At 71.4% G+C, this 56299-nt stretch carries 57 protein-coding genes and 1 tRNA gene (2 of these 58 running past the window's edge); 38 read left to right on the top strand and 20 right to left on the bottom strand.

Annotated elements, in window-relative coordinates:
• From FHX33_RS08945 to pth, 7 genes are all read left to right on the top strand, one after another.
• Positions 1-304, top strand: partial view of an MFS transporter gene (locus FHX33_RS08945; RefSeq protein ID WP_039921010.1) — the 3' end only. 1127 nt of this gene lie to the left of the window's left edge; only the last 304 of its 1431 coding nucleotides appear in the window; the start codon falls outside the window, past its left edge; the stop codon is at positions 302-304.
• Positions 304-1062 (top strand): fumarylacetoacetate hydrolase family protein, encoded by a 759-nt coding sequence (locus FHX33_RS08940; protein ID WP_183428360.1) that lies wholly within the window; start codon positions 304-306, stop codon positions 1060-1062. The genes FHX33_RS08945 and FHX33_RS08940 overlap by 1 nt, the downstream gene beginning before the upstream one ends.
• Positions 1059-1829 (top strand): SDR family oxidoreductase, encoded by a 771-nt coding sequence (locus FHX33_RS08935; protein ID WP_021762977.1) that lies wholly within the window; start codon positions 1059-1061, stop codon positions 1827-1829. Before FHX33_RS08940 ends, FHX33_RS08935 begins: the two co-directional genes overlap by 4 nt.
• Entirely contained in the window at positions 1826-2926 is a 1101-nt protein-coding gene (locus FHX33_RS08930; RefSeq protein ID WP_338092009.1) for a zinc-binding dehydrogenase, read from the top strand. Before FHX33_RS08935 ends, FHX33_RS08930 begins: the two co-directional genes overlap by 4 nt.
• 65 nt (positions 2927-2991) lie before the next feature.
• Positions 2992-3492, top strand: coding sequence for a gluconokinase (locus tag FHX33_RS08925; RefSeq protein WP_338042881.1), 501 nt, complete (start codon positions 2992-2994; stop codon positions 3490-3492).
• 179 nt (positions 3493-3671) lie between these two features.
• The gene (locus FHX33_RS08920) at positions 3672-4283 is read left to right on the top strand and encodes a 50S ribosomal protein L25/general stress protein Ctc (protein ID WP_021758382.1); all 612 of its coding nucleotides are present in this window, start codon (positions 3672-3674) and stop codon (positions 4281-4283) included.
• A 9-nt stretch (positions 4284-4292) separates the two neighbouring features.
• On the top strand, positions 4293-4892 hold the full coding sequence (gene pth / locus FHX33_RS08915; RefSeq protein ID WP_039921222.1) for an aminoacyl-tRNA hydrolase: 600 nt from the start codon (positions 4293-4295) through the stop codon (positions 4890-4892).
• Between the two features lie 80 nt (positions 4893-4972).
• Here pth and FHX33_RS08910 read toward each other — a convergent pair whose 3' ends face one another.
• A complete protein-coding gene (locus tag FHX33_RS08910) occupies positions 4973-5584 on the bottom strand; it encodes a hypothetical protein (RefSeq protein ID WP_221209338.1) in 612 nt (203 codons plus the stop codon).
• 143 nt (positions 5585-5727) lie between these two features.
• Between FHX33_RS08910 and FHX33_RS08905 the strand changes: the two genes are divergently transcribed.
• Genes FHX33_RS08905 through mfd form a run of 3 tightly spaced genes read left to right on the top strand, consistent with a single transcriptional unit; the run spans position 5728 to position 10792 of the window.
• Complete coding sequence (locus tag FHX33_RS08905; protein ID WP_021758385.1) at positions 5728-6432, top strand: alpha/beta fold hydrolase; 705 nt, start codon at positions 5728-5730, stop codon at positions 6430-6432.
• A gap of 36 nt (positions 6433-6468) precedes the next feature.
• Positions 6469-7164: a 4'-phosphopantetheinyl transferase superfamily protein gene (locus FHX33_RS21565; RefSeq protein ID WP_183428359.1), complete on the top strand. Its 696-nt coding sequence runs from the start codon at positions 6469-6471 to the stop codon at positions 7162-7164.
• A gap of 10 nt (positions 7165-7174) precedes the next feature.
• Positions 7175-10792, top strand: a complete 3618-nt coding sequence (gene mfd / locus FHX33_RS08895; protein ID WP_183428358.1) for a transcription-repair coupling factor — start codon at positions 7175-7177, stop codon at positions 10790-10792.
• Positions 10793-10892: 100 nt separating this feature from the next.
• On the opposite strand, the gene FHX33_RS08890 is transcribed toward mfd, so the two are convergent.
• Together FHX33_RS08890 and FHX33_RS08885 are read right to left on the bottom strand one after the other, a co-directional pair.
• Positions 10893-12038, bottom strand: coding sequence for a Na+/H+ antiporter NhaA (locus FHX33_RS08890; protein ID WP_021758101.1), 1146 nt, complete (start codon positions 12036-12038; stop codon positions 10893-10895).
• 104 nt (positions 12039-12142) lie between these two features.
• Positions 12143-12511: a VOC family protein gene (locus tag FHX33_RS08885; RefSeq protein WP_183428357.1), complete on the bottom strand. Its 369-nt coding sequence runs from the start codon at positions 12509-12511 to the stop codon at positions 12143-12145.
• A gap of 61 nt (positions 12512-12572) precedes the next feature.
• Here FHX33_RS08885 and FHX33_RS08880 point away from each other — a divergent pair, with 61 nt between their 5' ends.
• From FHX33_RS08880 to FHX33_RS08825, 12 genes are all read left to right on the top strand, one after another.
• Entirely contained in the window at positions 12573-13235 is a 663-nt protein-coding gene (locus FHX33_RS08880) for a nucleoside triphosphate pyrophosphohydrolase (RefSeq protein ID WP_021763146.1), read from the top strand.
• A 97-nt stretch (positions 13236-13332) separates the two neighbouring features.
• Positions 13333-14388 (top strand): iron-siderophore ABC transporter substrate-binding protein, encoded by a 1056-nt coding sequence (locus FHX33_RS08875; protein ID WP_021763147.1) that lies wholly within the window; start codon positions 13333-13335, stop codon positions 14386-14388.
• Positions 14389-14392: 4 nt separating this feature from the next.
• Complete coding sequence (locus tag FHX33_RS08870; protein WP_183428356.1) at positions 14393-15454, top strand: FecCD family ABC transporter permease; 1062 nt, start codon at positions 14393-14395, stop codon at positions 15452-15454.
• Positions 15451-16473, top strand: a complete 1023-nt coding sequence (locus FHX33_RS08865) for an iron chelate uptake ABC transporter family permease subunit (RefSeq protein ID WP_183428355.1) — start codon at positions 15451-15453, stop codon at positions 16471-16473. Before FHX33_RS08870 ends, FHX33_RS08865 begins: the two co-directional genes overlap by 4 nt.
• A gap of 1 nt (position 16474) precedes the next feature.
• Positions 16475-17275, top strand: coding sequence for an ABC transporter ATP-binding protein (locus FHX33_RS08860; protein WP_021762366.1), 801 nt, complete (start codon positions 16475-16477; stop codon positions 17273-17275).
• Between the two features lie 343 nt (positions 17276-17618).
• A complete protein-coding gene (hisS, locus tag FHX33_RS08855) occupies positions 17619-18911 on the top strand; it encodes a histidine--tRNA ligase (protein ID WP_039921718.1) in 1293 nt (430 codons plus the stop codon).
• Positions 18908-19498, top strand: a complete 591-nt coding sequence (locus tag FHX33_RS08850; RefSeq protein ID WP_021762364.1) for a DUF1349 domain-containing protein — start codon at positions 18908-18910, stop codon at positions 19496-19498. The genes hisS and FHX33_RS08850 overlap by 4 nt, the downstream gene beginning before the upstream one ends.
• Positions 19499-19625: 127 nt before the next feature.
• On the top strand, positions 19626-20906 hold the full coding sequence (gene eno / locus FHX33_RS08845; protein ID WP_021762363.1) for a phosphopyruvate hydratase: 1281 nt from the start codon (positions 19626-19628) through the stop codon (positions 20904-20906).
• Between the two features lie 253 nt (positions 20907-21159).
• Positions 21160-21807: an FtsB family cell division protein gene (locus tag FHX33_RS08840; protein ID WP_021762362.1), complete on the top strand. Its 648-nt coding sequence runs from the start codon at positions 21160-21162 to the stop codon at positions 21805-21807.
• Positions 21808-21817: 10 nt separating this feature from the next.
• Positions 21818-22333, top strand: coding sequence for a DUF501 domain-containing protein (locus FHX33_RS08835; RefSeq protein WP_021762361.1), 516 nt, complete (start codon positions 21818-21820; stop codon positions 22331-22333).
• Positions 22330-23658 (top strand): S8 family serine peptidase, encoded by a 1329-nt coding sequence (locus tag FHX33_RS08830; protein ID WP_221209337.1) that lies wholly within the window; start codon positions 22330-22332, stop codon positions 23656-23658. The genes FHX33_RS08835 and FHX33_RS08830 overlap by 4 nt, the downstream gene beginning before the upstream one ends.
• A 39-nt stretch (positions 23659-23697) precedes the next feature.
• The gene (locus FHX33_RS08825) at positions 23698-25101 is read left to right on the top strand and encodes an NAD(P)/FAD-dependent oxidoreductase (protein ID WP_021758292.1); all 1404 of its coding nucleotides are present in this window, start codon (positions 23698-23700) and stop codon (positions 25099-25101) included.
• 74 nt (positions 25102-25175) lie between these two features.
• On the opposite strand, the gene FHX33_RS08820 is transcribed toward FHX33_RS08825, so the two are convergent.
• Both FHX33_RS08820 and FHX33_RS08815 read right to left on the bottom strand, forming a co-directional pair.
• Complete coding sequence (locus tag FHX33_RS08820) at positions 25176-25760, bottom strand: IMPACT family protein (RefSeq protein ID WP_021758291.1); 585 nt, start codon at positions 25758-25760, stop codon at positions 25176-25178.
• Positions 25761-25789: 29 nt separating this feature from the next.
• Positions 25790-26233 (bottom strand): MarR family winged helix-turn-helix transcriptional regulator, encoded by a 444-nt coding sequence (locus FHX33_RS08815; RefSeq protein WP_021758290.1) that lies wholly within the window; start codon positions 26231-26233, stop codon positions 25790-25792.
• A gap of 43 nt (positions 26234-26276) precedes the next feature.
• On the opposite strand from FHX33_RS08815, the gene FHX33_RS08810 reads away from it, so the two are divergent.
• Entirely contained in the window at positions 26277-27689 is a 1413-nt protein-coding gene (locus tag FHX33_RS08810; RefSeq protein ID WP_051336903.1) for an MFS transporter, read from the top strand.
• 71 nt (positions 27690-27760) lie between these two features.
• On the opposite strand, the gene FHX33_RS22115 is transcribed toward FHX33_RS08810, so the two are convergent.
• The 3 genes from FHX33_RS22115 to FHX33_RS08795 all read right to left on the bottom strand — a co-directional run bounded on the left by FHX33_RS22115 (position 27761) and on the right by FHX33_RS08795 (position 31297).
• Complete coding sequence (locus FHX33_RS22115) at positions 27761-29539, bottom strand: cell wall-binding repeat-containing protein (protein WP_039921171.1); 1779 nt, start codon at positions 29537-29539, stop codon at positions 27761-27763.
• Positions 29540-30315: 776 nt separating this feature from the next.
• Positions 30316-31149, bottom strand: a complete 834-nt coding sequence (locus FHX33_RS08800; protein ID WP_021758284.1) for a M55 family metallopeptidase — start codon at positions 31147-31149, stop codon at positions 30316-30318.
• A 74-nt stretch (positions 31150-31223) separates the two neighbouring features.
• A tRNA-Leu gene (locus tag FHX33_RS08795) sits at positions 31224-31297 on the bottom strand.
• A 228-nt stretch (positions 31298-31525) separates the two neighbouring features.
• Here FHX33_RS08795 and FHX33_RS08790 point away from each other — a divergent pair.
• From FHX33_RS08790 to FHX33_RS08780, 3 genes are all read left to right on the top strand, one after another.
• On the top strand, positions 31526-31897 hold the full coding sequence (locus tag FHX33_RS08790; protein ID WP_021758282.1) for a VOC family protein: 372 nt from the start codon (positions 31526-31528) through the stop codon (positions 31895-31897).
• Positions 31898-32144: 247 nt separating this feature from the next.
• Positions 32145-32516: a YchJ family protein gene (locus FHX33_RS08785; protein ID WP_021758281.1), complete on the top strand. Its 372-nt coding sequence runs from the start codon at positions 32145-32147 to the stop codon at positions 32514-32516.
• A gap of 1 nt (position 32517) precedes the next feature.
• The gene (locus FHX33_RS08780; protein ID WP_021758280.1) at positions 32518-32994 is read left to right on the top strand and encodes a hemerythrin domain-containing protein; all 477 of its coding nucleotides are present in this window, start codon (positions 32518-32520) and stop codon (positions 32992-32994) included.
• A gap of 9 nt (positions 32995-33003) precedes the next feature.
• On the opposite strand, the gene FHX33_RS08775 is transcribed toward FHX33_RS08780, so the two are convergent.
• Positions 33004-35109, bottom strand: a complete 2106-nt coding sequence (locus tag FHX33_RS08775; protein ID WP_183428354.1) for a hypothetical protein — start codon at positions 35107-35109, stop codon at positions 33004-33006.
• A 214-nt stretch (positions 35110-35323) separates the two neighbouring features.
• Between FHX33_RS08775 and FHX33_RS08770 the strand changes: the two genes are divergently transcribed.
• The 4 genes from FHX33_RS08770 to FHX33_RS08755 are packed head-to-tail and all read left to right on the top strand — an operon-like array spanning position 35324 to position 39835.
• A complete protein-coding gene (locus FHX33_RS08770; RefSeq protein WP_021758150.1) occupies positions 35324-35998 on the top strand; it encodes a TetR/AcrR family transcriptional regulator in 675 nt (224 codons plus the stop codon).
• Positions 35995-37251: an MFS transporter gene (locus FHX33_RS08765; RefSeq protein WP_021758151.1), complete on the top strand. Its 1257-nt coding sequence runs from the start codon at positions 35995-35997 to the stop codon at positions 37249-37251. Before FHX33_RS08770 ends, FHX33_RS08765 begins: the two co-directional genes overlap by 4 nt.
• Positions 37251-38516 (top strand): amino acid deaminase/aldolase, encoded by a 1266-nt coding sequence (locus FHX33_RS21555; RefSeq protein ID WP_021758152.1) that lies wholly within the window; start codon positions 37251-37253, stop codon positions 38514-38516. Before FHX33_RS08765 ends, FHX33_RS21555 begins: the two co-directional genes overlap by 1 nt.
• Positions 38513-39835, top strand: a complete 1323-nt coding sequence (locus FHX33_RS08755) for a D-arabinono-1,4-lactone oxidase (protein WP_021758153.1) — start codon at positions 38513-38515, stop codon at positions 39833-39835. Before FHX33_RS21555 ends, FHX33_RS08755 begins: the two co-directional genes overlap by 4 nt.
• Before the next feature lie 4 nt (positions 39836-39839).
• Here the strand turns inward: FHX33_RS08755 and FHX33_RS08750 are convergent, their stop codons facing one another.
• The 8 genes from FHX33_RS08750 to FHX33_RS22110 are packed head-to-tail and all read right to left on the bottom strand — an operon-like array spanning position 39840 to position 44403.
• Positions 39840-40280: an SUR7/PalI family protein gene (locus tag FHX33_RS08750; protein ID WP_155828960.1), complete on the bottom strand. Its 441-nt coding sequence runs from the start codon at positions 40278-40280 to the stop codon at positions 39840-39842.
• A complete protein-coding gene (locus FHX33_RS08745; protein WP_021758155.1) occupies positions 40277-41038 on the bottom strand; it encodes a hypothetical protein in 762 nt (253 codons plus the stop codon). Before FHX33_RS08745 ends, FHX33_RS08750 begins: the two co-directional genes overlap by 4 nt.
• Positions 41035-41358 (bottom strand): hypothetical protein, encoded by a 324-nt coding sequence (locus tag FHX33_RS08740; RefSeq protein ID WP_021758156.1) that lies wholly within the window; start codon positions 41356-41358, stop codon positions 41035-41037. The genes FHX33_RS08745 and FHX33_RS08740 overlap by 4 nt, the downstream gene beginning before the upstream one ends.
• Positions 41355-41894, bottom strand: coding sequence for a hypothetical protein (locus FHX33_RS08735; RefSeq protein WP_179701757.1), 540 nt, complete (start codon positions 41892-41894; stop codon positions 41355-41357). The genes FHX33_RS08740 and FHX33_RS08735 overlap by 4 nt, the downstream gene beginning before the upstream one ends.
• Positions 41885-42175 carry a WXG100 family type VII secretion target gene (locus FHX33_RS08730; RefSeq protein ID WP_155829037.1) on the bottom strand — a complete coding sequence of 97 codons (291 nt, stop codon included), beginning with the start codon at positions 42173-42175 and terminating at the stop codon, positions 41885-41887. Before FHX33_RS08730 ends, FHX33_RS08735 begins: the two co-directional genes overlap by 10 nt.
• Positions 42176-42228: 53 nt before the next feature.
• Complete coding sequence (locus FHX33_RS08725) at positions 42229-42963, bottom strand: ABC transporter permease (RefSeq protein WP_021763300.1); 735 nt, start codon at positions 42961-42963, stop codon at positions 42229-42231.
• Positions 42960-43736 carry an ABC transporter ATP-binding protein gene (locus tag FHX33_RS08720; RefSeq protein WP_021763301.1) on the bottom strand — a complete coding sequence of 259 codons (777 nt, stop codon included), beginning with the start codon at positions 43734-43736 and terminating at the stop codon, positions 42960-42962. Before FHX33_RS08720 ends, FHX33_RS08725 begins: the two co-directional genes overlap by 4 nt.
• A 46-nt stretch (positions 43737-43782) precedes the next feature.
• A complete protein-coding gene (locus tag FHX33_RS22110) occupies positions 43783-44403 on the bottom strand; it encodes a TetR/AcrR family transcriptional regulator (protein WP_338092008.1) in 621 nt (206 codons plus the stop codon).
• 162 nt (positions 44404-44565) lie between these two features.
• On the opposite strand from FHX33_RS22110, the gene FHX33_RS08710 reads away from it, so the two are divergent.
• Together FHX33_RS08710 and FHX33_RS08705 are read left to right on the top strand one after the other, a co-directional pair.
• Positions 44566-45132 (top strand): LemA family protein, encoded by a 567-nt coding sequence (locus FHX33_RS08710; protein ID WP_021762881.1) that lies wholly within the window; start codon positions 44566-44568, stop codon positions 45130-45132.
• A gap of 7 nt (positions 45133-45139) precedes the next feature.
• Positions 45140-46051: a M48 family metalloprotease gene (locus FHX33_RS08705; RefSeq protein ID WP_021762880.1), complete on the top strand. Its 912-nt coding sequence runs from the start codon at positions 45140-45142 to the stop codon at positions 46049-46051.
• A 69-nt stretch (positions 46052-46120) separates the two neighbouring features.
• Here FHX33_RS08705 and FHX33_RS08700 read toward each other — a convergent pair whose 3' ends face one another.
• Positions 46121-47347, bottom strand: coding sequence for a winged helix-turn-helix domain-containing protein (locus FHX33_RS08700; RefSeq protein WP_039922114.1), 1227 nt, complete (start codon positions 47345-47347; stop codon positions 46121-46123).
• Between the two features lie 151 nt (positions 47348-47498).
• On the opposite strand from FHX33_RS08700, the gene FHX33_RS08695 reads away from it, so the two are divergent.
• Genes FHX33_RS08695 through FHX33_RS08680 form a run of 4 tightly spaced genes read left to right on the top strand, consistent with a single transcriptional unit; the run spans position 47499 to position 51491 of the window.
• On the top strand, positions 47499-48638 hold the full coding sequence (locus FHX33_RS08695) for an ABC transporter substrate-binding protein (protein WP_021762878.1): 1140 nt from the start codon (positions 47499-47501) through the stop codon (positions 48636-48638).
• Positions 48617-49597, top strand: a complete 981-nt coding sequence (locus FHX33_RS08690; protein ID WP_183428445.1) for an ABC transporter permease — start codon at positions 48617-48619, stop codon at positions 49595-49597. The genes FHX33_RS08695 and FHX33_RS08690 overlap by 22 nt, the downstream gene beginning before the upstream one ends.
• Entirely contained in the window at positions 49594-50409 is an 816-nt protein-coding gene (locus FHX33_RS08685) for an ABC transporter permease (protein ID WP_021759136.1), read from the top strand. The genes FHX33_RS08690 and FHX33_RS08685 overlap by 4 nt, the downstream gene beginning before the upstream one ends.
• A gap of 2 nt (positions 50410-50411) precedes the next feature.
• Positions 50412-51491, top strand: coding sequence for an ABC transporter ATP-binding protein (locus tag FHX33_RS08680; RefSeq protein WP_183428353.1), 1080 nt, complete (start codon positions 50412-50414; stop codon positions 51489-51491).
• Here FHX33_RS08680 and FHX33_RS08675 read toward each other — a convergent pair.
• A complete protein-coding gene (locus FHX33_RS08675; protein ID WP_183428352.1) occupies positions 51454-52734 on the bottom strand; it encodes an FtsW/RodA/SpoVE family cell cycle protein in 1281 nt (426 codons plus the stop codon). The genes FHX33_RS08680 and FHX33_RS08675 overlap by 38 nt on opposite strands.
• Positions 52735-52933: 199 nt before the next feature.
• On the opposite strand from FHX33_RS08675, the gene FHX33_RS08670 reads away from it, so the two are divergent.
• Both FHX33_RS08670 and ilvA read left to right on the top strand, forming a co-directional pair.
• Positions 52934-54178, top strand: coding sequence for an AI-2E family transporter (locus FHX33_RS08670; RefSeq protein ID WP_021765163.1), 1245 nt, complete (start codon positions 52934-52936; stop codon positions 54176-54178).
• 55 nt (positions 54179-54233) lie between these two features.
• Positions 54234-55493 carry a threonine ammonia-lyase gene (gene ilvA, locus FHX33_RS08665; protein WP_021765162.1) on the top strand — a complete coding sequence of 420 codons (1260 nt, stop codon included), beginning with the start codon at positions 54234-54236 and terminating at the stop codon, positions 55491-55493.
• Between the two features lie 21 nt (positions 55494-55514).
• On the opposite strand, the gene FHX33_RS08660 is transcribed toward ilvA, so the two are convergent.
• A protein-coding gene (locus tag FHX33_RS08660) for a zinc-binding dehydrogenase (protein ID WP_183428351.1) crosses the window boundary here: on the bottom strand, positions 55515-56299 show its 3' portion. The gene runs 178 nt beyond the window's last position; the window shows 785 of its 963 coding nt (coding positions 179-963); its start codon lies off the right edge, out of view; it ends in the stop codon at positions 55515-55517.

The raw sequence follows: 56299 nt of genomic DNA, 5'->3' as shown, positions 1-56299 counted from the left end.
CTACATCGGCGTCGCGATCTCGCGTGAGTTCAGTGCGGTGCTCGCCGGCGGCATCGCGCCGTTGATCGGCGCCGTGCTGCTCGGAGCCTTCGGGAACTCGTGGTGGCCGCTCGCCATCTACGTCCTGGTGCTGACCGCGATCACCCTCTGGGCGACCTTCGTCACGCCGGAGACGCGGGCCCGCGACCTCAACCTCCTCACCGACGCCATCGACGACTCGTACGTCGACGTCACGAGCCGGCCCTCGCCGACGGTGTCGCGCCGCGAGCACCAGCGCACGCTCGCCGCGACGCGTACCCGCTGATGCGGCTCACCCGCGTCCGCACGGACCTCGGGGCCGTGCCCGCCGAATGGTCGGACGGGGAGTGGCACGCGATCGACGACCTGTTCGCCGATGCCCCACGCCGAACCGGTGAGCGTTTCGCCGCCGATGCCCCGCTCGCGGCCCCCGTCGAGCCGCGGATCGTGCTCGGGATGGCGCACAACTCCGGCGCCCTCGACGCGGAGCTCCCGCCGCAGGCGTTCGCCAAGTCGGCCCGCACGGTCGTCGGGCCGGGCGATCCGATCGTGCTCGACCCGGCCGTCGGCGCGGTGGTCGCGGAGGGGGAGCTCGCCGTCGTCGTGCGCCGCCGCGCACGGCACCTGCGGGCGGAGGACGTGGCGGCGCACGTGCTCGGATTCACGATCGGGAACGACGTGACGGCGGTCGACCAGATCGCGCGCGACTCCCTCCTGACCCAGGCCAAGAACGGTGATGGTTTCACGCCGCTCGGGCCGTGGATCGAGACCGGCCTCGAACCCGCGGGTCTCGGCATCCGCGCCGAGGCCGGCGGGGGAGTCGCCACCGGATCGGTCGACGGACTCGCCCGCGGCGTCGTAGAACTGCTCGTCTATCTGACGGGCGTGCTCGAACTCGGCCCGGGCGACGTGGTGCTGACCGGCTGCCCCGGAACCGCCGTTCCGATCGGGGCCGGGGACACGGCGCGGATCCGCATCGACGGCCTCGGCGAACTCACCAACCCGGTGGTCGCCGCCGGTGGACTCCAGAGAGGATCAGCATGACAGCCAACCCCTTCGATCTCACAGGACGCGTGGCTCTCGTGACCGGTTCGAGTCGCGGCATCGGCCGTGCGCTGGCGGACGGCCTCGCGGCCGCCGGAGCGACCGTTGTGCTCAACGGGCTCGACGCCGCTCGGCTCGCGGCGACCCGGGAGGCGCTCGCGGCCGAGCACGGCGAACGCATCCACGCCCTCGCCTTCGACATCACCGACGAGAGCGCGGTCGTGGCGGCCGTCGAGCGCATCGAAGCGGAGGTCGGGCCGCTGGAGATCCTGGTCAACAATGCCGGCGTCCAGCATCGCGAGCCGCTCCTCGACGTCAGCCGCGAGGACTGGGACCGTGTGCTGCGCACCGACCTCACCAGTGCCTTCCTCGTCGGGCGCACCGTCGCGCGCGGCATGATCGAGCGCGGCCACGGCAAGATCGTCAACATCGCGTCCGTGCAGGCCGACCTCGCCCGCCGGACCATCGGGCCGTACACGGCCGCGAAGGGCGGGCTGCGCAATCTGACCCGCGCGATGACGGCGGAGTGGGCGGCGAGCGGGCTGCAGATCAACGCGATCGCGCCCGGCTACATCCACACCGAGATGACGCAGAACCTGGTCGACGACACGGCGTTCAACGCCTGGATCGTCGGGCGCACGCCCGCCGGACGCTGGGGAACGGTCGCCGACCTGGTCGGCCCCGCCGTGTGGCTCTCGTCGCCGGCCTCCGACTACGTGAACGGCCAGGTCGTCTTCGTCGACGGCGGCATGACGGTGGTGGTGTGACGGTGGAAACGACCAGCACGACCAGCACGACCCGCACGACCCGTGCCGTCGTCGCCCATGCCGCCGGCGATCTGCGCGTCGAGGACCTCCCGCTCGCCGATCCCGCACCCGACGAGGCCGTCATCGCCATCGCCTACGGGGGCGTCTGCGGGTCCGACCTGCACTACTGGACCCACGGAGCGGCGGGGGAGTCGATCCTCCGCGCGCCGATGGTGCTCGGGCACGAGGTCGTCGGCGTCGTGGAGGCCGCCGCGGCCGATGGATCCGGGCCCGCCGCAGGCACGCCGGTCGCCGTGCATCCCGCGACACCGCTCCCCGGCGACGGCTCCCGCTACCCCGAGGACCGGCCCAACCTCGCGCCCGGAGCGACCTACCTCGGCAGCGCGGCACGCGTCCCGCACACCGCCGGCGCCTTCGCCGACCGGGTCGTCCTCCCGACGCGGATGCTCCGGGCACTACCTCACGGGCTCCCGTTGCGGACCGCCGCACTCGCCGAGCCCGCCGCCGTCGCGTGGCACGCCGTCCACCGGGCGGGGGAGGTGCGCGGCAAGCGCGTGCTCGTGGTCGGCAGCGGGCCCATCGGTGCGCTCGCCGTGACCGTGCTGCGCCGGGCCGGGGCGGCCGAGATCGTCGCGACCGACCTGCACGAACGTCCCCGATCGATCGCGGCGGCCGCGGGTGCGACCCGCACCATCGATGCGCGCGACGCGGAGGCCGTCGCCGCCGTCGACGCCGACATCGTGATCGAGTCGTCCGGCACCGCGCCCGGCCTCGCCGCGGCGATCGGCGGCGCGACCCGCGGCGGCCGCGTCGTGCTCGTCGGTCTGCTCCCTCCCGGAGACCAGCCGGTGCCCGTCGCGCGGGCGATCGCGCGCGAGCTGGAGCTGGTCGGCTCGTTCCGGTTCGCCGACGAGATCGACGAGGTGATCGCCGCGCTCGCCGACGGCTCCCTCGACGTCTCCGCGATCGTGACGCACGAGTTCGCGGCCGAGGAGGCCCTGCGCGCCTTCGAGGTCGCGCTCGACGCCTCCGCCTCGGGCAAGGTGCTCCTGCGGTTCGGGGCGGGGAGCGGCGACGGCGACGGCGACGCCCGATGACGGCCGGGCAGAGCCTCCCCTCGCGCGGCACCATACTGGAGGGATCGCGAACGGAAGGGGCGACCGTGGGTCCGCTGGTGGTGGTCATGGGCGTCTCGGGCTCGGGCAAGAGCACGGTCGGCGCCCTCGTCGCCGAACGGCTCGGCGTGGTCTTCGTGGACGGGGATGCGCTGCACCCCGCCGCCAACGTCGCGAAGATGGCCTCCGGCATCCCGCTGACGGACGCGGATCGCGAGCCATGGCTCGACGCGGTCGGGCTGACCCTCGCCGAGGCAGCGGCCGACGGCCTCGTGCTCGCCTGCTCGGCGCTGAAGCGCGTCTACCGGGACCGCATCCGCTCGCACGCCCCGGCGACCCTCTTCGCCGAGCTCGACGGCACCGAGCAGGAGCTGGCGGCCCGGATGGTGCGCCCCGGCCATTTCATGCCGCCGTCCCTCCTCGCCTCGCAGCTGGCGACCCTCCAGCCGCTGCAGGACGACGAGCCCGGGCTGCGCCTGAGCATCGCCGAGACCCCGGATGCGCTGGCCGCGACGATCGCGGACCGCGCCCGCGCAGAATTCCGGTAGACTCAGTCACTGAACTTCGGCGAGGGAAGCTGGCGGTGTTCCGCAGGCTTCCGTGATCGACGCGGTGGAGCAGGCTTCGCAGTCTTTCCTCGCGCACCTCGATGCGCTCGAGTCGACAATCCCACACTGCGAGCACCGCTCGCCCCGATCCCCGGCCTCCGGCCGGCAAGGAGAACATCATGGCTGACGAGTCCAACAAGGTCGTCGCAGAGGTCCGCGACAGCTTCGGCAAGGGCGCTGCCCGCAAGATCCGCGCCGCCGGCAAGATCCCCGCCGTCATCTACGGCCACGGCACCGACCCGCAGCACGTCACCGTGCCGGCGCACCAGGTCGGCCTGCTGCTCCGCAAGGCGAACGCCGTCCTCCAGCTCGACATCGCGGGCACGGACCAGCTCGTCCTCGTCAAGGACGTCCAGAAGGACCCGGTGCTCCAGATCATCGAGCACCTCGACCTCATCGTCATCAAGAGCGGCGAGAAGGTTTCCGTCGAGGTCCCCGTGCACGTGCAGGGCGAGCCCTACCCGGGCACCATCGCGGTGCTCGAGGTCAACACCCTCCGTCTCGAGGTCGAGGCCACCCACATCCCCGAGAACATCGTTCTCGACGTGGAGGGCGCCGCCGAGGGCACCCAGTTCCACGCCAAGGACTTCACCCTCCCGAAGGGTGCCGCCCTGGCCGAGGACGAGGACCTCCTCATCCTCAACGTGCTCGTCCCGGCCGCCGTGCGCGCCGACGACGACGAGACCGCCGAGGCTGCGGACGACGCTGCCGCCACCGAGGCCGCGGAGTAGTCACTCCCGATGGAATCATCCCGTCCGACGGACGGACCCTGGCTCGTGGTCGGGCTCGGTAACCCCGGGCCCGGCTACGCCGCCACCCGTCACAACGTGGGTCAGATGGTGCTTGACGAGCTCGCCTCGCGCGGCGGCCTCACCTTCAAGACCCACAAGACGAACTCCACCGTGGCCGAGGGGCGTCTCGCCCCGGGCGGGCCGCGGTTCGTGCTGGCCAAGCCGAACACCTTCATGAACGTGTCCGGCGGCCCGGTCTCGCAGCTGCTGCGCTTCTACTCGCTGGATCCCTCGCGCCTGATCGTGGTGCACGACGAGCTCGACATCCCGTTCGACACCGTGCGCCTCAAGCACGGTGGCGGCCACGGCGGCCACAACGGCGTCCGCGACGTGATCGCGGCGACCGGCACCGGCGACTTCACCCGCGTGCGCGTCGGCGTCGGCCGTCCTCCCGGTTCGCAGGCCGCGGCGGACCACGTGCTCAAGGCGTTCAGCGCCGAGGAGCGCAAGAACCTCCCGATCCTCGTCGGCGACGCCGCGGACGCGGTGGAGCAGATCGCGGGCGAGGGCCTCACGGCCGCCCAGAACCGGTTCCACACCGCCCGCTGACGGCCGCGCGCTCCCGATATTCGTGACGAATGTCGCGAAAGCGCGCCGCTTTCCCGACATTCGTCACGAATGCGTGGGGCCTAGGCCGGCACCGATGCGGCGAGGACCACGGTATACACGATGAACGACACGATCGGTGCGGCCGCCGCAGCGACGATCCCGACGATGCCGAAGGGGCGTCCGCGCTTCGTGGCCACGGCGACGATGCCGAGCACCAGGGCGACGATCCCGAGAAGAGTGCCGAGCAGCATCTGCGCGCCCATGAGCACTCCGATCGGCGCGAACGCCTCCGCCTGCTCCGGCGACAGGGAGCCCGTATTGAAGGAGAAACTGGTCGCGGTGCGCCGAGCGAGCGGCCCGGCCGCGGCCCCGACGATGGTCGAGGCGACGACGGACAGCACGAACACGGCCAGGGCGAGCGCCATCGACACGATGCCGAGGGCCCGCGATCGCGGGGGCTGCGGTGCTGCCTGCGCCCAGCCGGGCCCGGGCGCCACGCCGTACTGCTGCGGGTACGGCTGCTGCTGCGGGTACGGCTGCTGCTGCGGGTACGCCTGCTGCTGCGGGTACGGCTGCTGCTGCGGGTACGCCTGCTGCTGCGGGTACGCCTGCTGCGGGGCGAACAGCGGCGGGGCCACGGGCGGGACGAACGGCTGAGGCTGAGCAGGCTGCTGCTCGGGAGAGTCGGACATCGGGGCTCCTCTGTGCGGCGTCCGGCACGCCGTCGAGCCGAAGAATAGCGGATACCGGCGTCGCGATCGCGTCCGAACCGCGCACAGGCCGTGCCGGGAGACTGTTCAGTCGGCGCACAGCGCGCGGTCGTACCGTGTGCGCCATGGAGCTGTTCACGCGCGAGTGGGGTCACGGAGACCGATACGCGGTCCTGGTCCACGGCGTGATGTCGGACTCCCGCAACTGGCGGCGGGTCGGCCCGGTGCTCGCCGAGCGCGGGTACCACGTGATCGCCGTCGATCTGCGCGGCCACGGGCACAGCCGCCGAGCCGGCGAGTACTCCGCCGAGCTCATGGCGCAGGACATCGTGGACACGGTGCCGGCCGAACCCGAGCTCGTCATGGGCCACTCCCTCGGCGGGCTCACCGTGAGCCTCGCCGTCGAACGGCTCCGGCCGCAGCGCGTCGTCTACGTGGACCCGGCCTTCTCGTGCCCCGCGGCCAACTGGTTCCAGTTGATGCTGGCGCCCGCCTTCCTGCGCACCCTGGCCCGGCAGTCCGCCGCGCGGATCGCCAAGCGCAATCCGCGGTGGGATCCGGCCGATGTCGCCATCGAGGTCGAGTCGTTCCGCGCGTTCGATCGCGCCGCCATCCCGAGCGTGCTCGCGCCGAGCGTCATGCGCGCGCCGACGACCATGATGGTGCCCTCGCTCGTGATGCTCGCCGACAACTCGCATCTGGTGAAGCCGGAGGTCGCCGACGGGCTGCGCGACGCCGGCTTCGCGGTGCGCGTGGTCGAGGGGTCGGGCCACGTCATCAACCGCGACGACCACGAGGGCTTCATGCGAGCCCTCGACGGGTGGATCTGACCACACCCGCGTGCGGCGCTCGCCTACAGTGAAGCCGTGATCCCCTCCGGCCCGGCTCTCGTGCTCGTCGCGCGCACGGCGCGGGTGCTCGCGGCGCTGCCCGACGAGCCGCTCGCGCCGGAGGCCGCAGAACGGCGCGACCGCCTGCGCGCCACCGCGGATCGCGACGACTTCACCGCGGCCCGACTGCTCGCTGCGGCGGCCCATCGGGCTCTGAGCGACGAGCCGTTCGCGGCCGGGCAGCTCGTCCAGCGGTGCGACACGTGCGGCGGACCGCACGGACGCCCGCAACCGAGCCCCGCCGGCCTCCACCTCTCCTGGTCGCACGCGCACGGGGTGGTCGCAGCCGCGGTCGCGCCCGGGAGGCTCGGCGTCGACGTCGAGACAGGCATGCGGCGTGGCGGCCATCCGATCGCCACGGTGCTCTCGGCGACCGAACGTCGCCTCCTGAGCGAGAGCGCCGACCCCGAGGCCGTCTTCCTGCTGGCCTGGACGGCCAAGGAGGCTCTGGTGAAGGCGGGCGTGGCCGAGCTCGACGGATTCGCCGGACTGACCGTGCTCGCGGGCGACACCCGTCTCCTCCCGCGCCACGGAGATCTGAGCCTGGATGCGCGCCGCGGGGACGGGTTCTCCGCGGCGGCGGCGACGCCCGGCTCGGCGCTGTGGCGGACGATCGATGCCGCGGGCGGACTGGCACCCCTTCCCCTCCGCGCTGTCGGGGGCGCCGCGTAGACTCTGCCGAGTGATACTCCAGGGCTTGATCACGGCGCTTCAGCGCGCCTCCACGTTCGCTGACGCACTCACGTACGCCGGCCGCGACGCCGACTTCTCGCTCACAGACGGACTGCGTGCCCCGCTGCTCGCCGGCCTCGTGCGCCGCCGCGCCGAGCAGAACGCGTCGCAGGCGGTGCTGGTCATCACCGCCACGGGTCGCGAATCGGAGGCCGTCCGCGCCGCCCTGCCCTGCGTGCTGCCCGAGGCCGAGATCGTGGAGTTCCCCGCCTGGGAGACGCTCCCGCACGAGCGCCTCAGCCCGAGCGCCGAGATCGTCGGCAAGCGCCTCACCGCCCTGCGCCGCCTCGTCGACTGGGGCACCGGGGACCGCACGAAGCCGTTCGTCCTCGTCGCCTCGGTGCGCGCCGCCCTGCAGCCGCTGGCCGACAACCTGACCGACTACGCGACGACCGACCTCGTCGCGGGAGGCCGCGGCTTCGACCTCGCGGGCCTCGCCTCGCAACTGGTCGACCTCGCCTATGCGCGCGTCGACATGGTCACGCGCCGCGGCGAGTTCGCGGTGCGCGGCGGCATCCTCGACGTCTTCCCGCCCACGGCCGACCACCCCTATCGCGTCGACTTCTTCGGCGACGAGGTGGAGCAGATCCGCGCGTTCTCGGTGGCCGATCAGCGCTCCCTGCCCGAGCCCATCCCGTCGGTGGCGCTGCCGCCGAGCCGCGAGCTGCTGCTCAGCGAGTCGGTCCGTCAGCGCGCGCGGGAGATGGAGCACGAGTTCCCGAGCCTGTCCGGGATGCTCGCCAAGATCGGCGAGGGCATCCCGGTCGAGGGGATGGAGTCGCTCGCCCCCGCCCTGGTCGACCGGCTCGTTCCGCTCACCCACTACCTGCCCGACGGCGCCGCCGTCGCCGTGTTCTCCCCGGAGCGGGTGGCCTCCCGCGCCGTCAGCCTCGCGGAGACGAACCGCGAGTTCCTCTCCGCAGCGTGGAGCGCCGCGACCGTGGGCGCCGCGGCCCCGATCGACCTGGCCGCGGGCGACTTCCTCACGTTGCAGAAGCTGCACGACTCCGTGAAGTTCAGCCGTCCCGGGGCGCCCGCGCAGGACCACCCGTGGTGGACGATGAGCGGGTTCCAGGCCGACGACATCCTGCCCGAGCATCGCGAGATCGAGGAGCACCTCCAGGTCCGCATCGCGGCGGAGGCCGTCCCGAGCTTCCAGGGCAACGTCTCCGGGGCGGTGGGCCACGTGGCCGCGCGCCTGCGCGACGGCTGGCGCGTCGCCGTCGTCGCCGAGGGCAACGGCCTGGTCGAGCGCGCTGCCCAGGTGCTCGGCGAGGCCGAGTTGCCCGCGCGCCCGGTCGACGAGTTCCCGGTCGATCCCGAGCCCGGCATCGCGTACCTCCTGAAGGCCAACGTCGAGCACGGCTTCGAGGTGCCCGAGATCAAGCTGGCCGTGGTGGGCGAGAGCGAGTTCTACGGCCGCACCATCGGCTACGACTCGCGCCAGGTGAAGAAGCTCGCCGCGCGCCGCAAGGACGTCGTCGACCCGATGCAGCTCAAGCCCGGCGACTACGTCGTGCACGAGACGCACGGCATCGGCAAGTTCGTCGAGCTCACGCAGCGGGAGGTGTCGAGCGGCGGCCGCAACGCCGTCAAGTCCAAGCGCGAGTACCTCGTGCTGGAGTACGCCCCCTCCAAGCGCGGCTATCCCGGCGACAAGCTCTTCGTCCCGACCGATCAGCTCGACCTCCTGAGCCGCTACGTCGGCGGGGAGGCCCCGCAGCTGAGCAAGATGGGCGGCAGCGACTGGTCGGCCGCGAAGGGGCGCGCCCGCAAGGCCGTCCGCGACATCGCGGTCGAGCTCGTCAAGCTCTACTCCGCGCGCATGGCCAGCAAGGGCTACGCGTTCGGGCCCGACACGCCCTGGCAGCACGAGCTGGAGGAGGCGTTCCCGTTCGCGGAGACGCTGGACCAGCTGCAGACCATCGACGAGGTGAAGGCCGACATGGAGCGGCCCATCCCGATGGACCGCCTCATCTCGGGCGACGTCGGCTTCGGCAAGACCGAGATCGCGGTGCGGGCGGCGTTCAAGGCCATCCAGGACGGCAAGCAGGTCGCGATGCTCGTGCCGACCACGCTGCTCGTCAAGCAGCACGCCGAGACCTTCCTCGAGCGGTTCGCCGGCTTCCCGGTGCACCTTCGCCAGCTGAGCCGCTTCCAGACCGACAAGGAGGCGCGGGAGACGCTGGCGGGCATGGCCGACGGCACGGTCGACATCGTCATCGGCACCCACCGCATCCTCGCCGAGGGGGTGTCGTTCAAGGACCTCGGCCTCGTCATCATCGACGAGGAGCAGCGCTTCGGCGTCGAACACAAGGACCAGCTCAAGAAGCTCAAGACCAACGTCGACATCCTGGCGATGAGCGCGACGCCCATCCCGCGCACGCTCGAGATGGCCGTCACCGGCATCCGTGAGATGTCGACGCTGGCGACGCCCCCGGAGGACCGCCACCCGATCCTCACGTTCGTCGGACCGTACTCGGACAAGCAGGTCGCGGCCGCCATCCGGCGCGAGCTGCTGCGCGAGGGCCAGGTGTTCTTCGTGCACAACCGCGTCGGCTCGATCTCGGCGACGGCCGCCAAGCTGGCCGAACTGGTGCCGGAGGCGCGCATCGGCGTCGCGCACGGCAAGATGAACGAGCACGCGCTGGAGCAGGTCGTGGTCGACTTCTGGGAGCGCCGGTTCGACGTGCTCGTGTCGACGACGATCATCGAGACCGGCCTCGACATCTCGAACGCGAACACGATCATCATCGACCGCGCCGACAAGTACGGCCTGAGCCAGCTCCACCAGCTGCGCGGCCGCGTCGGCCGTGGCCGCGAGCGGGCGTACGCGTACTTCCTCTGGGACGAGAACAAGCCGCTCAGCGAGACCGCGCACGACCGCCTCTCCACGATCGCAGCCAACAACGACCTCGGCAGCGGCATGCAGGTCGCCCTCAAGGACCTCGAGATCCGCGGTGCGGGCAACCTCCTGGGCGGCGAGCAGTCCGGCCACATCGCCGGCGTCGGCTTCGACCTCTATCTGCGGATGATCGGCGAGGCCGTGTCCACGTTCCGCGGCGAGGTCGCGGAGGGGCAGACCGAGCTGCGACTCGAGCTGCCGGTGGATGCGCACATCCCGGAGGAGTACGTCGACAGCGAGCGGCTGCGGCTCGAGGCCTACCAGAAGCTGTCGTCCGCGAGCGCGCCAACCTCGAAGGACGGCCAGATCGACCTCGTCCTCGAGGAGATGACGGACCGCTACGGCGAGCCGCCCGTGCAGGTGCTGAACCTCGTCGCCGTGTCCCGCCTCCGCCGCGCCGCCCAGAAGGCCGGTCTCGGCGAGGTCGTGGCCATGGGCTCCAACCTGCGGCTCGCGCCCGCCATCCTGCCCGACTCCCTCCAAGTGCGGCTGCAGCGCATGTACCCGGGGTCGAAGTACCACGCGGCGCCCAAGGTCGCCATGGTCCCGCTGCCGCGCGTGAACGGCGAGCCCGTCGACGACGCCGCCCTCATCGAGTGGGTCGCCACCCTCCTCGGCGCCCTCTTCCCCGTCCCCGAACCCGCGACCGAGCCCGCCGCCTGACCGCCGCATTGCGCTGCCAACGGAGGAGATGTCGAGCAGATTCCCCGACATCTCCTCCATTCCCTGAGATCCGGCCGACCTATAGGGCTGATCTCCTCCGCTACGCGCGCGGGTGGAGGCGGCGGTAGCGGCGCGCGAGCAGCGACACCAGGATGCCGGCGAGCACGATCGAGACGCCGGAACCGAGCAGCACGGCCAGCGTGCCCTCCGATCGCACGAGGTCGTCGCCCGCGAACGCCAGCTCGTTCATCAGCAGGGACACCGTGAAGCCGATCCCTCCGAGGGCGCCGATCGCCACGAGCCCGAACAGCGAGATGCGCGCCCGCTCCTCCCTGCTGCGCGTGAACGAGCCCAGCCAACCGCCGAGCGTGATGCCGATCAGCTTGCCGACCGGCAGGGCGATCAGGATGCCCCAGAAGGCCGGGGAGAGTTCCGACGGCGCGACCGAAGGGATGACGACCAGCGCCGCCGAGAAAGCGAACAGCGGCAGGATCAGCCCGTTCGACCACGGCTCCAGCGCGTGCGTGACGCGGCCGGCGGGTCGGCGGGCCATCACGAGACCGAGGGCGACGCCCGCGATGGTGGCGTGCACCCCGGAGTCGTAGACCAGCCACCAGGTGAGCACGGCGATCAGCACCATCAGCACCGCCACGGGCCCGCGCATCCGGCCGCGCAGCATCCGGCTGAGCAGCCCGAACGCCGTCACGGTCACGGCCGCGAGCACGAGCTCCAGGATGTTCGGGTCGGTGGTGAAGAAGACCGCGATGATCAGGATGGCGATCAGGTCGTCCAGCACCGCGAGGGCCAGCAGGAACACGCGCAGCCGGTTGGGCAGCCCTCGACCGAACACGGCGAGCACCCCGAGCGCGAACGCGATGTCGGTGGCGGTCGGGATGGGCCAGCCCGCCTCCAGCCCGCTGCCCGCGCTGAACGCGAGATAGACGAGGGCGGGCACGGCGACGCCCGCGACGGCGGCGATCGCGGGATGGATCGCCTTCGCGAACGAGTTGAGCTCGCCGGCCACCAGCTCGTGCTTCAGCTCCACCGCGACGATGAAGAAGAACACGGCGAGGAGCCCGTCGCTGATCCAGTGGCCCACGCTGAGGTCGACCGGGCCGAAGCCCAGATGCGCGTGCTGGAGGTCGACCAGGGCGGGGCCGGCGGCGGTGTTCGCCAGCAGGAGGCCGAGGGCGGCGGCTCCGAGCAGGAGGCCGGCGGCGGTGCGTTCGGATCGGATGATGCTCATCGGGGTGAGGCCCTTCTCGCACCGGGTGCGGGGTGGGTGGGGCGAAGGAGTGACGCGATCACGTCACCCGCCGACCAGACTTCCCGGCACACCAGGGTCCGAGTCTACCGGAGGGGCGCGACGAGGCAGAGGAGGTGGCCGTCGCGGTCGCGCAGCACCGACTGCCGCTCGCGCCACGGCTGGTCGGCCGGCGGGTCGAGCACGGTGGCTCCGGCGGCGACGGCGGCCTCCGTCGCCGCGTCGACATCCGGCACCGCGAAACTGACCGCGACACCGGCGTCGCCGGGCGTCGGCGTGCGGCGGTGCAGCAGCACCTGCGTCGCCGTGCCGGTCGTGTCACCGGGGTCGGTCGTCAGCATCGTCAGGTCGTCGGCGGCGTAGAGCTCGGCGAGGCCGAGCACGTCGCGGTACAGCGCGAGCGAGGCGGCGAGGTCGGTGACGGACACGGTGACGCGGGCGATGCGACTGGCCATGCGGTCAGCGTAGCCCGGGCGCGACGGTGAGAGGATGGGGGAGTCCTGAGGAGGAGCACCGATGACCGACACGGCCCCCAGCAAACTCGACGAGCTCGTCGCGGTGACGGCACGGCTCCGCGCTCCCGGCGGCTGCCCGTGGGACGCCGAGCAGACCCACGAGTCGCTCGTCCAGTACCTCATCGAGGAGACGTACGAGCTGGTCGAGGCCATCGAGAACGGCACCCGCGAGGACATGATCGAGGAGCTCGGCGACGTGCTCTACCAGGTGCTGTTCCACGCGGACATCGCCGCGCACACCCCGGGCGAGGACTTCGACCTCCAGGATGTCGCGGCCCAGATGACGGCCAAGATGGTCGGCCGTCACCCGCACGTGTTCGGCGGCGACCGCACGGCGGAGACGGCGGACGATGTCGTCGGATTCTGGGACGACCTCAAGAAGGCCGAGAAGCCGGGCCGCACGAGCGTGCTCGACGGCATCCCGCAGGCGATGCCCTCGCTGGCGCTGGCCGACAAGCTGCTGGGCCGTGCGCAGAAGGTCGGGCTCATCGATCTCGCCGAGGGCGGTGGTGTTCCCGTGAGCAGCGAGGACGAACTCGGTCCGCTGCTGCTGGCGATCGTCGCGTCGGCGAAGGCGCAGGGCCTCGACGCCGAGCGTGCGCTGCGGTCGACGCTGCGGGATCTGCAGGGCGAGATCCGCGAGCAGGAGGCGCTCGACGCCTGAGCGGAGGCCGCTCGGGTGGTGGGCACGGGATGCTTAGGTTAGGCTTCCCTAATGTGTCGCTCGACACGCCTTCCACCCCTCCCAACCCAGGAGAGCCATGCTCGAAACCGCTCGCCGCGGCCGTCGCCGGTCGCGTGTCGCCCTGATCGCCTCGGCCGTCGTCGCCTCCGCCGCCCTCGTCCTCACCGGCTGCAGCGCCGGCAGCTCAGCTGACGAGAGCGCGTCCAGCAGCGACGCGGGAGCCTTCCCGGTCACCATCGACAGCGCGCTGGGCAAGACGACGATCGACTCCAAGCCGGAGCGCGTCGCGACCTGGGGCTGGGGTGCGCAGGATGTGGTGCTCGCGCTCGGCATCGTGCCGGTCGCGATGCCCGCGTTCACCTACGGCGGCGACAAGGACGGCGTGCTGCCGTGGGATGCCGACAAGATCAAGGAGCTGAAGGGCAAGACCCCGCAGATCATCGCCTCCGACACCGGCGAGGTGCCGTTCGAGGCGTTCGTGAAGGCCAAGCCCGACGTGATCCTGGCGCCATACTCCGGCCTGACCCAGACCGAGTTCGACACGCTCAGCAAGATCGCCCCCGTGGTCGCGTACCCGGACAAGCCGTGGGCGACCAGCTGGCAGGACCAGACCGCGATCGTCGGCAAGGCGCTCGGCCTTTCCGACAAGGCGGACGCCCTCGTCACGAAGACGAAGGAGAACGTCTCGGCGCTCGCCGCGAAGTACCCGGTGCTGAAGGACAAGACGTTCTTCTACGCCGCGGCCAACGAGCCGGGCGTGCTCAACGTGTACCGCGCCGAGGACCCGCGCGTGCAGCTGCTCAACGAGCTCGGCCTGAAGAACTCGCCGAGCATCGCCGGGCTGGACACCACCAAGGACGACGGCAGCTTCTTCTTCCAGCTCAGCTACGAGAACCTCTCCAAGATCGACACCGACCTGCTGGTGATGTACTTCGACAAGCAGTCCTCCGTCGACGCCTTCACGGCCGACCCGCTGGTCGCCGCGATGCCCACGATCAAGGAAGGTCGCTTCGCGCCCATCGTCGGCGAGTCGTTCGTCGCCGCCACCAGTGCGCCCAGCGTCCTCGCCATCCCGTGGATGCTCGACAAGTACGTGCCGCAGCTGGCCGCCGCCGCCGACAAGGTCAAGTAGGCGGATGCCCACGAGCGTCATCGCTCCCAGCGCCGGTCGTGCCGAGGGGATCTCCTCGCACGGCCGGCGCCGTCGGCGTCTGCTCGTGGGCTTCGCCGTCGCCGCGGTCGCCCTGGTCGCGGTGAGCGTGCTGAGCCTCATGGTCGGTGCGCGCACGATCGCACCGGCGGATGTGCTCGACGCGCTGTTCCACTACCGGCCGGGGGACCCGGAGCACCTCGTCGTGATCGGGAGCCGCCTGCCGCGCACCCTGCTCGGTCTCGCCGCCGGTCTCGCCCTCGGCCTCTCCGGCACGGTGATGCAAGGGCTCTCGCGCAACCCGCTCGCGGACCCCGGCATCCTGGGCGTCAACTTCGGCGCCTCCCTCGCCGTCGTGGTGGCGATTGCGTACCTCGGCGTGACCAGTGCCTCCGGCTACGTCTGGTTCGCCTTCGCGGGCGCGGCGCTGGCGTCCGCGCTCGTTTACGCGGTGTCGTCGGCGGGACGCGAAGGCGCGACTCCGATCAAGCTCGCGATCGCGGGAGCCGCAGTGTCGGCGGCCCTCGGCTCGCTGATCACCGCGGTGCTGCTCACGAGCCGCGTCTCGCTCGACGCCATGCGCTTCTGGCAGGTCGGCGCCCTGGCCGGCCGCACCTTCGACGTCTTCTGGCAGGTGCTGCCCACGCTCGTGGTCGGCGCCGTCATCGCGCTGGGACTCGGCCGCGTGCTCAACGGGCTCGCGCTCGGCGACGACGTCGCCCGGGGTCTCGGCCAGCGCGTCGGGGTGGCGCGCGGGGTCAGCGCCGTCGCCATCGTGCTCCTGTGCGGCTCGGCCACCGCGGCGGTCGGTCCGATCGCCTTCGTCGGCCTCGTCGTGCCGCACATCGCCCGCTGGGCGGTGGGCGGCGACTACCGCTGGATCCTCGCCTTCTCCGCCGTCGTCGCGCCGACCCTCCTGCTGGCGTGCGACATCATCGGCCGCGTCGTCGCGATGCCGGGCGAGCTGCAGGTCGGCGTCGTGATGGCCTTCGTCGGCGCCCCGCTCTTCATCGCCCTCGTGCGCCGGCGCAAGCTGGTCAGCCTGTGAGCGCGGTCACCGTCGACCGGCGCCGCCGCGCCGGTCGCGCCACCCGCGTCGCCGTGATCCTGGGCGCGCTGCTGCTCGTCGTCGGCGCCGTCTCCCTCACTCTCGGGGATGCGGGCGTCGCGCCGGAGGACGTGCTCGCCGCGCTCGTCGGCCGGGCGGATCGGCTGACCTCCTTCGTCATCCTGGACCTGCGCCTCCCGCGCCTGCTCGCCGCCGCGCTGGTCGGGGCCTGTCTGGGCGTGTCGGGCGCGCTGATCCAGTCCGTGGCGCGCAACCCGCTCGCGAGCCCCGACATCATCGGCATCACCGCCAGCGCGAGCGCCGTCGGATCCGTCGCGCTCGTGTGGTTCGGCCTCACCGGGCTCGCGCTCTCCGGCGTCGTCCTCGTCGGCACCCTCCTGGCCGCCGGCCTGATCTACGCGCTCGCCTGGCGCCGCGGCGTGAGCGGGTACCGGTTCGTGCTCGTCGGAATCGGCGTCGCCGCGATCGCCTCCGGCGTCGTCTCCTACGTCCTCACCAAGGCCGACCTCAGCGACGTCCAGAGCGCGCTGGTCTGGATCACGGGAAGCCTCAACACCGTCGGCGGCGTCTCCCTCGCCGTCCTCGCCGTCGGAGCCGTCGTCCTCCTCCCGTGCGCCCTGCTGCTCGGGAGGCCGCTGGCCGCGCTCGGCCTGGGCGACGACACCGCGGCCGGCATCGGCGTGCGGGCCGAACGCACCCGCCTGCTCGTCGTCGCGGTGGCGGTCGCGCTCGCCGCGGTCGCCGTCTCCGTCGCCGGCCCGATCAGCTTCGTGGCCTTCCTCGCGGCGCCGATCGCCCGCCGCCTGGTCGGCCGCGGGTCCCTCGCCCTCGTCTCGTCCGCGCTGGTCGGCGCCCTCGTGCTCCTGCTCTCGGACATCGTCGCCCAGTTCGCCGTGCCCGGCGTCGTGTTCCCCGTCGGCGTCGTGACCGGGATCGTCGGCGCCCCGTATCTGCTGTGGCTCCTCACCAGGACCAACCGAATCGGCCGAGGAGGCTGAGATGACCGTTGCACACGAGCTCGTCGCCCGCGACCTGACCCTCTCGTACGAGGGCCGCGTCGTCGTGGAGGGCCTCGACCTGACCATCCCGCCCGGCAAGGTGACGGCCATCGTCGGGCCCAACGCCTGCGGCAAGTCCACCCTGCTGCGCGGCCTCTCGCGCCTGCTCGCACCGGCGGGTGGATCCGTGCTGCTCGACGGCGCCGACATCCACTCGCTGCCGACGAAGCAGGTCGCCACCCGACTCGGGCTGCTGCCGCAGACCCCGGTCGCGCCGGACGGGATCACCGTGGCCGACCTGGTGTCGCGCGGCCGGTACCCGCACCAGGGCTGGTTCCGCCGGTGGACGGCGGACGACGACACGGCGGTGAGCGAGGCGATGGCCGCGACGGGCATCACCGAGCTGGCGGACCGCAGCGTCGACGAGCTCTCGGGCGGCCAGCGTCAGCGCGTGTGGATCGCGATGGCGCTCGCACAGCAGACCGACATCCTGCTGCTCGACGAGCCGACGACCTTCCTCGACATCAGCCACCAGATCGACGTGCTCGACCTGCTGCTCGATCTGAACGCGGCGCGCGGTGCCACGGTCGTCATGGTGCTGCACGACCTCAACCTCGCCGCCCGCTACGCCGACCACCTGGTCGCGATGCGCGACGGCTCCATCGTCGCCGCGGGGGATCCGTCCGAGGTCGTGACCGCGGGGCTCGTGCGCGACGTGTTCGGGGTGGAGTCGGTCATCGCCAGCGACCCCGTGACGGCGACGCCGCTCGTCGTCCCGCTCGGGCGGCACCACCGCGCGTAGCGCCGGGAGAGCGTGAGGCCGCTCGGGCCCGACGGGTCGGCGTAGCCGGCAGCGCGTCCCGCCCTGCGCCGGCTGCCACTCGGGTGAGGGCGCCTATCGGCTCCACTCCTGGCCTGGGTCTCGACCGGCGAGCGGGGACGCGTTGCCAGCCTCGTCGTGTCTGGCAGCGAACATCGCGACCGTGGTCGGACGGATGCGGCTCATGCCAGGTCCAGCGGGACACCACCGAGTCGCACCGCGGGTGCGGCATCAGGGTGGCAACGCCTGGAGTCTACGTCCGGGCCCCTTCGGGCGGCCATCCCCCCGGGAGGTGTCCCGCCGCCGCTCGTGGAAGAATCGAGGCATGGCCTCACCGATCACCCCGCCCCGCGGCATGCGCGACTTCCTCCCCGCCGAGAAGGCCCGCCGCGAGCATGCGCTGGGCGTGATCCGCCGCAGTTTCGCCTCCCACGGGTTCGACGAGATCGAGACGCCCGTCGTCGAGGACGCGTCCCGCCTCCACTCGGGTCTCGGCGGCGACAACGAGAAGCTCGCCTTCAGCGTGCTCAAGCGCGGCCTCGGCGCCGACGACCTGCGCGCGGCGCTCGAGTCCGGCGACACCCTCGCGCTCTGCGACCTCGGCCTGCGCTTCGACCTGACCGTGCCGCTCGCCCGCTTCTATGCGACCCACCGCGGCGAGCTCCCCCCGGTGTTCCGCTCGATCCAGATCGCCCCCGTGTGGCGCGCCGAGCGGCCGCAGAAGGGCCGGTACCGCCAGTTCGTCCAGTGCGACATCGACATCATCGGCGAGGGTTCCCAGCTGGCCGAGGTGGAGCTGATCACGGCGACCGCCGCGACGCTGGACGCGCTGGGCCTGCAGAACTGCACGATCCGCATCAACGACCGCCGCATCCTGAACGGCCTGCTCGAGTACTGCGGCTTCGAGGAGTCGCGCTGGCCGCAGGTGCTGATCTCGGTCGACAAGCTCGACAAGATCGGTGCAGAGGGCGTCGTCGCCGAGCTGAGCGAGGGCGGTGCCGACGCGGCCGCCGTGCTCGGCGGCATCCTCGCGGGCCTTGAACCCCACCTGGCCGACGGCGGCGTCGAACTCACGGTCGACGCCATCTCGCAGATCCTGCCGAAGGGGGTCGACGCGGATGCCGTCGCGGCCCTGGAGGCGCTGGCCCACGCGCTCGACACCCTCCCGGACGGCGTGCGCCTGCGCTTCGACCCCACGCTGGTGCGGGGGATGGGCTACTACACCGGCACGATCTTCGAGATCGCGCACCCCGGCTCCGGCAGCTCCGTCGGCGGTGGTGGACGCTACGACGGCATGATCGGCCGTTTCCTCGGCACGGACGTGCCCGCGTGCGGGTTCTCGATCGGGTTCGAGCGCGTCGTCGACCTGATCGAGCTGCCCGACGACGAGGGCGCCGACTCGGTCGTGCTCGTCTACGACGCCACCGTGCCGCTCGACCGGCTGATGGCGGTCAAGTCGGCACTGGTCGCCGAGGGGCGCCGGGTGCGGCTCGACCGGCGGGCGAAGAACCTGAAGGGCGTGCTCGACCGGGCCGCGGCCTCGGGATACCGCTCCTTCGCGTTCGTGAACGCCGACACGGTCGACGCGTCGGCGCTCGAGATCAAGCCGCTGGGATGAGCGACGACGCCCGTCCCGTCGCGTGGAACGAGGGGGACTGGACGACGCCGCCCGCCGCCGTGGACCACGATGGTGACGCCCTGGTCGTCACCGCCGTCGAGTCGAGCGATGCCTGGCGCACCACGTCGTACGGCTTCGTCCACGACACCGAGCACGCCCTCCTCGCGCCCTTCCCAGCCGGGACGGCGATGGAGGTGTCGTTCACCGGCGACTTCTCCCAGGAGTTCGACCAGGCCGGGCTCTTCGTGCGCGTCTCGGACGAGGAGTGGACCAAGGCGGGCGTGGAGTTCGCCGACGGCGCCCTCCAGCTCGGCGCGGTCGTGACGCATCGGTTCTCGGACTGGTCGGTCGCCCCGGTCGCGGCATGGTCCGGGGAGACCATCACCGTGCGGGTCAGTCGGTCCGGCGACGCGCTCACCATCCGGGCGCGGTCGGGGGAGGAGCCGTTCCGCCTCGTCCGGGTCGCCTACCTCGACCCCGGCGCCACGGCCACGGCCGGCCCGATGATCTGCGCGCCCACCCGCTCCGGTCTCGTCGTGCGCTTCACGTCGTGGACGATCGGCCCGGCCGACCCGTCCCTCCACTAGACGGTCTGTCGCCGGCCCTCCGGCGGTCCCGCCATTCATCGCAAGCATCCTGCCCCGGGCACGGGCTGTTCACCCGGCTTCACTAGACTTGCGGTGAAACCCACGAACTACCACTGAGGAGACTGTTGTGGCTCAGATCGAAGCTGTAGGCGCTCGCGAGATCCTGGATTCGCGCGGCAACCCGACCGTCGAGGTCGAGGTGCTCCTGGAGGACGGCACCGTCAGCCGTGCCGCCGTCCCGTCCGGAGCCTCCACCGGCGCCTTCGAGGCCTACGAGCTTCGCGACGGCGACAAGGACCGCTACCTGGGCAAGGGCGTCGAGAAGGCCGTCGACGCGGTCCTCGACGAGATCGGCCCGGCCATCGAGGGCTTCGAGGCCAGCGACCAGCGTCTCGTCGACGAGGCCATGATCGACCTCGACGGCACCGACAACAAGAAGCGCCTGGGCGCCAACGCCATCCTCGGCGTCAGCCTCGCGGTCGCCAAGGCCGCCGCGGACTCCGCCGACCTGCCGCTCTTCCGCTACGTCGGCGGCCCGAACGCGCACGTCCTCCCGGTGCCGATGATGAACATCATCAACGGTGGCGCGCACGCCGACACCGGCGTCGACATCCAGGAGTTCATGGTCCTGCCGATCGGCGCGGAGACGTTCTCCGAGGCCCTCCGCTGGGGCGTCGAGACCTACCACTCGCTCAAGTCGCTGCTGAAGTCGAAGGGCCTCAACACCGGCCTCGGCGACGAGGGCGGCTTCGCCCCCGAGCTCGAGCACAACCGTGCCGCGCTCGACCTGATCTCCGAGGCGATCGAGAAGGCCGGCTTCACCGTCGGCACCGACATCGCGCTCGGCCTCGACGTCGCCTCCACCGAGTTCTTCGAGAACGGCGTGTACCGCTTCGAGGGCCAGGACCGCACCGCGGCTCAGATGTCGGCCTACTACGCCGAGCTCGCCGCCGCCTACCCGCTGGTCTCCATCGAGGACCCGCTGGCCGAGGACGACTGGGAGGGCTGGGCACACCTGAACGCCGAGATCGGCTCCAAGCTGCAGCTCGTCGGCGACGACCTGTTCGTCACCAACCCGAAGCGCCTCGCCCAGGGCATCGCCGCGAAGGCCGCGAACAGCATCCTCGTCAAGGTCAACCAGATCGGCACCCTGACCGAGACGCTCGACGCCGTCTCCCTCGCGCAGCGCTCCGGCATGACCGCCGTGCTCTCGCACCGCTCCGGCGAGACCGAGGACACCACCATCGCCGATCTCGCCGTCGCCACCGACGCCGGCCAGATCAAGACCGGCGCCCCGGCCCGCTCCGAGCGCGTCGCGAAGTACAACCAGCTGCTCCGCATTGAGGAGGAGCTGGGCGACGCCGCCGTCTACGCCGGCCGCAGCGCCTTCCCGCGCTTCACCGCGTAACGCACCCGCAGCACCAGGAGGCCCCCGTCGCGAGACGGGGGCCTCCGTGCGTCCGGCTTCGCCACGCGTCGCGCACGTGCCGTGCGCGAGACGTGAGTCGTTGCGGGTATCAGAGTCCCGATACCCGCAACGACTCACGTCTCGGGACCGTTCACTGGGGAGTTGCTCACAGGTGGCGGGAGGGTGATCGCCTACGATGAATGAGGGGCCGGCAGGCCCCGCGTCCGTGTCGTCCGTCCATCCGGGAGGTGCCATGCCGAAGCGGCCCACGCTCCCGAACACGGCCCCGGCGCCCGAGAAGCGCCCCGCACCCGCGACGGCTCCGGCCACGAAGGCGCCGCGGAACGCGAAGCCGTCCGGCGCGAAGCAGCCCCGCACCTCCACGCCGAAGCCCACGACGCACACGGTCGCCCCGGTGATGTCGACGCCCAGCGGCACCGGGCGGTGGCTGCGCGGCATCCACTTCTCCGCGTTCTCGCTCGTCATGATGGGCATCCTGGTGCTGGCCGTCGTGATCCTGGCGCCGACGCTGCAGGCGTTCGCGCAGCAGCGTTCGCAGATCGCCGACCAGCAGGCGGTCGTCGACACGCTGAACAGCCAGGTCGACGCCGCGAAGGCGCAGCGCGCCCGCTGGAACGACCCGAGCTACATCCGGGCACAGGCCCGAGACCGGCTCTACTACGTGATGCCCGGCGAGACCAGCTACTTGGTCATCGACGACCGCCCGCCGGCCGCCGCGTCGACCGATGCCCCGGTGAGCTCCAAGATCCAGCAGACGCACACCGACTGGGCCGGCTCGCTGTTCGGCTCGTTCATGGGGGCGGGCCTCACCGAGGCGACCCCCGCGCAGCTGAGCGGCCAGACCGGCACCCCGGCCCCCACACCCACCCCGACCAAGTGAGCACCGCACCATGACCAGACCGCCGTTCGACCCCGTGTCCGACGAGGACATCGCCACCGTCAGCCGCCAGCTCGGCCGGCCGGCCCGCGATGTCGTCGGCATCGCCGCGCGTTGCGTCTGCGGACGCCCCACCGTCGTGTCGACCGCGCCGCGCCTCGCCGACGGCACGCCGTTCCCGACCTTCTACTACCTCACCCACCCGGCGGCGACGGCGGCGATGTCGACGCTCGAGGCGACGCAGGTGATGAACGAGTACAACGACCTCCTGGCCGAGGACGAGGAGCTGCGCGCCCGGTACGCCGCGGCGCACGAGCAGTTCCTCGCCGACCGGGAGTCGATCGGCGTCGTCGAGGAGATCGCGGGCATCTCGTCGGGCGGCATGCCGACCCGCGTGAAGTGCCTCCACGCGCTCGCCGCGCACGCGCTCGCGGCCGGCCCCGGCGTGAACCCCATCGGGGACCTCGCGCTCGCGCGCGGCGACTGGTCGCCCGAGGTCTGCGAGTGCCAGGTCGACGTGACGGAATGAGCGCAGGCCAGGGGGGAGGCCACGGGCGCCGGGGAGGGGCGCGACGCGGCACAGGGATGGGCACGGCCGTCCGCGTGCGCCGCTCTGCCGCGGTGATCGCCGCCGCACTGGCCCTCACCCTGGTCGCCCCCGCACCCGCGCAGGCCGACCAGGTGCGCGACCTCGAGTACTGGCTCACCGACTACGGCTTCACCACCGCCTGGCAGACCACGCGCGGCGCCGGGGTGAAGGTCGCCGTGATCGACACGGGCGTCGACGGCAGCGTCCCCGACCTGGCCGGTGCGCTCGGAGCCGGGACGGACGTCTCCGGCGTCGGCGCCGCGAACGGCCAGAAGCCGCTCGGCGACGGCGACGCCGCCAACCACGGCACGTGGGTGGCCTCGCTGCTCGCGGGCCGCGGCACGGGAGACGGCAACGGCGTCCTCGGGGCGGCGCCCGAGGCGACGATCCTGCCGGCGTCGGTGGCGCTCGGCAAGGCGATGGGACCGATCGGCAGCGACGAGCAGATCGCCCAGGCCATCCACTGGGCCGTGGACAACGGCGCCACCGTGATCAACATGTCCCTCACCCGCAACACCCTCGACTGGCCCACCAGCTGGGACGACGCGTTCCAGTACGCGTTCCAGCACGACGTCGTGATCGTCGCGGCGGCCGGCAACCGGGGGAGCGGGACGACCGAGGTCGGCGCGCCTGCCACCATCCCGGGCGTCCTCACGGTGGCGGGCGTTGACCGGCAGGGGCAGGCGAGCTTCGACGCGTCGTCGCAGGGGATCACGATCGGCGTCTCCGCCCCCAGCGAGCAGCTGGTCGGCGCGAATCCCGGCGGCGGGTATGTGCAGTGGGAGGGCACGAGCGGCGCTGCGCCCCTGGTCTCCGGCGCGGTCGCGCTCGTGCGGGCCGCTCATCCCGAGCTGAAGGCCGCCGACGTCATCGAGCGGATCATCAAGACGGCGCGCCCGGCCGGCGGGAGCGTCCCGAGCCCGATCTACGGGTTCGGGCTGCTGGATGCGGCCGCCGCGGTGACCGCGTCGGTCCCGCACGTGACCGCGAATCCGATGGGCGATCTGAGCGAGTGGATCCGCGTGCACCGTCGCGCCGAGACGACGGCGACCCCCGCTCCGACCAGTGATCCGCAGGCGATTCCGGCCCCGGCGAAGCTGACTCCCGAACGCGCGGTAGAATGGACGCGGTTCTTTTGGCCGCAATGGAGCGTCCTCACCACCTTCTGGATTCCGTTCGCATTGATCACGGGTTTCGTGGCCCTCGCCGCTCTCGGCGGCGTGGGCGCGTGGCTGCATTTCAGGCGAAGGGTGCGCAGGGGGTAGATTAACACCCATTGTTTCGTGTTGAGGAGACGCATCACTGTGCCCAAAATCCTGATCGTCGGCGGAGGCTACGCCGGTTTCTACACGGCGTGGAAGCTCGAGAAGCAGCTGCGCAAGGGTGAAGCCGAGGTCACCATGGTCGACCCGCTGCCCTACATGACGTACCAGCCCTTCCTCCCCGAGGTCGCGGCAGGCTCCATCGAGCCGCGTCACGCCGTGGTCGCGCACCGCCGCCACCTGAAGAGCACGAACGTCATCACCGCGAAGGTCACGTACATCGACCACGCGAAGAAGACCGCCACCATCCAGCCGCCCGTCGGCGAGGCGTACGAGTTCGCGTACGACGTCGTCGTGGTCACGGCCGGTGCCGTGTCGCGCACGTTCCCGATCCCGGGTGTCGCCGACCAGGCCGTCGGCCTCAAGACCATCGAAGAGGCCGTGTACATCCGCGACACGATGCTCACGAACTTCGACAAGGCCGCGAGCCTCCCGGCCGGCCCCGAGCGCGACCGCCTGCTCACCACCGTGGTGGTCGGCGGCGGCTTCGCCGGCATCGAGATCTTCGCCGAGCTGCGCTCGTTCGCCAGCGCGCTGCTGAAGAAGTACCCGGAGCTGTCCTTCGAGGACACGCACTTCCACCTGATCGAGGCCATGGGCCGGATCATGCCGGAGGTCAGCCTCCCCACCAGCCACTGGGTCATCAAGAACCTCGCCGAGCGCGGCGCGGAGATCCACCTCGACACGCAGCTCACCAGCGCGGTCGACGGCGTCATCCAGCTCTCGACCGGCGAGTCGTTCGAGACCGACCTCATCGTCTGGACCGCCGGTGTCATGGCGAACCCGACCGTGGTGCGTCACACCGACCTCCCGATCGAGGAGCGCGGCCGTCTGCGCGTCCGTGCGGACCTGCGCGTCGGCACCGACGAGGAGATCATCAAGGACGCCTGGGGCGCCGGGGATGTCTCGGCCGTCCCGGACCTGACCGGTGCGGGCGTCGGCGGCTACTGCGTGCCGAACGCGCAGCACGCCGTCCGCCAGGGCAAGCTGCTCGCGAAGAACATCGTCGCGGACCTCCGCGGCGAGCTCCCGCGCCAGTACGTCCACAAGAGCCTGGGCGCCGTCGCCGGCCTCGGTCTCGGCATCGGCGTGCTCCAGTCCGGCAAGCTCGCGTTCAAGGGCGTCCTGGGCTGGCTCGCGCACCGTGGTTACCACGGTCTCGCCATGCCGAGCTGGGAGCGCAAGTGGCGCGTCATCTGGGGCTGGTGGAACAACTTCTGGCTCGGCCGCGACATCGTGTCGCTCGAGGCCGTGCAGACCCCGCGTGCGGTCTTCGAGGAGTTCGCCTCCCGCCCGAAGCCGGCCGTCGAGGCTCCTGCCGAGCCCGCGAAGGCTCCGGAGAAGAAGCCGTCTGCCAAGGAGCCGGCCGAGGTCGCCGCGAAGTAACGCGACCCGTTTCGTCTCGAAGGCCCGGTTCCCGCAGGTGCGGGGCCGGGCCTTCGGCGTTGGCGGGAGGGAGTTCAATCTTCGGGATGCGCGCGTCCGCCCGTGAGGTCGCGGATCGTGTCGACGGCCTCGGTGCACCGCGCCTCCGGCAGCACGAGCGTGAGGCGCACCGATTCGCCGTACGCCGCGTCGGGCACGGTGAAACCTTCACCGTCCGCCCAGCGCCGGATGCGCTCGGCGTCCGCGTAGTTGGCGGTCACGGCGAGCGTGGTCTCCGGGATGCGCTCGATCACCTCGGCGTCGAGGAGCGCGGTGGCGATGGCGTCGGTGTAGGCGCGGACGAGTCCACCCGCCCCGAGTTTGACCCCGCCGAAGTACCGGACGACCGCGCCGAGCACGTCCTCGAGGTCGTGGTGCCGCAGCACCTCGAGGATGGGGCGGCCCGCCGTGCCGCTCGGCTCACCGTCGTCCGACATCCCGGAGTGACCGCCGGCCAGCAGCGCCCAGCAGACGTGGTTCGCGCCGGGGTGCTCCGCCCGCAGGCGCGCGATCTGCTCGGTCGCCTCCTCCCGGCCGGACACCGGCAGGGCGACGGCGAGGAACCGGCTGCGGCGCACCTCCAGCTCCGCCTGGGCGGGAGCGGCGAGCGTGTGCGGCATGCCTCCACGCTACGGGATGGGGCCGGGCGTCAGTCCTCGGCGATGCCGCCGAGGAGGTCGGCTGCGCGGCGCAGCACGTCCCGCTCCTCGTCCGTGAGGGCGGCCAGGCGCTCGCGGAACCATCGGTGCCGCTCCTCGCGCGCAACCGCGGCGAGCGTCCGCCCCTGCTCGGTCAGCGCGAACAGCACGCGGCGGCCGTCCTCCGGGTCCGGCGTGCGCACCGCGAGGCCGAGCGAGACGAGACGATTCACCGTCTGGCTCATGGAGGCCGGGGTGACGCGATCGTTCTCGCTCAGACCGCCGAGGGAGGTCGGGCCCGAGCGATGGAGGTGGCTGAGGGCGGACATCGCCGCGTCGCCGAGTTCGCCGTTCGCGCGTTCGGTGCGGAACCTCCGGTAGATCCGGGCGACCGCCCGGGTGAGCTTCTCGTCGAGATCCCGGAGAGCGTCGGTGCCGGTTGCGTCTGCCTGCATAAGTCTTTAGTATACCTAAAGAAATAGTTAACACGTCTGAACGATTTCGGGAGTCCTCACGGCCACCACCGACCGCACCGCCGCCACCACCCAGCCTTTCGAGTGGCGCTTCACCGCGCCGCTCCTCCTCGGGTCCACCCTCAACCCGATCAACAGTTCGATGCTCGCCACCGGTCTGCTCGCCATCGGCCTCGACTTCCACCTCGGGCCGGGCAAGACCGCGAGCCTGATCTCGGTGCTGTACCTGTGCAGCGCGATCATGCAGCCCACGATGGGCAAGCTGTCGACCGTGTTCGGGCCGCGGCGGGTGTTCGTGTCGGGGATCGTGATCCTGCTGATCGCGGGCGTGGTCGGTGCGGCGGCTCCCAACTTCGGCTTCCTCCTCGTCTCGCGCGCGCTGATCGGCATCGGCAGTTCGGCCGCCTACCCGACGGCGATGGCCATGGTCCGGCGGCGGGCGGACGAGCACAAGGTGGGCGTGCCGTCCCGTGTGCTCGGCAACTTCTCCATCGCCGCGCAGATCACGGCGGTCGTCGGACTGCCCCTCGGCGGCATCCTCGCGGGCGCGTTCGGTTGGCGTGCGCTCTTCCTCGTGAACGTCCCGCTGGCGCTGATCGTGCTGACCTTCACCCTGCTCGGCGTCGAGAAGGATGCGCCGCGCGAGCGCGGGGGAGTGCGGTCGTTGCTCGTGTCGGTCGATCTGCCCGGCATCGGCCTCTTCGCCGCGACGATCGTCAGCCTCCTGCTCTTCCTCTCCAGCCTCTCCGCGCCGATCTGGTGGCTGCTCCCGATCGTCGTCGTGTGCGCCGCGGCCCTGATCCTCTGGGAGCGCCGGGCGACCCGGCCGCTCATCGACGTGCGCATGCTCGGCAGCAACGGCCCGCTCCAGCGCACCTACCTGCGGCAGACCCTGTCGGCCCTCGTCAGCTACTCGACCTTGTACGGCGTGAGCCAGTGGATGGAGCAGTCGGCCGGGTACACGCCGACGCAGGTCGGTCTCATCCTGCTGCCGCTCTCGGGCATCAGCATCGTGCTCGCCCGCATCGTGTCGAACCGGGGCTGGGTGCGCAGCCCGCTGCTCCTGGGCGCTCTCGCCATCGCCGCGGCCGCCACCCTGCTGCTGCTCATGGACGCGCACACCAGTGTCTGGCTGCTCCTGCTCATGGCCGCCCTGCTCGGCGTCGCCAACGGCCTCACCGGCTTCGCCAACCAGGCCAGCCTCTACGTGCAGGCTCCGGCCGGCGAGATCGCCGTCGCGTCCGGCCTCTACCGCACCTTCGCCTACATCGGCGCGATCTTCTCCTCCAGCCTCATCGGCATCACCTTCGGCGAGGCCGCCACCGACGCCGGCCTCCACACCCTCGCCTGGGTCATGGCGGGCATCGGCATCGCGCTGCTCGTCATCACGGGGGTGGACCGGCGAATCCCGCGCGAGACGGCGGCGGAGCGGGCGTAGTTCCAGCCACGGCGACAGGCGAGGGCTCCGGCCACCCGGAGGTAGGCCGGAGCCCTCAATGCACGCGGTCCTTACACGCCGCAGGGTTTCAGTGCAGCCACGTCGCTCGAGAGCGCCGTCGTCCCGCCGATGACCACCACGTTGGTGACGTTCAACTTGTAGATCGTCTGCAGTGTGCTCTGCGCCACGCATTCCGGACGGGAGAGCAGGAGTGGGCCGCCGTTCTTGCCGGAGATTACCCCGGCCGTGAGGCCGTCCGGGTAGTCCAGGCCGGACACGATGTACGCAGTGGTCGCGGACGTGTAGGTGCGCTGTGCGACGACCGATGCCGTCTCGAACCGGTCCGAACCGTACACGCGGGCGGTATTGGGCACGATGCTGGTGAGGTTGCTGACCATCGCGTCGCTCACGCTGTTGGGGCCGCCGATCACCCGGATCCCGGTCGTGCCGAGATCGTGGATGAGCGTTACCGACGCAGCGTCGATCGCGGCGTTGGGCCCGTTGACGAGGAGCACAGGCTCCCCGTTGTAGACGGCGGTGTTGCCAGCCGCGAAGGCGTCGGTCCACGCGCCCGAGTCGACCACGAACAGCACCGGCGCCGAGGTGAACGCGCTGCGGATGGTGTTCCTGGATGTCTCGAAGCGGTCAGCCCCCGCTAGCCGGGTGACGGTCGCGTTCGGCAACTGCTGACGGATGGTCGTGAGCACCGCGTCCGGGATCGACCCCGTGCCGCTGACGACCTGCACCTTGGCCGGATTGAGCCGCTGGATCTCGGCCATCACCGTCGGCAGGATCGTCGACCCGTCGTTGAGGAGGAGCGGGCCGCCTGCCTTCGCCGCGGCCGGTCCGGCCGAGATGGCGTCGACCGAGTTCTGGCCGCTGGCCAGGTAGACGACGGGTGCCGTCGTCGGGAAGGCCGCCTGCGATAGCGCGATTGCAGTGTCATAGCGTGTGCCGCCCGAGATGCGCGAGGCCGTGGGCTTGGTGCCGCCCACGACGACCGCGCGGGTCCCCATCGAGGACTCCGCGCCCGTCGTCGAGTCGATGGCGGAAACGCCTACGGTATGTGAACCGGGGTTCGCCGCGATCGGGACGCTGAAGCCGTGGTTGCCCGTCACCCCGTAGGCGTTGTTTACGTCCTGCCGGAGAAGGTTCGCGGGCGCGATCGCGGTCCGCACACCGTCGAGATACACGGCCACGTTGATGGATGCCGACGGCGAGTCCATGTCGAGGGCCCATCCCGAAGCGGAGATGGCACCGGCGGACGGGCTGGTGGCGCCTTCGAAGTTGCCGATGGGCGCTACGTTCGCGGCGGGGATGTTCAGGCCCTGCGCCGTTCCCCGGAAATCGATGTGGTGGTGATCGCATCCAGCGCCCGTGACGAAGAACTGGTGGATGTATGACGAGACAGCGCCGTCACCGCAGAGCGCCTCGGTCCAGCTCCCGTTCGCTACCTGGGGCACGAAGCCCGCCATGAACGAGAACAGGGCGGTCGCGGAGGATGCACTGGGGCCGCCGAGACCGCCGATCGAGCCGAAGTCGATCGCGCTCGTGGGAGCGCCGCCGGTGCCCTGGACGCAGTGCACCGGGCTCCCGGGACAAGTGGCGTCGGTGGCGCCGGAGCAGTTGCGATTCAGGTCCGTTATCGTCGCGGAGCCGAAATGCCGGGCCACGATCAGGATGGTTTGGAGCGCGCGGATGTCCACGTCGCACGTCGCGGTCACGGTGCCGTTCGCAATCGCCTGGATCTCGTTGGGGAAGATCCCCGGATACTGACCGGGGATCACGATCTTGGGGCCGGCGGCCGACGACAGCCCGTTGTTGTAATACGTGACGAGCTGAGCAGCCACCGCCTGCTTCGTACTCGGGACGCTGACGCAGGCGGCGTCCGCACATTGTGCGGCCGACGCTGGCGCGGCGCTCACCACTACCCCCGAAACCACGATAAGCGCAGCAAAAATTGCCGCGAACAATCGACGCATTCTTCCCCCTATATGTATGCACTGAAGTGCGTTTGACTAGACCATGGCATACGATCGGCCCTACCAGAAGGGCTGAATTTTGGGGGATGGAATGAAACGGCTGATTCCGATATCCGCTGCGGCGATCGTCACGGCGGGGCTTTTCGCCGGGTGCGCGCCCACCTCGTCACCCGAAGGCAGGCACCCAACCAGCTCACCTGGCGCGAGTGCGAGTCACTCGCCCTCCTCCCCGTCGGCGCCTGCCGGATCGAGGGCAACCAAGGCCCCGGACGCTGGGGCCGCCGCGCCGGAAACGGCGCCTTCAGCTGGGCTCGACGAAGCGAAGAAGGCGTGCCAGGTCGTCAGCGCCGGCCTCGCCGATGGCACGATCGGAGTTCCTGCATCTGCGGAGAGCCTTGCACCGGCGACGGCTTCCGCGATCGCGGCCGAGAGCGCCGACCAGTCCTGGTCCGCCCTGGCGGCCGCGCTCAGCGACTTCGTCGAAGGCGCCACAGCGTCCCGGCCGGACGTGCAGCGAGTCAACCAGGATCTCGAGCGGCTGGACGCGCAATGCGCTCCCATCGGTGCTCCCATGCCCGCGTCATAGCCATCGGTGTCGCGCTGCCCTGTCGCGCCCGCCCAGACGGATGATGCGGCGAGACGCCTTAACGCTCCGCGTACTGGCTCGCGAGGGTCGACCAGACGATCAGCAGGTCTAGAGCCTGCCGCGGGGTGCTCGCGCGGTAGCGGATCGTGCGGACATCCGTCCGTTCCGTTCCGGGGACCAGAGCAGCGATGTCGGCGGCACCGTTGACCCGCAACTCGACCTCGATCACCAGCTCCGGCGGGATGGCGACCGGTGCGAGCCGACCGGCGGCTGCGTTCGTGACCGCCTCGCGGGCTCCGGCCGAGATCGCCGTCCGCGCCGCTGCCGGATGCAGGCTGCGCGCCGCGGTTCGGCCCACGGCCGTCTTCACCGGGACGGTCACCACCCCCGGGAACGTCCGGGCTGCGAGAGCGCAGATCGTGTCATCGCCGGTCACCAGCCCGACCGGGACGCCCATCTCGGCGGCGACGAGGGCGTTCAGCTCCGCTTCGCTGATCGAGGCACCGTTGAGGCGCACATCCGCGAACGCGGCACCGCTGAAGCTGTGCCCGAGGACTCCGGTCGGGCTCGCCGGCCCGACGTGGTAGCCGACGAACAGAACGACACCGGTCCGCGGGGAGAGCTCCTGGAGCATGTCGAGCGGCTTGGGGTCCCCGACCACGTACTCGGCGCGTGGATCGAGCTCCTCGCCGAGCAGGTTGTCGCCCGCCGCGTGGCTGTCGTTCACCACGACCGACGTGGCGCCGCCGTCGAACGCACCGGACACCGCTGCATTCGCCTCGGCCGTCATCAGCGCGCGGGCCGCCGGATAATCACGTCCGCCGGAATGCAACTGCTGAAGCGCGGCGATCCCGGCGACGCCCTCCAGATCGACCGATATCAGCACGTCCACGGCGCCACCCTACTCCCGTGAAACGGGTGCCGATGGCGCCCGGGCCGGGAGCCGGTGGCCACGCAGCGGACACGTACCCCCAGTGGGACTCGAACCCACACTGAGGCGATTTTAAGTCGCCTGCCTCTGCCAATTGGGCTATGGGGGCCCGGCGACCATCGTAGCGAGCGCCGCGGACGCGGCGGAGCGACGGGAGCAGGTGCGGGTTACTTGCCGCGGTAGGGCGACTTGACCATCTGCACGATCGCCGCGAGTGCGGTCACGCCGCCGACGAGGACGACGAGTGAGATGATTCCGATGAGAACGCCTGCCATGACGTCAACGGTACACCCGCGCGGGCCTTGCCAGTCGCACGCCGACGGGGGAGGGTGGGCCCATGATCCGGATCGGCTCGGTGGTGTGGGGTGTGCGGGATGTGCAGCGCGGGATCGCCTTCTGGACGGCGGTGCTCGGCTACGAACCGGTGTACGAACCGGACACGGATTGGGCGCTGCTCGCGCCGGTCACGGGGCACGGTCCCCGGCTGGCGTTGAAGGAGGTCGGGACCGAGACGAACCGGTCGCCGCATCACCACCTGGACCTGTACGCGGACGATCAGCAGGCGGAGGTCGCGCGCCTGATCGGCCTGGGCGCCTCCGAGGTCGAGTGGGACTACGAAGACGGCGCCGACTACGTCGTGCTCGCAGACCCGGACGGCAACCGGTTCTGTGTGGTCGCCGCCGGACCCGCCGCCCGCGAACCGGCCTGACCGATCGCCCTGACCGGCCGGCCTGACCGACCGCCCCGGACGACACTCCCGGGCGTGCGCCGGGCGTTGTGAGAGGTCCTTCAGGCCGTCCATAGCTCACACTCACGTGGGCATCGCACACTGTCCGCAGGCACCCTTTCTGGTGAGGTGTCCTCCCCCGGCCGAGGCTTGCGATCCCCCGATTTCCCGCCTCGGCCGGGTTCTCTGTCTCCGGCGCCGGCGGGCGCGATCCGGATAGGCTCGACGGGTGACTTCCGAGCGGTGCCCGTGCCTGAGCGGCCAGACGTACAACGAGTGCTGCGGGCCCCTCCACCGCGGGGAGCCCGCGCCGACGGCGGAGCGACTGATGCGTTCCCGGTTCAGCGCGTTCGCGCTCGGAGACGCACCGTACCTGCTGCGCAGCTGGCACCCCTCCACCCGGCCGGACGAGCTCGACCTCGACGACGGCCTCCGCTGGTACCGGCTCGACATCGAGCGGACGGAACGCGGGGGGCCGTTCGACCGGGAGGGCGTCGTCGAATTCGGCGCCTTCTACCGCGGCGCCGAGCGCGGCGAACTGCACGAGGCCTCCCGCTTCGTGAAGGACGGCCGCGACTGGTTCTACGTGGAGGCGCTCTAGCGTGGCCGCGAGCGGGGGCGAGACGGGCCGTCTCATCGCCTGGAGCGACGAGCTGCGGAACGTGCACACCCGCCTCCGGAACGCGTTGCGCGTCGTGCAGGACGCCATCGCGGCGGGCGAGCCCGCGCAGGCCGCGAGCCGGGACCTCCTCCTGTTCTGCCACGGCTTCTGCACGGCGCTCACCGGGCATCACGAGGGCGAGGATCGCGAACTGTTCCCGGCGATCGCCGCCGCCCATCCTGAGCTCCGGGACACTCTCGCGCAACTGACCCGTGACCACACGATGATCGCCCAGCTCATCGGCGACCTGGAGTCCGCTGTGTCGTCGGCAGCCGCACCGGAGGAACTGGAGCGGCACGTCACAGGCATCGCGGCGATCATGGAGAACCACTTCCGCTACGAGGAACGTCAGCTGCTCACCGTGCTGGAGACGCTGGCGCTCGACGCCGACCCGGCGAGCGTGCTCGGGCCGCTGTGATTCCGGCTCCTAGCGCGCGGGCTCCACGTACCGCTCCCAGAGCCACGCCGACACGCTGAGCACGGCGAACGCCAGGGCGACGACCGTCGCGGCGACCAGCCCGCTCCCGGTCTGCACGAGCGACGCGACAGGCAGGAGCAGCGCGAAGAGCAGGGTGTAGACGACGAGGCTCAGCCCCGTCCACATCAGGCGGCTCCACTGGAAGACCGCGCGGCCGGCCAGGCCGCCCAGCGGCAGGAGAGCGATGGCGCTGGACCCGAGCCCGACCATGGCGAGCGCGTTGGCGCACTCCACGACGAACGCGGACACCGCGCCCGACGGCGGCGGCAGCACACCCGTCAGCAGCCAGGCGAGCACACCGAGGGCAGCGGTGGCGGAGACCTGCACCGCGGCGATGCGCCCGCGGGAGACCCGTCCGAGCTCCGGCGCGATCGTCACGCCCAGGACCAGGCCGAACAGCAGGGCCGGCTCGAGGCCGAACAGGCGCGAACCGATCGCGGCGACGGCCACGATCACCAGCATCCCTGGCCGCACCGCCACCGGCGGAACGGCGAGACGGAGCTGTCGGGCGAGGCCGCGCGCCGAGAGCACCCACACGGCGTTCACCACCACGATCGCGATCACGACGGCGATCAGCAGCCGGATGTACGCGGCCGGATCCTTGACCGATGTCGACAGGGTGACGAGAGTAGCGGCCAGCACGCCGGTGAGCGGAGCCAGCCAGACGGGCTGGCGCGCGGATCCTGCGGCACTGGTCCCGTCACCGGCGCGGCGCCCGAGCAACGCGTCGGCCTCGCCCAGCTCGCCACGCGCGCGGTTGCGGCCGAAGATCGACGAGCGCTCGCGCGGCACGTCGTCGGCGACCGCACGCGCGGCCCGGCTGCGGGCGATCGTCGCGGCGAGCAGGCGCGCTGGCAGTACCAGCAGCACCAGGGCCGCCAGCGCCAGCAGCACGGAGCGCAGCCAGCCGGGGAAGGCCGCGGCCGAGACCACCGGCGCGGAGGCCGTGCTGAAGGGCGTCCCGATCCAGCTCTCCGCACCGGGAGGCTGCCCGCCCGCGGCAGGCGGGACGGGGGCCGTCGTCCCGGGAGGCGCGGACGGCGTGGGAGTCGGCGTCGGCGTGGGTGTCGGCTTCGGCTTGCGCGTCGCGGGAGGCGCTGCGGGAGCGCCGGCCCGCGCGACGCTCACCGCGACGGAGTTGCTGCCCGCGCTGATGTTGCCCGCCGCGTCGCGCTGGAGCGCGGTGATCAGGAAGCCGCCCTCCGGCAGTGTCCCGGAGCACGACCACGCGCCGCCCGACACGGGGGAGGTGCAGGCGACGCTGGTTCCCGCCGAGGTGTTGGCGTAGACCGTGACCGTCCCGCCGTCTTCACCGGCGCCGCCGAACGTCATCGCCTCGCCGGGGTTCACCGTGGCGCCGGGGGAGGGCGACGTGATCGTCGGAGCGGGCGGCGCAGAAGTGTCGACCACGATGGTCACCGGTGCACTGGCGGCGCTGCGCGAGCCCGAGAACGGCGCGACCTGAGTCGCGGTCACGGTGTGGCGGCCGTCGGGCAGCGAACCGGTCAGCACGCATCCCCAGGCTCCGCTGGAGTCGGCGGGGAACTGGCAGGTCGCACCGGTGTCGGCGGTGACCGTGACGCGGGCGCCGGGATACGCGGTTCCACGCACTCCACCGCCGGACGGGGTGCCGTCCGAGGCGAGGACCGGCGGGGAGAGGACGTCGACGCGCGTGGTGTCCGCCTGCCCGGTCGCGGCGGACTCGGCGCGGATGGTGACGTTCGGGCCGTCCGGGAGGGCGCGGAGGTCGCAGGAGAAGCGGCCGGAGCCATCGACGGTCGCGTCGCAGCGGTTCGCGGCGGACCCGGCGCCGCCGGCGGAGACGGCGATGGTGTCCCCGGGTTCCCCGCTGCCGCGGACGGTCAGCGGGAATCGGGTGACGAGGGCGTCGCCCGGGTCGTCGAGGGCGACGGGCGACGGAGGCGGGGTGGGGGTGCCCGATGAGGGCACCGTCGCGGAGGGCCGATCGGGGGTCGGCGCGCCGTCCGGAGCGGCGGCCGCGGGGAGGGCCGTTCCCAGCACTCCCGTCGCGACGAGGAGGAGTGCGGCGATCACGCCGGAGGCGAGCGCACGACGGCGCTGTCCAGTCGCCCCCCGCGACCGGACTGGAGGAGAAGTATCAGAGAAGTACACCCGCATTCCACCCCATTCCAGGGGGCCGCGCCATGGTGTGTCAAACCACCGGGCCGGATTTGGGGCATACTGACATCTGGGTCAACCGTCCCACTTTCTCGCGCACCGTCGCACGAGACATCCCGAGGAGACTCCGATGACGCGCATCCCGCCCGCCGCTCGTCGTACCGCCCTCGTTCAGGCTGCCCTCCGCGTGGTCGCCCGGGATGGCGTTGCCGCCGCCACTACGCGCCGCATCGTCGCCGAGGCGGGGATGCCGCTGGCGAGCTTCCATTACGTCTTCTCCTCCCGCGACGAGCTGATGGCCGAACTGGTCGAGCTCGCGGTCGCGGGGGAGCAGTCCGACCTGGAGCCGGCGTTCGACCCGCCTCCCGCCGACCTGCGCGAGGCGATCCGCAGCGGGTTGGAGCACTACTTCGAGGGCGTCCGGGCCGACCCCGATCGTGAGAAGGCCATGTTCGAGCTCACCCAGTGGGCGCTGCGCGATCCGGGCTTCGCGCCGCTCGCCGCGCGGCAGTACGAGCGCTACTACGAGGTCGCCGAACGGGCGGCCGCCGACGCCGCCGCACTCACGGGGAGCACCTGGTCCCTCCCGACGGCCGACGTCGCGCGCCTGCTCGTCACCCTGACCGACGGCCTCACCGTCGCCTGGCTCGCCACCCGCGACGACCGCGCCGCGGCCGCCACCATCGACTTCGCCGCGGGGGCGCTCGCCGCCCTGGCGACGACCGCACCACCTGCACCACCCGCACCGCCCGCACCACCCGCGTCACCCTCCGCATCCCTCCTCCCGAACGCAGGTGCCCGATGACCGACACATCCACCCCGGCGGTCTTCGCCGAACCCACGCGCCGCATCCCGGGCCGTTGGATCGCTTTCTTCGCCATCGCGTGGCTGGGGGTGTGGATGGCGCAGCTCGCGCCCATCCAGAAGCTGCTGCCCGACCAGGTGCAGACCCAGTTGCACACCACCTACTGGGTCGACAATGTCGTCGTCTTCGGCATCATCTCGGGCATCTCGGGGGTCTGCGCGATCATCGCCTACCCGCTGACCGGCGCCCTCTCCGACCGCACGACCAGCCGGTTCGGGAGGCGGCGGCCCTGGATCGCCGGCGGCGCGCTGCTCTTCGCCGTCTCGCTCCTCCTGCTCGGCCTGCAGACCTCGATCGTCGGTATCGGCGTCTTCTGGTCGCTCGCCCTGACCGGGTTCTGCGTCCTGACGGCCGCGCTCACCGCGACGATCAGCGACCAGGTGCCCGTCGCGCAGCGCGGGTACGTGTCGGGCTGGATCAGCGCCCCGCAGGCCATCGGCATCATCCTCGGCGTCTCGCTCGTCACCTACGTGTTCGTGGGCGCGGTCGTCGGCTACGCGGCGATGGCGGTGCTCCTGCTCGTCCTGGTGCTGCCCTTCCTCTTCCTGCCCGACGCCGTGCTCCCGAAGGAGCTGCGTCAGCCGATGACGGCGCGCAGCCTCATCGAGGGGCTCTGGATCAGCCCGCGCGAGCACCCGGACTTCGGGTGGACCCTGCTCAGCCGCATCCTGGTCAACTTCGGCAACGCGTTCGGCACCTCGCTGCTGCTGTACTTCCTCGAGTTCGGCCTCAAGGATCCGGACGCCGACGACGACCTCCTCATCCTGATCCTCATCTACATGGTGTTCGTCATCATCGCCTCGCTCGTCTTCGGGCGGCTCTCGGACAAGCTGGGGCGGCGCAAGGCGTTCGTCTTCCTGTCATCGGCGATCCAGGGCGTCGCCGCCCTGCTGCTGGCGTTCGTCCCCGAGCTGTCCGCGGCGATGATCGCGGCCGGCCTGCTCGGGCTCGGCTACGGCTGCTTCCTGTCGGTCGACCAGGCGCTCGCCACCCAGGTGCTCCCCGACCCGGAGAGCCGCGGCAAAGACCTCGGCATCATGAACATCGCCACCGCCGTCCCCCAGGCGATGGCGCCGCTGATCGGCGCCGGCATCGTCGCCGCGCTCGGCGGGTTCATGGGCCTCTTCATCCTGTCCGGATTGTTCGCGTTCGCGGGTGCTCTCGCGGTCGCCCGAGTGAAAGCGGTGCGCTGATGGATCTGACCACCCCGCCCACCCCCGCCCAACGCACCTGGACCACGCCGGACGTGTTCTGGCCGTCCCTGTCGGCCGCGACGACCCGGCTGGACCCGGCGCTCGCGGTGCTGCACCTCCCGGCGCTGCGCCACAACACGCATGACATGCTGCGCCGTGCGGGCGGAAAGCCCATCCGTGTCGCGTCCAAGTCGGTGCGCGTGCGCTCGGTGCTCGACGCGGTGCTCGCCCTGCCCGGCTATGCGGGCGTGCTGGCGTACACCCTCCCCGAGGCGCTCTGGCTGGCCGAAGGGGATGCCGAGCACCCGCCGATCGAGGATGTGGTCGTCGGCTACCCCACGGCGGACCGCGGTGCCATCGCGCGGCTCGCGCACTCGCCTGAGCTCGCCGCCCGGGTCACGCTGATGGTCGACTCCATCGCGCACCTCGACTTCATCGACGCGGTCGTGCCGCCCGCCGAGCGCGAGCGCATCCGCGTCTGTCTCGAGCTCGACTCCTCGTGGGACGCCCCGGTCCTCGGCCACATCGGCGTCTTCCGGTCGCCGCTGCACACCGTCGAGCAGGTGCGCGCGGTCGCCGAGGAGATCGTGCGCCGACCGGGCTTCGAGCTGGTCGGGATGATGGGCTACGAGGCGCAGATCGCCGGCCAGGGCGACAACCCGACCGGTCGCCCCGCCTGGGGTGCCACACTGCGCTGGGTGCAGAAGAACTCGCAGGACGAACTGCTCGCCCGGCGCGGGGAGGCGGTCGCGGCTGTGCGCGCGCTCGCCGACCTGGAGTTCGTCAACGGCGGCGGGACCGGCTCGCTGGAGTTCACCGGCCGGGACGACTCGGTCACCGAGATCGCGGCCGGCAGCGGCCTGTTCGGCGGTCACCTGTTCGACACCTACCGGGGATTCCGTCCCGCTCCGGCGGCCTCCTTCGCCCTGTCCGTCGTGCGGCGCCCGAGCCCGGACATCGCGACGCTTCTCGGCGGCGGGTGGATCGCGTCCGGGCCTCCCGGCACCGATCGGATGCCGAAGGTCGTCTGGCCGACCGGCCTGTCGATGGTGGACCGCGAGATGGCCGGCGAGGTGCAGACCCCGCTGACCGGCGCCGCCGCCAGCGTGATGCGCATCGGCGACCGCGTGTGGCTGCGTCACACCAAGTCCGGCGAGCTGAGCGAGCACGTCGACGTCTTCCACCTCGTGGACGTCGTCGACGGCCGCGCGACGGTCGTCGGCGAGACCCCGAGTTACCGCGGCGAGGGCAAGGTGTTCCTGTGACGGCGGTCGACGGCCGCACCGGCGTCTGGCGCAACTGGGGGCGCAGCGAGTCCATCCGCCCCCAGCGCATCGAACGGCCGGCGACCCCGGACGCGGTGCAGCGCGCCGTCGCCGCCGCCGCGAAGCAGGGGATGCGGGTCAAGGCGATCGGGGCCGGGCACAGCTTCACCGCCATCTCGGCGGCCCCGGGGGTGCTCCTCGACCTGGAGTCGATCACCGGCGTCCTGGATGTCGACCTCGAGCGCGGCCGGGTCACGCTGGCGGCCGGGACCCACCTGCACCAGCTCCCGGCCCTACTGCGCCCGCACGGTCTCGCCCTGCAGAACATGGGCGACATCGACCGCCAGACCATCGCGGGTGCGACCTCCACCGGCACGCACGGCACCGGCGGGTCGTTCGGCGGCCTCGCCACCCAGATCGTCGCGCTCACCCTCGTGACCGGCGAGGGGGAGGTGCTGCGCATCAGCGAGACCGAGAACGCGGAGCTGCTCCCGGCCGCGCGGCTCGGGCTCGGAGCGCTCGGGGTCATCCTCGACATCACCCTCCAGTGCGTGCCGGCCTTCCTGCTCCAGGCCGTCGAACGGCCGGAGCCGCTACAGGACGCTCTCGACGGCTACCTGCACCGGTCGGCCGAGGAGGACCACTTCGAGTTCTACTGGTTCCCGCACACCGAGACGGCGCTCACCAAGACCAACACCCGGCTGCCGCTCACAGAGCAGCGCGCCCCGCTCTCCGCGGTCGGGCGATGGATGGACGACGAGCTCCTCGCCAACGGCCTCTACCGGGGCGTGTGCGCGGTCGGCACCGTGGTCCCGGCGATCGTGCCGCCGTTCAGCCGGCTCGCGCAGAAGCTCACCGGCAACCGCGACTTCACCGATCACTCGCCGCGGGTCTACGTCACGAACCGCACCGTGCGCTTCCGGGAGATGGAGTACGCGATCCCGCGCGAGGCCGTTCCGGAGGCGCTCGCCGAGGTGAAGGCCCTCATCGAGAAGCGCGGCTGGCGCATCTCGTTCCCGATCGAGGTGCGCTCGGCCGCCGCCGACGAGAACTGGCTCTCGACCGCGTACGGTCGCGAGACCGGCTACATCGCCGTGCACCGCTACTACCGGGAGGACCCGAGCGCGTACTTCCACGCGGTCGAGCAGATCATGATGGCGCACGGAGGCCGCCCGCACTGGGGCAAGATGCACTACCGTGACGCGGACTCGCTGCGCACCGTGTACCCGCGGTTCGACGACTTCCTCGCCGTACGCGACCGCCTGGACCCGCAGCGCCGCTTCGAGAACGCCTACCTGCGACGCGTGCTGGGGGAGTAGGCGGCTACGCCGTCGGGCGCGGCGCGTAGGAGTACGCGTCGACCAGAAGCCAGGGTGAGCCCGCGTCGTCCTTCTCGCGCCGCAGCCGCAGCTCGACGCCCTGCGGCGACGGCACCGGGCGGCCGACCTGGAGCCGACGGACGTCGACGCCCGGGTGTCCGCCGAGCGTGAGGGCGTCGGACAGGGCGTTGCGCTGGTCGTTCTGCTTCGCGAGCAGCACGAACACCGAGACGATCCCGATCAGCGCGAGCACCGCCGTGACGAGCCCGGTGATCAGCAGCGGCGCATAGTTGTGCGCGTACAGGCCGACGAAGAGCAGCACGAGCACGGCGAACGCGCCCAGGATCGCCACGCTGAGCGCGGTGACGCCGACGGCCCGCCACGTGCGGATCGAGCCGCCGAAGGAATCAGGGAGCGCGACGCCCGATGTCGCCGGGGCGGTCACGCGAGGACCCTCGGCCATTCGGGCACGTCTCCGCTCAGGCCGCCGGTGATGGATCGCGCATTCTGCTCCGCGGTGACGGCGAGCTGGAAGATGGCGATCCCGGCGGTGATCCCGCCGAGCAGCATCCCGACGACGCCGATGATCGCCGCCGGCGCCGTGATGACGCCGACCAGGCTCAGGATGGTCTCGACCATGCTGAGGATGAAGGTGCATACGCCGACCACCGCCGCGAGCAGCGAGAGGTAGTAGTTCTCGATGGCGTCGGCCAGGTCGTCGAGCGCCGACGAGATCGGGTTCGCGTACGTGTCGATAGCGGTCACCGCGTCGTCGCGGCCGTCCACGGCGCGCACGTAGTTGCCGCTGGCCTCCCCGTCGTTCCAGTTGGAGGGGGAGGTCGAGGGCAGCTTGCCGAGGACGATGCCGGACGCGAGGTCGCGCGCCGGGGTGACGACCTTGTCGCCGATGGCGGACGCGGCGGCACGGAGCCGGTCGGGGCTTCCGACGTAGGCGATCTGCCGCTCCGCCTCCTCGAGCGACTTGCGGATCTCCTTCGTCGCCTCGTGCATCTTCTCGATGGCCTCATTGGCCAGCCGGTCGGTGACGAAGCCGGGCACCGGCAGGTGGAGGACCGTGTCGAGATACATGTTCAGCGCGGTCCGGATGATGGAGGGGCCGTTGCTGTCGATCCAGTCGAGACCCTTCTGTCCCGACTCCAGCTGCTCGACGATCTGGTCGCGGATGACGTCGACGTAGCTCATGATTCGAGCTCCTTCTCCATGCGGGTGATGTCCTCGACGGTGGCGCCGTGCGCCTTCCCGTACGCGATCGCGGTCTGCAGCAGCAGGTGCTCGAACGCGAGGAACTCGCTCTGGCCGCCGTCGATGTAGTCGGCGAGGGCCTGGCGAGCGGTCACGTAGAGCTTCGCCGCCTCCTGGCCGCCGGGGATGATCGAGAAATCGGGTGCGGCGATGGAGGGCAGTGCGGCCGTCATCCCCTTCAAGGTGTCTGCGCCGGCCTGCCACACGCTCTCGGCATCCTTCTCGAGAACGGCTCCGTTGATGACCACGGTGTCGGTCACACCGTCCCCCTTTCGTCTTCGGCGGCCACCGCCGCCTGTCGTGCGAGCTGGACGATCGCCGAGCCGAGCTCCGTCGACGGCTCGGACAGGACCCAGCCCGGCCGGGTCGTGACACCGACCGGTCGCCCGTCGACGCTCTGCAGCGTGAGGGCGCCGTCGCGGGTCGAGAACTCCTCGCGCGCTCGTCGCTCCTGCTGCGCGGATGCGGACGCGATCAGCGCGTTCAGCCGGCGGGCGAGCGCTCGCGGGTCGCCGGAGACGCCGATGGCCGGGCTCACGATGAGCGCCGCCTCGAGCTGGGCGAGGAGCTGGGCCTCGGTGAGCTGCTTGCGCGCCTCCGCATCGATGCGGAGATAGGCCAGCACGCCGTCCTCGCCGTACTCGGCGGTCACGGCTGGAGGTCCGAAGCCCTCCGCGAGCTGGGCGCGCGACGACGCGAGGAAGGCGGCGAGGTCGGCCTGCACGGCGCGCGCCTCGGCGAGCAGCCGCCGCGACCGTGCCGCCGGGTCCGCATCGAGTCCGGGCCTCACTTCCACAGGGCCGCCACCTCCGCACGCGCGGCGAGGTGCCGGTTGACCGCGTTCTCGGCGGCGGACGCGGACCGGTCGAGCGCCGCGTTCAGCGCGCTCAACGAGGCCGTCCATTCGGCGTGGGCCCGGTCGTAGGCCGCCGAGGCCTCTCCGGTCCAGGAGGAGCGCAGGCGTGCGGCCTGCTCGTCCAGGGTGGACAGTTCCGTTTCGATGTCTCGGACGGCAGAGCGCAGCTTGTCGACAAGAGCCCCCATGCCGCCGAGTTCCATTCCGTACTCGACGCTCACGGTGATCACCCTAGCCCGGTGTCTCCGGCGCTGCCCATCCGTGCCAGCACGGTTCAGGGCGTTCGGCGCTGGAGCGTCAGCGCGCCCAGCACCACGGCGCCGAGCGCGAACGCGCCGATGATGAGCAGCTCGCCGCCGACGTACGCCGCGTCATGCGAGTCGGTCGCGACGGCGTTCAGGGCGTCGATGGCGTGGGAGAGCGGGAGCCAGTCGCTGATCGCGTGCAGCACATCCGGGAGCTGGTCGCGCGGGAGGAAGACCCCGCCGAGCAGCACCTGTGGGAAGACGATGACGGGCATGAACTGCACCACCTGGAACTCCGTGCGCGCGAACGCGCTGACGAAGAGGCCGAGCGTCGTCCCCAGGATGGCGTCGGCCACCGCCACGGCGAGCGGCAGCCAGACGTTCCCCGCGATGTCGAGCCCGCAGACCCAGACGGCGAAGCCGACGGCGACGCACGACTGGACGATCGCCAGCAGCGCGAACGCGAGCGTGTAGCCCAGGAGGAAGTCGCCCTTGCCCAGCGGCATGGAGAGAAGGCGCTCCAGCGTGCCGGTCCGCCGCTCCCGCAGCGTGGTGATGCTCGTCACGAGGAACATCACGATGAAGGGGAAGAGCGCGAGCATCGCCGGCCCGATGGTCTGGAACACGTCCGTGTCGGTGAAGATCCACGCCACGAGACCGGTCAGCAGAGCGGGGACGAGGACGAGGAGGCCGATGGTGCGCGGATCGTGCCGGATCTGCGTGAGCACCCGGCCCGCGGTGGCGAACGTGCGCGTCGCGTTCATCGCTCGTCCCCGTCCGGCAGCTGGTGGCGCGGATGCCGCCGGCGCAGCAGGGCGAGGAACGCACCCTCCGCATCCACCGCACCGGTCTCGGCGAGGAGCTCGTCCGGTGTGCTGTCCGCGATGACGGCGCCCTCCCGCATCAGCAGGAGGCGGTCGCAGCGGGTCGCCTCGTCCATCACGTGGCTGGAGATCAGGAGGCTGGTGCCGCCCTCCGCGAGGCGGTGGAACAGGTCCCAGAGGTCGGCGCGGAGCAGCGGGTCGAGGCCGACGGTCGGCTCGTCCAGGACGAGGACGTCGGGGGAGCCGAGCAGGGCGGCGGCGAGGGAGACCCGGCTGCGCTGTCCTCCCGAGAGCGTGGAGACGAGCTGGGCGGCGTTCGCGCCGAGGTCGGTGGCCGCGATCGCGCTTGCCACGTCGTCGGCGCCCGCTCCCAGCACCCGGCGGAAGTACTGCAGATTCTGCGTCACGGTCAGGTCGTCGTAGACGCTGGCGGCCTGGGTGACGTAGCCGACCCGGTGCCGCAGCGCCGCGGTCCCCGCCGGTTGCCCGAGCACGGTCACCGTGCCGCCCGCCACACGCTGCACGCCGACGATCGAGCGCATCAGGGTGGTCTTGCCGCAGCCGCTCGGTCCGAGCAGGCCGACGACCTGGCCGCGGGGCACGCTGATCGACAGCCCGTCGAGCACCAGCGCCCGCCCGCGCTTCACCCGCAGGCCGTCCATGACGACGGCGGCATCGGCGGGCGTCTCCGTGCCGGGCGAGTAATTCATCATGTGGTGAATTATTCGCCCGTGCGCACCGCCGGGTCAAGAGCGGCGGCTAGCCGAGGGGCGTTCCGAACAGGTGCCACTGCAGCACCGGGCCCACCCGGCGCGCCAGCTCGTCCGCCGACGCCGCCGCCACCGGCTCCAGCTTCAGCACGTAGCGGGTCATGATGAGGCCGACGATCTGCGCCGCGGCCAGATCGGCGCGCAGCTCGGCGTCGTCCGCGCCGTCGTTCAGGGCGGCGAGACGGGAGAACACTTCACGGGTCAGGAACTCGCGCACCATGCGCGTCCCGGGACCGCTGCCGAGCGCCGTGCGGAGCACGACGACCATCCGTCCCGCGGCCGGGCCGTCGTCGAGCTGCTCGCACAGGTAGCGGACGAGGCGCTCGCCGATCTCCTCGCGCGGGGCGCTGAGCACGACGTCCAGGACCCGGTCCGGGCGCAGGGGTGCCTCCAGGGCGGCGGCGAACAGGTCCGCCTTGCCGTCGAAGTAGTGGTGGACGAGGGCGGAGTCGACGCCCGCTCGCCGGGCGATCGCGCGCAAGGAGGCGGCCTCGTAGCCGCGCTCGACGAACTCCTCCGCGGCGGCGCGCACGATCGCGTCGCGTGCGGACGCCGCCCCGCGCGCCTTGCGCGGACGCCCTCTGCCGCGCCGCTCGGCCACCTCGCTCACGCGTCCATTGTGCACCCCGGCGTCGTTCGCGCCGCCGGGATCTCGGAGGTGCCCGCCACCTAGCTTTGAGAGTCATGGGAACGCGGTGAGAGGCCCGGCGACCGCCGTTAGGATGATCGTGCGCCCCAACCGTCCGCGCCCCCACGCAAGGAGTACCCGAAAATGGAATGGCTCATTCCGGTCATCATCGTCGTCGTGATCGTCGCGATCATCGGGATCTACCTGTGGGCCACCTACAACTCCCTCGTGACGCTCAAGGTGCGCGTCGACGAGGCGTGGAGCGACATCACGGTGCAGCTCAAGCGTCGTGCCGACCTCATCCCGAACCTCATCGAGACGGTCAAGGGCTATGCGGCGCACGAGAAGGGCGTCTTCGAGGCGGTGACCCAGGCGCGCGCCGAGACGCTGTCCGCCCAGGGCCCGGCCGACGCGTCCGTGGCCGAGGGCCACATGCAGTCCGCTCTGAAGAGCATCTTCGCGGTGGCCGAGGCGTACCCGCAGCTGCAGGCGAGCCAGAACTTCCTCCGGTTGCAGGCCGACCTGGTCGACACCGAGGACAAGATCCAGGCGTCGCGCCGGTTCTACAACGGCGGCGTCCGCGAGTTCAACACCAAGATCAAGGTGTTCCCGAACAACCTCTTCGCCCGCCGCCTGGGCTTCAGCGAGCGCGACTTCTTCGAGGTCGACAACCTCGCCGCGATCGCCGAACCTCCGCGCGTCCAGTTCTAGGGCCTCGATGTACAGAGCGATCGCCAGGAACAAGCGCAACACCGTCTTCATCATCCTGCTGTTCCTGATCATCATCGGCGCGCTCGGCTGGCTGGCCGCGTACCTCTACAACAGCTGGACGATTTTCATCGTCATCGTGATCGGCGCCGTGCTCTTCTCGGTGTTCCAGTACTTCATGGCGAGCAGCCAGGCGCTCAGCATGTCGGGCGCCGTGCAGATCACGAAGGCCGACAACCCGCGGCTCTGGAACGTCGTCGAGAACCTCTCGATCACGACCGGGACGCCGATGCCGGCGGTCTACATCGTGAACGATCCGGCACCGAACGCCTTCGCGACCGGGCGCGACCCGGAGCACGCCTCCGTCGCCGCGACCACCGGGCTGCTCGACATCATGACCGACGCCGAGCTCGAGGGCGTGATGGCGCACGAGCTCGGGCACGTGCGCAACTACGACATCCGGCTCTCGATGATCGTCTTCGGGCTGACCGTCGCGATCGGCCTCGTCGCCGACATCTTCATGCGCATGGCGTTCTTCGGCGCCATCGGTGGTAACAACCGCGGCGGGAACAACAACAACGGCGGCGGTGGAGGCGGCAACCCGGTCATCCTCGTCTTCGGCCTCGTCGCCGCGATCGTCGCGCCGCTGCTCGCCACCCTCATCCAGCTGGCCGTCTCGCGTCAGCGCGAGTACCTGGCCGACGCGACGGGGGCGATGACCACTCGTCACCCGGACGCGCTCGCGAGCGCTCTGCTCAAGCTGGAGACCTACGCGCAGCCGATGCGCAAGCAGAACACCTCGATGGCGCACCTGTGGATCGCCGAGCCGCTCAAGCCGAGCCTGATGAGCCGCCTGTTCAGCACCCACCCGCCGATCCCCGAGCGCGTCGAGCGCCTCGAGAAGATGGGTGCCGGCTTCTAGCCCTGCCGACATTCGGCACGAATCGCGCGAATGCGGGAGCGATACCCCGCATTCGGCACGAATCGCGCGTCAGAGCGCCGTCGCGAGCGCGGGGACCAGGTCGCCGCGTGCCTCCGTGGAGATCTCCACGCCGCCGAGCCCCTGCCACGCCGCCGTCTCGGCGAGCAGCGGTGCGAGCCGCTCCACCGTCGCCTCCGGAGCGCCCGGCTCGGTCCACGCCGACTGCACCCGGAGCACGCCGGCCTGGCGGTCGCTCTTGAGGTCGATGCGGCCGACGAGAGCGTCGTCCAGCAGGATCGGCAGCGAGTAGTAGCCGAAGATCCGCTGCGGAGCCGGGGTGTAGATCTCGATCCGGTAGTGGAATCCGAACATCCGCAGCGCGCGGTCGCGATACCAGACCACGGGGTCGAACGGGGAGAGCAGGGCTGCGGCCTCCACGTGCCGCGGCTTGCGGGCATCCCGGTGCATCCAGGCCGCCGCGGGCCGACCGGCCGACTCCCATCCAGGCACCCGGACCGGGATCAGCTCGCCGGCGTCCTCCAGGTCGCGGATCGCGGTCATCGCGGGCGCGACCTTGATGCGGTAGTAGTCGGCGAAGTCCTTGGCGGTGCCGATGCCGTGCGCGACCGCGGAACGCCGGATGAGCTCGCGCACCGCGTCGTCGGTCGTGACGGAACGGTCGAGCACACGCGCATCGAGGACGTCCTCGACGAGGGCGTACCGGCGCTGGAAGCGGGTGCGGCCCGCGATGGCGACCTCGCCGAACAGGAAGAGGAACTCGAGCGCGCGCTTGACGGCCGACCAGCCCCACCACGGCCCGGTGCGGGTGTTCGCATCGTGCTCGATCTCGCTCGCGGCGAGGGGGCCGTTCGCCGCCAGCTCCCGGCGCAGCCACTCGACCGTCTCGCGGTTGGCCTCGAACCAGCTGTCGGCGGCGCCGTACCTCCGACGGTACGACTCCATCCGCCAGCGGAACAGCGGCCAGTCCTCCTTGCGCATGAACGCGGCCTCGTGCGCCCAGTACTCGGTGTGCGGGCCGCGGGCGTCGAACGTCAGCCGGTCGAGCAGCGAGCGGTCGTAGGCGCCGAGCCGGGCGAAGGCGGGGAGGTAGTGGCTGCGCTCGAAGACGTTCACGGAGTCGATCTGCAGCAGGTTGAGCCGGTCCACCAGGCCGTTCAGCTGCCGGGTACCCACCACCGCAGGCCGCGGACGCCCGAAGCCCTGGGCGCCGAGCGCGATGCGACGCGCGAGCGCGGGGGAGACGACGTCGGGGGAACGGAGTTCGGCGGAGACCAGTGCGACCACGGGTCGACCCTATCGAGGACGGCCGACACCACGAGTTCACCTGCGCGTCACCGCTCGCTGGCCGGCGCGTCTCCCGCGCTGCCTACCGTGACAGTCGGACCGGGCGCACGCCCGGTCTAACCCGTGCACTGGAGGATATTCCGTGATCAACAAGCGCGCACGCGTCGCCGGCCTCGCGGCCGCGGCCACCGTGGTCGCCCTTTCGCTCGCCGCCTGCTCGGGCGGAGCGGACGCAAGCAGCACCGCCGACAGCAACAAGGCAGCCACCGCCACCGACGTCGCCTCGGCCGGCGGCATGGACGCACTCGTCGCCGCCGCGAAGAAGGAGGGCAGCCTCAACATCATCGCGACCCCCGGCGACTGGGCGAACTACCAGGAGATCTTCGACGGCTTCACCAAGAAGTACGGCATCACGATCAACCCCAGCCAGGACAGCGCCTCCAGCCAGGAGGAGATCGACGCCGCCAAGAAGCTCAAGGGCCAGGACACCGCGCCCGACACCTTCGACATCGGCTCGTCCGTCGCACTCGCCAACACCGAGTACTTCGCGCCGTACAAGCCGACCGGCTGGGACGACATCCCCGCCGACCAGAAGGAGAAGGACGGCCTCTGGAAGGTCGGCTACTACGGCGTGATGGCGGTCGGTTACGACGCCAACAAGATCAAGACGCCGCCGAAGACCTTCGACGACCTCCTCAAGCCCGAATTCAAGGGTGCCGTCGCTCTCAACGGCAACCCGACCCAGGCGGCCGCCGCGGCCGGTGCGGTCGCGTGGGCGACCCTCCAGGCCGGCGGCAGCCTCGACGACCTGACGACCGGCGTCGACTGGTTCTCCAAGCTGAAGGCCGCGGGCAACTGGAACGCCGCCGACGGCAAGCCGAACACCATCGCCTCGGGCGAGACCCCCGTCCTGCTCGACTGGTCGTTCAACCAGAAGGGCTACACGACCTCCGACACGATCACGTCGGGCGGCATCGACTGGAAGTACGTCGTCCTCCCCGGCAAGGCGTACGTCGGCTACTACAACCAGGCCATCAACAAGGACGCCCCGCACCCGGCGGCCGCGCGCCTGTGGGAGGAGTACCTCTACAGCGACGCCGCTCAGAACGCATGGCTGAAGGGCGGCGCCTACCCGGCCCGCGTCGACGCCATGGAGAAGGCCAAGACGCTCGACACCAAGGAGTTCCCGGGCAAGCTGGACGAGGTCGCCGTGATGACGGAGAAGCAGGCCACCGACGCCGGCACGCTCCTCAACTCCACCTGGGCCAACGCGGTCGGCTGATGACCCGCACCCTCGCTGACGCCCCGGCGTCGGCGGTCGACAGCGCTGCCGCCGGGGCTACCCGGCGGCAGCCGCCGTCCGGCCCCCGGCCCGAGCGTCCCCGCCGCCGGCCGCGCGGCCTCGTCGCGGCGCTCGGGCTGACCCCCTTCGCGTTCTACGTCGTGATCTTCCTCGCCGTGCCGACACTGGTCGCGGTGGGCAGCGGCTTCGTGGACGGGGAGGGCCGGTTCACCTGGGCCAATCTCAGCGGCCTCGCCGAGCCCGCCATCGCCGGCTCGTTCTTCGGCGCCTTCTGGCTCTCGGCCGTGACCGCCGTCGTCGGCGCGATCGCCGGCGCCGCCCTGTGCTTCGCGCTCCTCGGCTCGCGTCCCGGCGGCTTCGGCCGGTCCCTGGTCGACTCGGCCAGCAGCGTCCTGGCCCAGTTCGGCGGCGTCATGCTCGCGTTCGCGTTCATCGCGACGATCGGCGCCCAGGGCCTCGTCACGGTGCTGCTCCGCAACCAGTTCCACATCAACATCTACGAGAACGGCGTCTGGCTCTACACGGTGCCCGGCCTGATCCTCCCGTACCTCTACTTCCAGATCCCGCTCATGGTCATCACCTTCCTCCCGGCGCTGGAGGGGCTGCGCCCGCAGTGGCTTGAGGCGACCGCCACCCTCGGCGGCAGCCGCTGGACCTATTGGACCCGCGTCGGCGGCCCGATCCTGTTGCCGTCGTTCCTGGGCAGCCTCCTGCTCCTGTTCGCCAACGCCTTCTCGTCGTACGCGACCGCTGCCGCGCTGGTCGGGCAGGCGAACAACATCGTCTCCCTGCAGATCCGCCAGGCGCTCATCAGCGAGACCGTGCTCGGCCGTGCGAACCTCGCCGGTGCGATGGCGCTCGGGATGCTGGTCGTCATGGTCGTCGTCATGCTCGCGTACTCGGCGCTCGTGCGCCGTACCGCCCGGTGGCAGCGATGAGCCGGCGCGCCGCGCAGTTGCGGCTCGGCCCGGGGCCGGTCGCGCGCACGATCATCTGGACGCTGCTGGGCCTCTTCTTCCTCATCCCGCTGCTCTCGATGCTGGAGTTCACGCTGCGCACCGCGAAGCCCGGCGTGTACAGCTTCGACCGGTGGGAGGCCGTCTTCAGCGGCGGGACCACCCGCTACGACCGCGTCTACCAGGGCCTCGGCAACTCGCTGGTGCTCGCGGTCGTGACGGTCGCGATCGTGCTCCTCGTCCTCCTGCCCACGATGGTGCTGGTCGAGCTCCGGTTCGCCCGGCTCCGGAGGGTGCTGGAGACCGTCTGCCTGCTGCCGATCATGATCCCGGCGATCGTGATGGTCGTCGGCTTGGCGCCGACGTACGCCGTGGTCACGCAGATCTTCGGGTCCGGCACCTGGACGCTCGCGTTCGCCTACGGGATCACCGTCCTGCCGTATGCCTACCGGGCGATCCAGAGCAACGTCGCGGCCATCGACCTCATCACGCTGAGCGAGGCGGCCCGATCGCTGGGCGCGGGATGGGGCACCGTGTTCTGGCGCGCGATCGTGCCGAACCTGCGGCGCGGCATCCTCGCCGCCTCCGCGCTCTCGGTCGCCGTCGTGCTCGGCGAGTTCACGATCGCCTCCCTGCTCAGCCGGGTGAACCTGCAGACCTCGCTGCTGCTGGTCTCGCAGTCCGATCCGTTCGTCGCGGTCATCTTCGCTCTCCTCGCGCTGGTGTTCGCCTTCGTCCTCCTTGTCGTCGTCGACCGCCTCGTCGCGGCCCGGCGGCGCACCGCGAAAGGTTAGGCATGTCCGCTCTCCCGTCGGCCGTCGACACGGTCGCCCCCACCCTCGCCGCCGGGCACGGCAGCACCGTCGAGCTGCGCGGCCTCGTCCGCGACTTCGGCGGCGGCGCCGGCCTGAACGGGCTCGACCTCGCCGCCGAGCCGGGTGAGCTGATCGCCCTGCTCGGTCCGAGCGGCTGCGGCAAGACCACCGCGCTCCGTGCACTGGCCGGGCTCGAGCGCGTCGACGCGGGCAGCATCCTCGTGGACGGCCGGGATGTCACCGACGAGCCGGCCAACCGGCGCGACCTCGGGATGGTGTTCCAGTCGTACTCGCTCTTCCCGCACCTGACGTCGGCGCAGAACGTCGAGTTCGGGCTCCGGATGCGCAAGGTGCCGGCCGCCGAACGACGACGCCGTGCCGCCGAGGCGCTCGAGCTGGTCGGCCTCGGCCAGCATGGCGCGCGCTACGCCCACCAGCTCTCCGGCGGCCAGCAGCAGCGCGTCGCCCTGGCGCGCGCCCTCGTCACCCGGCCCCGCGTGCTGCTGCTCGACGAGCCGCTCTCCGCGCTGGACGCCAAGGTGCGCGTGCAGTTGCGCGAGGAGATCCGCCGCATCCAGACGGAGCTCGGGATCACGACGTTCTTCGTGACGCACGACCAGGAGGAGGCGCTCGCCGTCGCCGATCGGGTCGCCGTCATGCGGGCGGGCGGGATCGAGCAGATCGGCCGGCCGGAGGAGCTCTACCGCCGTCCCGCATCGGCGTTCGTCGCCGAGTTCGTCGGCCTCACCAACCGCCTCCCCGCCGCGGTCGCAGGCGGCCGGCTCACCGTCCTCGGCCAGGAGGTCCCGCTCGCGTCGGCCGCGGCCGACGGTCCGGTCACCGCCTACATCCGTCCCGAGGACGTGGTGCTCGGGATGAGCGGCCTGCCCGGCGAGGTGCTGACCTCCAGCTTCCTCGGCGCGCTCCGGCGCACGAACGTGCGGCTGGCCGACGGCACCGAACTGGCCGTGCAGCACGCCGCGGGGGACGTGCTCGCCGTCGGGGAGCACGTGAACATCGCGCTCAGCGGCGCGCCGGCCACCGTCTCCCCGGTCGTCTGAGGGCCGGGGGCACGTCGCCGCCCGCTCGGCCGGCGGCGACGTGCGCTCGGTCGAGCCCGTCCAGCGGGGACCGCGGCGGTCGGCGGGTATAGGAGAGCACGACGCCCATGGCGACGAGCGACGCGATGAGCGCCGTCCCTCCGGCGGAGATGAAGGGCAGCGGAACGCCCAGGGTCGGGATCAGCCCGAGCACCACCCCGATGTTCACGAACGCCTGGAAGATCAGCCAGACGAGCACGGTGCCGGTGGTGATGCGCACCACGGGATCCGGCGTCGTCCGCACCAGGCGCACCATCAGCACGGCCAGCATGGCGAAGAGGAGCAGCACGACGCACGCGCCGATCAGGCCGAGTTCCTCGCCGATCACCGCGAAGATGAAGTCGGTGTCCGCGGACGGCAGCCAGGACCATTTGGCATGGGAGTTGCCGAGGCCGACACCCCACAGACCCCCCGATGCCAGCGCGTAGTGCGCGTTGTCGACCTGCCAGTTCACATCGGGGTTGACCGCGCTCGTGCCGCCGAAGAAGGCGGAGATCCGGCCGCGGCGCGTGGCGCTGGAGAGGGCGATCAGGATGGCGACGAACGCTCCGGCGCCGAGCACGACGCCCAGGTGCTTGAGACGAACGCCGGCGAAGTAGAGGGCGCCCAGCGTGAACGCCGCCATCACGACGGTGGTGCCGAGGTCGCCGCCGAGCACGACGAGCAGGAGCGCGGGCCCGGCGACCGGGACGATCCGCCGGGCCAGGGTGCGCCAGTCCTGGAGCTCCTCCGGACGGCGGCCGAGCATCATCCCGAGCCAGATCACCAGGCCGAGCTTGATGCCCTCCGACGGCTGGCCGGCGATCGGGCCGATGCGGATCCAGTTCGTGTTGTCGCCGATCTTCACGCCCAGCGGCGTCGCGAGGGCGAGGATCTGCAGCACGCACGAGAGCACCAGCACGACGACGGCGACCCGCTGCACGGTCCGGCGCGGCAGCCGCGCGACGATCACCATCAGCACGACGCCGAGCACGGCGTAGCCGCCCTGCGAACCGAACCGGCCGAAGAAGCCGTTGCCGTCGGTGAACGACTCCACCGACGAGGCCGAGAGCACCATCACGAGTCCGAAGACGACGAGGAAGAGCACGACCGCGGCGAGCAGCGTGCCGAAGGCGGAGGGCAGCGCGGCGCTCTCCTTCAATCGGATGAGGATGCGGCGGGGCCCGGCGCCGGACGCGGGCGCGGGGGAGGGAGGTGCTGTCATGCGGTGCTGTTCGCTGTGATCGAGGGTGGTCGCTGTCCTCCTGACCCTAGGCGAGGCGCGCGGGCACGACCGGCGACCCACCGCAGCCCCAGTCATCTCGCGGGAGGGGAGCGACCATCCTGGGTGCTCCCTGTGACTTCATCGACGCCTCCTGAGAGCACCCTGAGGAAGCGCGAGGAGCCCGCCTAGACTGACGGGCATGGCCGACAGCGAGACCCCCGTCCCCCCGCCCGCTGGCGAGAACCGCGCACCCGCGCGATCGTGGTTCCTGCGCCGACGCCGCGAGCTCGGGGAGTCCCTCGACGGGCTCGAGCCGGTCGACGCGTCGCTTCCCCGCGGAGTGCGCCTGGCGGGTGCCTGGTCGTGGCGGCTCCTGGTCATCGGCGCGGTCATCGCTGTCGTGGTCTTCCTGATCGTCCAGCTCCGCCTGATCGTCATCCCGGTGCTGATCGCCGTGCTCCTGGCCGCGCTGCTCGTGCCGTTCAAAGACCTCCTGCACCGTCACGGCTGGCCGCGCTGGCTCGCGATCGTCACGGCGCTCATCGCGCTCGTGGTGGTGGTCGGCGGCCTGCTCTACCTCGCGATCTGGCAGGTCAGCCGCGAGAGCCACGAGCTCCAGACCCAGTCGGTCGCGGCATTCGACCAGTTCCGCTCCTGGCTCACGACCGGCCCCCTCGGCCTCAGCGAGGACCAGATCAACGGCGCCTTCCAGTCGCTCTGGACCTCCATCCAGGAGGACAGCCAGGTCTTCATCTCGGGCGCGCTCTCCCTGGGCTCGACGGTGGGCCACGTGCTGGCCGGCGCCCTGCTGACGATCTTCAGCGTGCTGTTCATCCTGATCGACGGCAAGAGCATCTGGGGCTGGATCGTGCGCATCTTCCCGCGCAACGCCCGCGCCGCGATCGACGGCGCCGGGCAGGCGGGCTGGGTGACGCTCCGCAACTTCGCCAAGGTGCAGATCCTCGTCGCCTCGATCGACGCCCTGGGCATCGGCCTCGGCGCGTTCTTCCTCGGTCTGCCGCTGGTCATCCCGATCAGCGTGCTCGTCTTCCTCGGGTCGTTCATCCCGATCGTCGGCGCGGTGGTCACGGGCGCCCTCGCCGTCTTCATCGCGCTGGTGTTCAAGGGCTGGGTCTTCGCGCTCATCATGCTCGGCGTCGTCCTGCTCGTGCAGCAGGTGGAGGGGCACGTGCTGCAGCCGCTCATCATGGGCACCGCGGTCAAGGTCCACCCGCTCGCAGTAGTCCTGGCGGTGGCGGTAGGGTCGCTGCTCGCCGGCATCCCGGGCGCTCTCTTCGCCGTGCCGTTCGTCGCGGTGCTGAACGTGATGGTGCACTACATCTCCAGCGGGACGTGGCGCGGGAAGGAGCAGGTCGCGTTCAGCCCGCCGGCGGGCGCCATCTGGGAGACCGTCCCGCGCGCGGTGCGCCGCCCCCGGGTCTGATGGTCGTCGCGACCGCATACACGGCACGGAATATGGCGGCGAGTAGGCTGTGCGAGTGGCTACCGTGACCGACTCCACGCGCACTCCCTTCGCCGGCCCCGGCCTGGACGAGATCGAAGCCGCGCGCGCCATCGTGTCGCGCGTGGCCCAGCCCACTCCGATGGAGAGCTCGCGCTATCTGACCGACGTGCTCGGCGCGCCCGTGCTGCTCAAGTGCGAGAACCTCCAGCGCACCGGGTCGTACAAGATCCGCGGCGCCTACAACCGGCTGTCGAAGCTCGACGCCGAGGAACGCGCCCGCGGCGTCGTCGCCGCCTCGGCCGGCAACCACGCGCAGGGCGTCGCCTTCGCCGCCCGCGAGCTCGGCATCCACGCGACGATCTTCATGCCGGTCGGCGTCGCCATCCCCAAGTTCCAGGCTACGCGCGCGTACGGCGCCGACGTGGTGCTGAGCGGCAGCATCGTCGACGAGACCCTGCGCGCCGCGGCCGACTTCGCCGCCGAGACCGGCGCCGTGCTGATCCCGCCGTTCGACCACCGCGACGTGGTCGCCGGGCAGGGAACGCTGGGCCTCGAGATCCTCGACGAGGCCCCGGAGGTGACGACCATCGTCATCCCGATCGGTGGCGGCGGCCTCATCTCCGGTGTCGCGAGCGCGGTCAAGCAGCGCGCGCAGCTCGAGGGGCGCTCGATCCGGGTGATCGGCGTGCAGGCGGCGAATGCGGCGGCCTACCCGGTCTCACTCGCCGCCGGCGAGCCCACCGAGATCTCGCTGGTGCCGACGATCGCCGACGGCATCGCGGTCAGCAAGCCAGGCCTCCTGAACTTCTCGATCATCCGCGACGCGGTCGACGAGGTCGTCACCGTCACCGAGGACGACATCGCCCGCGCGATGCTGGTGCTGCTCGAGCGCGCCAAGCTCGTCGTGGAGCCGGCCGGAGCGGCCGCGGTCGCGGCCATCCTCGCCGACAAGGTCGCCGCCGACGGCACCACGGTCGCCATCCTGTCGGGCGGCAACATCGACCCGCTGCTGATGCAGCGCGTCATCGGGCACGGCCTCGCCGCCTCCGACCGCTACCTCAAGCTCTCGATCATGATGCCCGACCGTCCCGGTCAGCTCGCCCGCATCGCCGAGATCCTCGCCGGCGTCAACGCCAACGTGGTCGAGGTGCTGCACACCCGTCACGGCCGCGGCCTGCAGATCAGCCAGGTGGGGCTCGACGTGAGCGTCGAGACCCGCGGCACCGAGCACCGGCAGCAGGTCATCGAGGCGCTCCGCACCGCGGGCTACGACGCCGTCGTCGACTACGAGTAGCCGGTCGCTGACGGCCCGTCGTCAGGGCGTCAGCACGATCCGCCCGAACACCCGGCCGGCGTCCATCAGTCGATGGGCCTCCGCCGCCTGATCGAGGGGGAGCACCGCTTCGACCACGGCGTGCAGGTCGCCCCGCGTAGCCGCCGCGAAGAGCTCCGTGCGCGCGGCGCGCAGCGCATCCCGCGGCACCGAGTCGAGGCTGAACGTCGCGAACGAGCGCGACTGCTGGAACGCCCGCAGCAGGTGCGCGCCGAAGTCGGCGGGCGGAAAGCCCGCGACAGCCCCGACGAGCACCAGACGGCCGTTGGGGGCGAGCCGGTCGAGGAAGCCGGGGAGATCCGCACCGCCCACGATGTCGATGATCACGTCGACGCTCTCGGGGGCGGTGGGATCGCCCGCGCCGCTGCGGTCGAGCACGTGGGTCGCTCCGAACTCGCGCAACCGCTGTCCGCGCGCGGGAGAGGACGCGGTGACGGCGATCGGTCCGGCGCCGGCGCGCGCCGCGAGCTCCACGGCGGCGATCCCGATGCTGCCGGCGGCGCCGCGGACGAGCACGGACTCGCCGGCCGCCAGGTGCGCGTGGGCGAGCGCGAAGTGCGCCACCGGGGCGGCGCTGCCGACGGTGACCGCGTCGATCGACGTCAGCTCACCGGGCAGCGCGACCAGGTCGGCGACCTGCGCGGCGGCCTCCTCGACGTAGCCTCCTCCCGTCCCCGTGAACGCCCAGACGCGCCGGCCGATCCACGATGCGTCGACGCCGTCGCCCGTCGCGGTCACGACCCCGGCGACCTCGCTCCCGGGGATCA

It is taken from the genome of Leifsonia aquatica, assembly GCF_014190775.1.
Classification (GTDB): Bacteria; Actinomycetota; Actinomycetes; order Actinomycetales; family Microbacteriaceae; genus Leifsonia; species Leifsonia aquatica.
This window is presented reverse-complemented; position numbering and strand designations above follow the sequence as displayed.

Bases quoted from the DNA above. Each gene is read 5' to 3' on its own strand.
- FHX33_RS08940 (WP_183428360.1), top strand. From the start codon at position 304: ATGCGGCTCACCCGCGTCCGCACGGACCTCGGGGCCGTGCCCGCCGAA.
- FHX33_RS08935 (WP_021762977.1), top strand. From the start codon at position 1,059: ATGACAGCCAACCCCTTCGATCTCACAGGACGCGTGGCTCTCGTGACC.
- FHX33_RS08920 (WP_021758382.1), top strand. From the start codon at position 3,672: ATGGCTGACGAGTCCAACAAGGTCGTCGCAGAGGTCCGCGACAGCTTC.
- pth (WP_039921222.1), top strand. From the start codon at position 4,293: ATGGAATCATCCCGTCCGACGGACGGACCCTGGCTCGTGGTCGGGCTC.
- FHX33_RS08910 (WP_221209338.1), bottom strand. From the start codon at position 5,584: ATGTCCGACTCTCCCGAGCAGCAGCCTGCTCAGCCTCAGCCGTTCGTC.
- FHX33_RS08905 (WP_021758385.1), top strand. From the start codon at position 5,728: ATGGAGCTGTTCACGCGCGAGTGGGGTCACGGAGACCGATACGCGGTC.
- FHX33_RS08890 (WP_021758101.1), bottom strand. From the start codon at position 12,038: ATGAGCATCATCCGATCCGAACGCACCGCCGCCGGCCTCCTGCTCGGA.
- FHX33_RS08885 (WP_183428357.1), bottom strand. From the start codon at position 12,511: ATGGCCAGTCGCATCGCCCGCGTCACCGTGTCCGTCACCGACCTCGCC.
- FHX33_RS08880 (WP_021763146.1), top strand. From the start codon at position 12,573: ATGACCGACACGGCCCCCAGCAAACTCGACGAGCTCGTCGCGGTGACG.
- FHX33_RS08875 (WP_021763147.1), top strand. From the start codon at position 13,333: ATGCTCGAAACCGCTCGCCGCGGCCGTCGCCGGTCGCGTGTCGCCCTG.
- FHX33_RS08870 (WP_183428356.1), top strand. From the start codon at position 14,393: ATGCCCACGAGCGTCATCGCTCCCAGCGCCGGTCGTGCCGAGGGGATC.
- FHX33_RS08860 (WP_021762366.1), top strand. From the start codon at position 16,475: ATGACCGTTGCACACGAGCTCGTCGCCCGCGACCTGACCCTCTCGTAC.
- hisS (WP_039921718.1), top strand. From the start codon at position 17,619: ATGGCCTCACCGATCACCCCGCCCCGCGGCATGCGCGACTTCCTCCCC.
- FHX33_RS08850 (WP_021762364.1), top strand. From the start codon at position 18,908: ATGAGCGACGACGCCCGTCCCGTCGCGTGGAACGAGGGGGACTGGACG.
- FHX33_RS08840 (WP_021762362.1), top strand. From the start codon at position 21,160: ATGCCGAAGCGGCCCACGCTCCCGAACACGGCCCCGGCGCCCGAGAAG.
- FHX33_RS08835 (WP_021762361.1), top strand. From the start codon at position 21,818: ATGACCAGACCGCCGTTCGACCCCGTGTCCGACGAGGACATCGCCACC.
- FHX33_RS08830 (WP_221209337.1), top strand. From the start codon at position 22,330: ATGAGCGCAGGCCAGGGGGGAGGCCACGGGCGCCGGGGAGGGGCGCGA.
- FHX33_RS08820 (WP_021758291.1), bottom strand. From the start codon at position 25,760: ATGCCGCACACGCTCGCCGCTCCCGCCCAGGCGGAGCTGGAGGTGCGC.
- FHX33_RS08815 (WP_021758290.1), bottom strand. From the start codon at position 26,233: ATGCAGGCAGACGCAACCGGCACCGACGCTCTCCGGGATCTCGACGAG.
- FHX33_RS08790 (WP_021758282.1), top strand. From the start codon at position 31,526: ATGATCCGGATCGGCTCGGTGGTGTGGGGTGTGCGGGATGTGCAGCGC.
- FHX33_RS08770 (WP_021758150.1), top strand. From the start codon at position 35,324: ATGACGCGCATCCCGCCCGCCGCTCGTCGTACCGCCCTCGTTCAGGCT.
- FHX33_RS08765 (WP_021758151.1), top strand. From the start codon at position 35,995: ATGACCGACACATCCACCCCGGCGGTCTTCGCCGAACCCACGCGCCGC.
- FHX33_RS21555 (WP_021758152.1), top strand. From the start codon at position 37,251: ATGGATCTGACCACCCCGCCCACCCCCGCCCAACGCACCTGGACCACG.
- FHX33_RS08745 (WP_021758155.1), bottom strand. From the start codon at position 41,038: ATGAGCTACGTCGACGTCATCCGCGACCAGATCGTCGAGCAGCTGGAG.
- FHX33_RS08725 (WP_021763300.1), bottom strand. From the start codon at position 42,963: ATGAACGCGACGCGCACGTTCGCCACCGCGGGCCGGGTGCTCACGCAG.
- FHX33_RS08720 (WP_021763301.1), bottom strand. From the start codon at position 43,736: ATGATGAATTACTCGCCCGGCACGGAGACGCCCGCCGATGCCGCCGTC.
- FHX33_RS08710 (WP_021762881.1), top strand. From the start codon at position 44,566: ATGGAATGGCTCATTCCGGTCATCATCGTCGTCGTGATCGTCGCGATC.
- FHX33_RS08705 (WP_021762880.1), top strand. From the start codon at position 45,140: ATGTACAGAGCGATCGCCAGGAACAAGCGCAACACCGTCTTCATCATC.
- FHX33_RS08685 (WP_021759136.1), top strand. From the start codon at position 49,594: ATGAGCCGGCGCGCCGCGCAGTTGCGGCTCGGCCCGGGGCCGGTCGCG.
- FHX33_RS08680 (WP_183428353.1), top strand. From the start codon at position 50,412: ATGTCCGCTCTCCCGTCGGCCGTCGACACGGTCGCCCCCACCCTCGCC.
- FHX33_RS08675 (WP_183428352.1), bottom strand. From the start codon at position 52,734: ATGACAGCACCTCCCTCCCCCGCGCCCGCGTCCGGCGCCGGGCCCCGC.
- FHX33_RS08670 (WP_021765163.1), top strand. From the start codon at position 52,934: ATGGCCGACAGCGAGACCCCCGTCCCCCCGCCCGCTGGCGAGAACCGC.